This window comes from Nonomuraea sp. NPDC023979, from assembly GCF_040639085.1.
Classification (GTDB): Bacteria; Actinomycetota; Actinomycetes; order Streptosporangiales; family Streptosporangiaceae; genus Nonomuraea; species Nonomuraea ceibae.
In genome coordinates this window covers 112,816-167,749 of sequence record NZ_JBEZZG010000004.1, presented here as the reverse complement: position 1 = coordinate 167,749, position 54,934 = coordinate 112,816, and the positions used below count along the sequence as shown (strand labels likewise).

Genomic DNA, 54,934 nt, shown 5'->3' with positions numbered 1-54,934 from the left:
GGGAAATCCGGCCGCCGTGATCTCGTGTGCCACGCTTGACCGCATGGGACATGACGCGAGGATCGCGGTCACCGGGGTGACCGGTTATGTGGGCGGCAGGGTGGCGCGCAGGCTGGCCGAGGAGGGGGTGGCGCTCCGGCTGGTGGCGCGCGATCCGGCCCGGGTGCCGAGGCTGCCGGGAGCGGTGGTGGAGCAGGCGTCCTACGGCGACGCGGAGGCCGTGCACCACGCGGTGGCCGGGGCCGAGGTGGTGCTGATGGTGTCGGCGACGGAGGCGGCCGACCGGCTGGCCGAGCATCGGGCGTTCGTGGACGCGGCGGCGGAGGCGGGGGTGCGGCATCTGGTCTACACGTCCTTCTGCGGGGCCGGGCCGGAGGCGGCGTTCACGCTGGCGCGCGACCACTGGGCGACGGAGGAGCACATCCGGGCGTCCGGGATGGCGTTCACGTTCCTGCGGGACAACCTGTACGCGGACTTCCTGCCCGCGATGGCCGGTGACGACGGGGTGATCCGGGGACCTGCGGGCGACGGGCGGGTGGCGGCGGTGGCGCGTGACGACGTGGCCGACGCCGCGGCGGCGGTGCTGTGCGGGCCGGGGCGGCACGAGGGGGCGACGTACGACCTGACGGGGCCGCAGGCGCTGACCCTGGCCGAGGTCGCGGCCGTGCTGACAGAGGCGGGCGACCGCGAGATCACCTACCACGCCGAGACGGTCGAGGAGGCCTACCGCTCGCGGGCCTCGTACGGGGCGCCGCCGTGGCAGGTGGACGCCTGGGTGTCCACGTACACGGCGATCGCGCGCGGCGAGCTCGACCGGGTCAGCGGCGACGTCGCCCTGCTGACCGGCCACCCGGCCACCGCCCTGGCCGACCTGATCCGCCGCCTGTAGCCCCGCGCAAGCCTGTACAGCTCCGCTGAAGCCTGTACAGCTCCGCGCAAGCCCGTGCAGCTCCGCACAATGCTGGGACGGCGGAGGTCCATAGCGGAATCACAGAGGATGCAAAGCGCCCGTCCGTACGCTGCGGCCCACGGGGAGCGGAGGGCAGGCATGTTCAAGGTGCTCGGTACGTTGGAGCTGGACTTTCCTGGGGAGTGCGTCGAGATCGGCGCGGCGAAGCAGCGGGCCGTCCTGGCCGTGCTGCTGTTGCGGGCGGGGCGCCCGGTCGGCGCGGACCGGCTGATCGCGGAGGTGTGGGGTGACGCGCCGCCGCCCACCGCGCGCACGAGTCTGCGCACGTACGTCTACCGGCTGCGGCGGACGCTGGCGCCGCTGTCGGGGCCGGGGCTGCGGCTGGCCACCCGGGGCCGGAGCTATGTGCTGAGCCTGCCGGAGGACGCGCTCGACGTGAGCGTGTTCCAGCGGTCGGTGGCGGCGGCCGGGGCGGCGATGGAACGCGGGGACGCTCCCGGCGCGGCCGGGACGCTGCGTTCGGCGCTGGAGATGTGGCGCGGGCCGGTGCTGCCGGAGCTGGACCTGGAGCTCGTCCGGCAGGAGCGGCACCGGCTGGAGGAGGCCCGCGGGTACGCCCGCGAGCTGTGGCTGGAGGCCGAGCTCGGCTGCGGCAGGCACCGGCAGGCCGTGCCGGCGCTGGAGAGGTTCGTGGCGGCTCATCCGTTCCGGGAGAACGTGTGGGCGATGCTGGTCCGGGCCCTGTGGATGTCCGGCCGCCGGGCCGACGCGCTGGCCGCGTACCGGAGGGTGCGCGCGCTGCTGGCGGAGGAGCTGGGCGTCGATCCGTCGGGCGAGCTGGAACGGCTCCACCAGGACATCCTCAGCGGGCGCGAGCCCTAGCGGCGGCGGCCCCGGAGCCGCGCGGGCCCCGGGGCGCCGGCCTGAGGCCGCTACTGCGGGATGCAGGTCTTGCGGTGGTAGATGCTGCCGTCGGAGCGGCGGCACTGGTAGACGTAGCAGCACATGCCGTCACGGCAGTAGGAGCTGACGAGCTTGCAGGTGTCGGCGGCCTTCGCCGAGATGGTCGGGACGAGCAGGCCGGCGACGGCGCTGATGAGCTTCATGATCGGGTTCTCCTCAGTCTTTCGAACGCGGCCGGGGCTAGCCGCAGACCTTCTCGTAGCGGGTGCCGCACCTGTAGACGTAGCAGCACATGCCGTCGGGGTAGCAGTTCTTGGAGATCAGGACGCAGTCGGCCGCGGCGCGTGCCTTGAGGGTGGGGATGAGGCGGTCGATGAGCTTCATTTCTCTTCCTTCTTTTCGATCAGGTTCGGGGGCCTTGCGGGAGTGACCTCCTCTCCGGCCGGAGCGGGCGGATCATGACGCCGAGGAGGCTCGATCCCGGGAGCGGTCCCAGGTCCCGGGAGTCGAGGCTGACCTCGGAGTTGTCGCCCAGCACCACCACGTGTCCCGCGGGCACCGCCCCGCCGCACGGCACTCCCGGCGGGGCCGGGTCTCCGGGCAGGGCGGCGACGCGCTTGACGAGGTGGCCGGGTTCGGCGGGGTGGCGCAGGACGGCGATCTGGCCGCGGCGCAGGCGGGCCAGGCGGGTCCGGCGCAGAAGCAGGCGGTCGCCCGGCAGCAGCGCGGGCGCCATGCTGATCCCGTCGACGACCACGATCCGGTACGCGTGCCGTACCCAGGCGAGGGCGACGGCGGCGGCCACGAGCACGATGATCATCGCGGCACCGCCTGGTAGCCCTCGGCCTGGAGGCGGAACAGGCAGGCGTAGGCGCCGTCGGCGGCCATGAGCGCGTCGTGGCCGCCCCGCTCGGTGACCACGCCGTCCTCCAGGACGACGATCAGGTCGGCGTCGCGGACCGTGTTGAGCCGGTGGGAGATGAGCAGGCTGGTGCGGCCCTCGCGGTGCAGGCGCATGCGGGCGTGCACGTCGGCCTCGGCCTCCGGGTCGAGGCCGGAGCTCGGCTCGTCGAGGATCATCAGGTCCCGTCCGTCGCGGAAGAAGGCCCTGGCCAGTGCGGTCCGCTGCCACTGGCCGCCGGACAGGACGACGCCGGTCGCGGAGTCCTCCCGGTCCTCCTCGCTGAGGAACATCCGGGTCAGCAGCGTGTCGTAGCCGCGCGGCAGGCCGGACAGCAGCTCGTCCACCCCGGCCCGGCGGGCGGCGGCGCGGACGCGGTCCAGGTCGCCGAGGGCGGCGGGGTCGCCGATGCCGATGTTGTCGCGGGCGGAGAAGTCGTAGGCCATGTGGTCCTGGAAGACGCCGCTGATGCGTTGCCGCAGCTCCTCCGGCCGTACGTCGCGCAGGTCGGCGCCGTCCCAGAGGATCGCGCCCCGGCTCGGGTCGTAGAACCGGCACAGCAGCTTGACCAGCGTGCTCTTGCCGGCGCCGTTGCGGCCCACGAGTGCCACGGACGCGCCGTACGGGATGAACAGGGAGACGCCGCGCAGGATCCACGGGTGCTCGTCGCTGTAGCGGAACCACACGTCGCGCAGCTCGATGCCGCGCCGCAGGGGCGGCAGGGGGAGCGGCGCGGCCGGAACGGCGAGGTCGGGGCCGGCGTGGACCACGCTCACGTAGTGGCCGAGCAGGCGCAGGCCGTGGTGGGTGCCGGCGATGCCGGACACGAGCGTGCCGAGCGCGTTCTGGACGCCGGCGACGGCGGCGACGAACATGGTCACGTCGCCCGCGCTGAGCCGGCCGGCGAGCGCGGCGTGCCCGGCCCAGAGCAGGCCGCCGCCCGCCGCCAGCGCCGACAGCAGGGCGAGCGCGCCCTCGGCCGAGAGCTCGCGCCGGTCCATCCGCCGCTTGGCCGTGTCGGCGGCGCGCAGCTCGGCCATCATCCGGTCGCGCAGGAGCGGCCCGCTGCCGAACAGCCGGATCTCCTTGGCTGCCTCGATCGTGCTGAGCAGGCTGCCGTAGAAGAACTGCCGCCGTTCGGCGGGGCCGATCTCCCACAGCATGGCCGCGCGCCGCCGCGACAGGCGGAGCTGGGCGACGAGGGCGGGGACGGCGACGGCGGTCACGATCGCGGTCATGGCGGGGCTGATGACGAGCAGCGAGCCGACGAACCCGGCCAGCACGAGCGCGGAGCGGACCAGGCCGAACGCCCCGGTGACGAGGCCGCCCGCCTGGGCGGCGCCGTCCTGGGCCAGGCGGAGCCCGTCGAGGACACGCGGGTCCTCGAAGCGGCGCAGCCCGGCGAAGCCCGCCGTCGCGGTGAACAGGCGCTCGGTCGTGCCGGCCGCCACCTCGCGGCCGATCTGGTTGCCCAGGTAGCGGGACAGGTGGGGCAGCACGGCGAGGGCGGTCCCGGCGGCGGCCAGGCCGGCGAGGGCGGCCGTCAGCGGGCCGGAGGCCCCGGTGAGGATGTCGATCACCAGCTTGGTGAGCCAGGCCACGGCGACCGGCGTCGCGGCCTCGGCGAGCATGACCAGGACGTACGCGGCGGCCGGGCGGCGGGCGCGGCTCCAGGCGATGCGGGCCGCCTCGCGCGCCGACGCGGTCAGCCGGATCTCGTCGCCCGTCATGCGACCGGGATGGCGTCGAGGTCGCCGGCGAGCACGGTGCCGTCGCCGCCGACGAGGAAGACCGCGGGGAACGCGGCGACCTGGAAGGCGCGCTGGACGGGGCCGCCGGGGCCTTCGACGACGACGCGGGCGGCGCCGGCGAGCCGGGCGGCGTAGCCTTCCGCGTCCTCGGCGCGTACCGCGTGGACGACGGCGAGGCAGTCGTGGGGCAGCGCGCCCGCCCGCGCCACGAACCGGGGCAGCAGGTCCTCGCACGGTTCGCAGCCGGGGGTGAAGAAGCCGACGAGCGTCGGCCCGGTCAGCAGCTCGCGGGCGACGGGCCGGCCCTCGGTGTCCTGGGCGGTGAAGCCGCCGACGGGGTGCCCGACGGGGACGCCGCGGGCGGGGGCGTCGAACTGGCGCAGGCGGCGGATGAGCCCGGCGGTCAGCGCCAGGTTGAGCAGTGACAGCACGCCCAGCAGGACGACGGCGGCGACCAGGTACTGCATCAGACGCTCCTCACGTTTCCGGGAAGGACGATCAGCAACGCGGCGCCCGCCACGCCGGCGAAGGCGGCCACGGCGAGCCCGCCGGCCGTCGCGTCCGGATGCACGGCGGGCACGGCGGGCACGGCGGATACGGCGGCCCAGCCGAGCGCGGCGACGGCGAGCAGCAGGCCGTTGCGCACCAGGTGCGCGGGGCCCAGCGGCCCGGAGGCGGCGCCGAAGCAGCGGCACTCCACGCGCGAGCGGCGGCTCTTGACGATCACCGCGCAGAACCCGAGCAGCAGGGCCGCGGCCAGGGCGAACCCGGCGCGCGGCAGGAACATCAGCGCGGCCACCGACGCCTCGGCCACGGCCACCGCCCCCGCCGCCAGGGACGCGACGCCTCTCGGCACCAGCCGGAGCGCCGCCACGGACGCGGCGAAGGCCGCCGGATCGCGCAGCTTCGTCAGGGCCGCCACGGCGAACACGGCGCCGATCAGCACCTGGCAGGACAGGAGTGCGTAAGCCACGCCACCAAGGTGCGCGCGGCCGGTAGCGCCGCTGTAGCGGGGCTGTAGCACGGCACGTTAGTGAACGTTGCGTTTCTTATGAGTGACGCCTATGCTCGATAGAGAACGGTTCGTTCTCTAAGGGGGGATCGGCGTGGCACTCGTGCTGGCGGGCCTGATGCTCGCGATGCTGCTCGGCGCGCTCGACCAGACGATCATGGCCCCCGCCCTGCCCGCCGTCGCCGGGAGCCTCGGCGGGCTGGACGAGATGCCCGCCGTCGTGACCGCCTACCTGGCCGCCGCCACCGTCGTCATGCCCGTGTACGGCAAGCTGGGGGACCGGTTCGGCCGCAAACCGGCGATGCAGGTGGCGATCGTGGTGTTCGTGACCGGGGCGGTGCTGTGCTCGCTGGCCGCGACGATGCCGCAGTTCATCGTCTTCCGGGCGATCCAGGGCGCCGGGGGCGGCGGGCTGATGATCGGCGCCCAGGCGATCATCGGCGAGATCGTCAGCCCCCGCGAACGAGGCCGCTACCTGGGCCTGATCGGCGCCATGTACGTCGTGGCCGCGGTCGGCGGGCCGCTGGTCGGCGGGCTCTTCATCGACACGGTCGGCTGGCGGTGGATCTTCGCGCTCCACCCGCCGCTGGGCGTGCTGGCCTTCGCCCTGCTGACGGCCGCGCTGCGGCTGCCCAGGCCGGTCTCCCGCGCGCCCATCGACTACGCCGGGGCCCTCACGCTGGCCGTGGCCGTCATCGGGGTCGTGCTGCTGGGGCAGAGCGGCAACCCGTGGTTCCTGGCCGTGTCGGCGGCCGGGGCGGCGGCCTGGCTGGTGAGTGCGCGCCGGGCCGCCGATCCGATCCTGCCGCTGCGGCTGTTCCGGGACCGGGCGTTCGCCGTGCCGGTCGCGATCAGCCTGCTCGTCGGCTTCGCCCTGTTCGGCACGCTCACGTACCTGCCCGCCTACCTGCAGATCGCGCTGGGCACCAGCGCGACGCAGGCGGGGCTGCTGGTGACGGCGCTGATGGGCGGCGTGCTGGTCACCACCGTCGGGTCCGGCCGGCTGATCACCAGGACCGGCCGCTACAAGGGCTACCCGGTCGCCGGGACGGCGGTGGCCGCAGCCGGGCTGGCCGCGCTGCCGCTCACCGGCCACCGGGCCGCGGCGCTGGCGGGCGTGATGCTCGTCATCGGGCTCGGCGTCGGCCTGGTCATGCAGGTCATGGTCCTGGCCGCGCAGAACTCCGTGGACTACGCCGACCTCGGGACGGCCACGTCGGCGGTGACGTTCCTGCGCCAGGTCGGCGCGTCGGCCGGGGTCGCGCTCGTCGGCGCGCTGATCACCGCCCAGGTGCCCGGGGCGTCCGACCCGTCGCACCTGCCCGCCGCGGCCAGGGCGGCCTTCGCCGACGCCGTCCCGCCCGTGTTCGCCGCCATGGCGCCGCTGCTCGGGCTGGCCTTCCTGCTCGCGCTGGCGCTGCCCGCGCGACCCCTACGCACCACCGCGCACGCCGAGGAGAGATCATGAGACTCGTCGCACCCCTGCGGTCCTTCGGCCGCGCCGACCTGGCGTCGGCAGGCGGCAAGGGGGCCAACCTGGGCGAGCTGACGGCGGGCGGGTTCCCCGTCCCCGACGGCTTCGTCGTCACCACCGACGCCTACGCGCTGGTCGCCTCGGGCCTGACCGCCCGGGACGACGTCGAGCGGGCCGAGGTCCCGGCCGAGCTGCGCCGGGAGATCGCGGCGGCGTACGAGGAACTGGGCGGCGGGCCGGTGGCCGTGCGGTCCAGCGCCACCGCCGAGGACCTGCCGGGCGCCGCGTTCGCCGGCCAGCAGGACACCTACCTCAACGTGGTCGGCGAGCAGGCGCTCCTCGACGCCGTACGCCGCTGCTGGGGCTCGCTGTGGACGGACCGGGCGCTCGCCTACCGCGACAGGCTCGGCATCGACCACGGCGAGGTGCGCATCGCGGTCGTCGTGCAGCGGATGGTCGAGGCGGAGGCCGCGGGCGTGATGTTCTCCGCCGACCCGGTCACCGGCGAGCGCGGCCACCTCGTGGTCGACGCGAGCGCCGGGCTGGGCGAGGCCGTCGTGTCCGGGCTCGTCACCCCCGACCACTACGTGCTCACCCCGGACGGCCGGGTGGTGGACTTCCGGCCGGGCCGCCGCGAGGTGGTCGTCCGGGGCACGGCGGGCGGCGGCGTCGTCCACGAGCGCGGCGACGGCACGCCCGGCGAGCGGCTGCCCGCCGCCGCCCTGCGCGAGCTGGCCGCGCTCGGCACCCGGGTCGCCGCCCACTTCGGCCGCCCGCAGGACATGGAGTGGACCTACGCGGGCGGCCGGATCAGCCTGGTCCAGGCCCGCCCGATGACCGCGCTGCCGCCGCCGCCCGTGGGCCGGCTCAACCCGCTGCAGCGCAAGCTCCTGGCGGTCCTGCTGGAGTACGTGCCCGTGCGCCCCTACCCGATCGACATGACGACCTGGGCCCCGTACGGCCCGGCCGGGCTGATGGCGCGGGTGACCGCGTACTTCGGGCTGCGCGGCGCCTTCGAGGGGTTCCTGGAGGAGCGCGACGGCGTCGTCTACCGGCTCAGGCCGCCCCGGCCGCGTCCCACCGCGCGCCTGCTCAGCACCCCGTTCCGGTTCCTGGCCAAGGCCAGGCGGTACGATCCCGCGCGCTGGACCGAGGACCCGCGCCTGCCCGCGTTCATGCGCGCGACCCGGGAGCTGAACGAGCTCGACCTGGCCGCGCTGCCCTGGTCCGAGCTCGTCCGGGTGCCGCGCCGGGCGCTCGACGCCGTCCAGCCCATCGCCGGCGTGCGCATCGACTACCTGCCGGGGGCCGGCCGGGCGCTGGTGCGGCTGCTGCTGGCGCTCAAGCTGCGCCGCAGGGGCAGGCTGTTCGGCGACCTGATCACCGGGGCGCGCACCCGCACCTCCGACGCCAACGACGCGCTGGCCGCGCTGGCGGCGGAGGGGCCGGACGGGCCGCGGTTCGAGGAGATGTTCCGGGCGTTCCTCGCCGAGTACGGCCACCGCGAGACCGCGACCCCGCTCCTCGTCACGCCGCCGACCTGGGCCGACGCCCCGCAGACCGTGCTGGACCTGGTCAAGGTGCTGGCCGCCGGGCCGCCCGCGCCGGAGCCGCCCGGCGGCGACGCGCTCGGGCGGCTGCTGGCCTCGCTGCGGTCGCCGCGAGCGAAGGCGAAGCTGGCCCGGCTGGTGCGCGACGCCCGCGCGGGGGTCGCCTTCCGCGAGGACAGTCACTTCTACTTCACGATGCCGCTGCCGGTCCTGCGCAGGTCGCTGCTGGAGCTGGGCCGCAGGCTGTTCGAAGACCCGCGGGACGTCTTCCACCTGCGGCTGGAGGAGCTGGAGGCGATCGGCGACCCGGCCACGGCGGACCTGCGGGCGCTGCGGTCGGCGGTGACCGCCCGCGCCGCCAGGCGGGAGGAGCTGGCCGGGGTGCGGCTCATCGACCCCAGGGCGATCTACCCGGTGCGCGCGACCGGCGACGCGCTGGCCGTCGGCGCGCCCGCCGGCGCGGGCGTCGCCACCGGCCCGGTCAAGGTCATCCGCGACCCGTCGGAGTTCGGCAAGCTCGACGGCGGCGACGTGCTGGTCTGCCCCTACACGAACCCGTCGTGGACGCCGCTGTTCCAGCGGGCCGCCGCCGTCGTGGTCGACGCGGGCGGCAGCGCCTCGCACGCCGCGATCGTGGCCAGGGAGTACGGCATCCCCGCGGTCATGGGCACCGGCGACGGCACCACGGTCCTGGCCGACGGCCGTCTGGTGACGGTCGACGGAGACGCCGGGCTCGTCACGGCGGCAGCCCCCCAGGACGCCTGACAGGATGGCTCACATGGTCACCGACCACCGCAAGCTGCCCCGGCGCCGCGGCGAGGAGCTGAGCGCCGCCATCTACCGGGCGACGCTCGACGAGCTCGCCGAGTCCGGCTACGCCCGGCTGACCATGGAACGGGTCGCCGAGCGGGCCAGGGCCAGCAAGGCGTCGCTCTACCGCCGCTGGCCGACCAGGGTCGCCCTGGTCATGGAGGCCGTCTACCACTCGCTGCCCGACGCGGCCGACGTGCCCGACAGCGGCAGCCTGCGCGAGGACCTGCTGGCGACGCTGCGCCGGATGGCGGCGGCGCTGTCGGGGCCGGCCGGTGAGGCCATGCGCGGGCTGCTGAGCGAGGCGCTGCGCGACGAGTCGAGCGCCGCGGCGTTCCGGGCGGCCTCGCAGGGCACCGGCCGCAAGATCCTCGCCGAGATCGTCCGGCGGGCGGCCGAGCGCGGCGAGGTCGATCCGGCCGACGTCACGCCGCGCCGCCTGGACGCCGGTCAGGCCCTGCTGCGGCACCACTTCCTCTTCCAGGGGCCGCCCATCCCCGACCAGCTCCTGATCGACATCGTGGACGAGGTCGTCGTCCCGCTGCTCACCGCAGGCCGATCGCCCCGCCCATGACCCGCATCGCGTGGTCGAAGGCCGTGTGCCGGTCCTCGATCGTGTTCGTGAACTGGCCGAACAGCTCGAAGCTGACCCATCCGTAGAGGCCCGTCCACGCCGCCAGGCAGCGGAACACCACGTCGTCGGGCACGCCCGGCATGAGCTCGCGCACCCGTTCGGCGTCCTCGCGCAGCGGCGCCGGGGGAGCGGGCGCCAGGGCGGGCGGGTCGACGGCGCCGGCCGCCTGGGCCTGCGAGACGATCCGGCCGAGCACCGCCACGTCGCGCACGCGGGCGGCGACCGTGTCCTGCGGAGCCTGGTAGCCGGGCACCGGCGAGCCGTAGAGCAGCGCGTACTCGTGGGGGTGCGCCAGCGCCCAGGTGCGCACCGCGTGGCAGGCGGCCAGCCAGCGGCCCGCGTAGTCGTCGTCCGGGCAGGCGGCGTCGGCCTGCTCGACCGCCTCGCCGAGGGCGTTGTAGCCGTCGATGATCAAGGTGGTCAGCAGGTCGTCGCGGCTGGGGAAGTAGCGGTAGACGGCCGACGACACCATGCCCATCTCGCGCGCCACCGCGCGCAGCGACAACCCGCCCGCGCCCTCGGTGGCGAGCTGTCGGCGGGCGATGTCGGCGATCTCCCTGGTGAGCTCGGCTCTGACACGTTCTCTGGCAGTACGGCTCGCTGTCATGTCCGCCACGTTAGCAGAGCACCGAGAAAAAACGAGAGCACTGCTCTTGACGACTGTCGCTCTCTTGAGAGAGCATTGCTCTCGTAAGCGAACGCCAGTCACCGGAGGTAATGATGATCGCCAAGGGCGCCAACATGGTCCTGATGTTCCTGCTGGAGCTCGGCGTGATCGCCTCCGCCGGCTACTGGGGCTTCACGCTCCACGCGCACTGGGTCGTCAAGGTGGTCGCCGGGCTCGGCGCGCCGGCGCTGTTCATCACCGCCTGGGCGCTGTTCGGCGCGGGGGGCGGCGCCAACGCCACCTTCCCGCTCACCGGCGCCGGCCGGGTCGTCCTGGAGATCCTCTGGTTCGGCGGCGGCGCCCTGGCCCTGTACGCGGCGGGCCAGGCCCGCGCGGCCGCCGTCTTCGCCGCCCTCTTCGTCGTCAACGCGGTCCTCCGCATCGTCTGGAAGCAGGTCTGATCATGGGAAAGCACGTCGTGGTGGGCTCCGGCCAGGTCGGCACGCACCTGGCCGGCAAGCTCCTCGCCCAGGGACACGAGGTCACCGTGGTGACCCGCTCGGGCCGCGGCCCGGCCGGAGCCGTCAAGGTCGCGGCCGACGTCGCCGACAGCGCCCGCCTCATCGAGGCCACCCGGGGCGCGGACGTCCTCTACAACTGCGTGAACCCGCAGTATCACCGCTGGCTCACCGACTGGCCGCCGATGGCCGCCTCGTTCCTGGCCGCCGCCGAGGCGACCGGCGCCGCGTACGTCATGCTGGGCAACCTCTACCCGTACGGTCCCGTCACCGGTCCGATGACCGAGGACCTGCCGCTCGCCTCCACCAGCCCCAAGGCGCGGGTGCGGGCCACGATGTGGGCCGACGCGCTGGCCGCGCACCGGGCGGGCCGGATCCGGGCGACCGAGGTGCGCGCCTCCGACTACTTCGGCCCCGGCGCGACCGACCAGTCCTACTTGGGCGAGCGCTTCCTGCCGGCGCTGCGGGCGGGCCGGACCGTCCAGCTGGTCTTCCCGGCCGACATCCCGCACAGCTGGACGTACCTGCCCGACGTGGCCGACGCGCTGATCGTCGCGGGCGGCGACGAGCGCGCCTGGGGCCGGCCGTGGCACGTGCCGACCGCCGAGCCGCAGAGCTTCCGCCAGATCGGCCGGCGCATGGCCGCGCTGCTCGGCCTGCCCGAGCCCAGGATGACCACGCTGCCGTGGCCGCTGGTGCGCCTGACCGGGCTGTTCTCGCCCATGATCGGCGAGCTCCGGCACACCCGCTACCAGTTCACCGCCCCGTACGAGCTCGACTCCTCGGCCTTCCAGCGGACGTTCGGCGTCGCGCCCACGCCCCTGGACGAGGCGCTGAAGGCTACGCTCGAGGCGTGAAGATTGCCATGATCGGCCTGGGCGACATCGCGGCGAAGGCCTACCTCCCGGTGCTGGCCGCGCAGCCCGGCCTCGACCTCCACCTGTGCACCCGCGACAGCGCGAAGCTGGACCGGCTCGGCGACGCCTACCGGATCGCCGACCGGTCCACCTCCGTCGACGAGGTGATCAAGGCGGGGGTCGACGCGGCGTTCGTGCACGCCGCCACCGCCGCCCACCCGGAGCTGGTCGAGCCGCTGCTCACCGCCGGGGTGCACGTCTACGTGGACAAGCCGATCGCCGACAACCTGGCCGACTGTGAGCGGCTGGCCGCGCTGGCGCGGGCCGAGGGACGGTCGCTGATGACCGGCTTCAACCGGCGTCACGCCCCCGGCTACACGGGGCTGGCCGAGCTGCCCCGGCACCTGGTGCTGATGCAGAAGAACCGGGAGAACCACCCCGACGTCGTCCGGCGGGCGATCTTCGACGACTTCATCCACGTCGTCGACACGCTCAGGTTCCTGGCCCCCGGCCCGGTCACCGGCACCACCGCCCGCACCCGCGTGCGCGACGGCCTGCTGGAGCACGTCGTGCTGGAGCTGACCGGCGACGGCTTCACCGCCATCGGCGTGATGAACCGGGTGAGCGGCGCCGGCGAGGAGAGCTGCGAGGTCATGGGGGCGGGCGTCAAGCGCCGGGTGGACAACCTCGGCGACGTGACCGACTACGCCGGCGGCGAGATCCGCACCCGGCGGCCCGACTGGGTGCCGGTCGCCCGGCAGCGCGGCATCGAGCAGGTCACGCTGGAGTTCCTGGCCGCCGTCCGCGACGGCCGCGTCCTCTCCGCCGACGACGCGCTCGTCACCCACGCCCTGTGCGAGGAGATCGTCACCGCTTCCTGAGCAGCATCGCCTCGTCGGCCTCGGCCAGCATCCGGGTGAACGACCTGTCGCCGAGCCGGGTGAGCACGGTGAACCCCTTGCGGTCGCGCAGCGGGCTGGAGGACGACACCACGCCCGCGATCGCGCCGCCGTGCAGCGCCGGGCCGCCGCTGCCGCCCGCCGCCGCGTGGCAGTTGCGCGTCACGAGCACGCCCGGCCCCCGAGCCGGACCGTCGGACGTGCCCTCCACCGCGTCGCCCAGGCAGTGGTACATCCGGGTCCCCGGATACCGCTTGCCCGCCGGATAGCCGAGCAGCTCCAGCCCCCGCAGCGAGCTGCCCCTGCTGGTCGGCAACGGGCGCAGGCCCGGCCCGGTGACCTCCTCCAGCGCCTGCTGCTCCACCGTCGCCACCCCGACGATCCCCACGTCGTACGGGAGCAGCTTGGCGGAGTAGGGCCGGTCCCGGTAGCGGGCCGGCACCCAGGTGCGCACCGCCGGCCACACGCCCAGCGGCGGGCTGCCCCGGTCGTAGCCCGGCAGGAACGCGAGCTGCTTGAGCGGCCTGCCCTGGTTGTACAGGCAGTGCGCCGCCGTCAGCACCAGGCTCCGGCTCCGGCTGCCGATCACCGATCCGCCGCACATCAGGTGGGTGCCCGTGACGGGATCCCGCCCCACCAGCACCCCCGTCAGCCGCCGCGCTCCGGTGTACGGGCGCGGCACGGGGGCGAAGCCGAGACGGTCACCCCCCGGGGTGAGCACCTTGCGCACCGGGATGCTGCGCTGGGAGACGTCAGCGGCGACGGTGGGGTCGAGCAGGGCCAGAGTAAGCACCAACCTGAGCACCCACCTACTTCTAGCAGCAAACGATCAGCCCGCTGACCTGCGACATCAAGGTTTACTAAGCCATGTACTGGGCGCCCAGCGCACGCAGCCTGGCGTGCGCCGACTCGTACACCGAAGGGGTGCCGAGGTAGGCCTTGGGCAGTTTGGCGACCATCGTGTAGTTGGCGTCGCACACGTTGCCGACCGGCGCCTGCCCGGCCTGGCTGACGAGCTGGTAGGCGTCCAGCTCGTCGAGCCCGGTCAGCGACGACGTCCAGGTGACCAGGTCGTGCTGGCTGATGCGGTAGGCGTCCTCCAGCGGCCGGGCCGAACCGGTCGTCATCAGGTGCAGGTCGTCCTCCAGCCTCGGCCACGGCGTCGCCACGCCCTTGATCAGCTCGACCGCGACCACGGTGTTCATGGCCGCCTCGACGGCGGTGCCGCACACCTCGCCGTGCCCCTGGAGCCCGTGGCCGTCACCGATGGAGAACAGCCCGCCCTCCACGTTGACGCCCAGGTAGACGGTGACGCCCGCGCGCAGCTCCGGCGTGTCCATGTTGCCGCCGTGCGCGTCGGGGACGATCGTCATGCGGGACTCGTTCGCGCCGGGCGCCACGCCCACCGTGCCGTGCATCGGGTCGAGCGGCAGCTCCACCCGGAAGTCGCTGTTACGAGCTTGGTAGACGGCCACGCCCTTGGCCACGTCCAGGTCGTACCACCAGACCCGCTCCTCCAGCGGAGGCTGGAGCATGGCCGTGGTGTGGGTGCCGGTCAGCGCGCCGAAGTGCGGGAACGTGCTCGAAACGGCCCAGTCCCTGGCCGGGGTGATGGACACGAAGTGCAGCGCCAGCGTGTCGCCGGGCTCGGCCCCCTCGACGTGGAAGGGGCCGGTGACCGGGTTGAGATAGGGGAACTCGCACACCTGTGACGGCAGGTCGTCCACCGACCGGACGCGGCCGGCGAAGCAGTCCTCGGTGAACAGCTCCAGGATCGTGCCGGGCCGCACCTTCCCGACGGGGGCCCGTCCGCCGAAGGTGTAGCTGTACTCCTCGGGGGAGGGGCGGTAAGAGATGACGTTCAAGAGACCTCCGAGGGCAGGACGGGACGGCGGCCCGTCGAGTAGAGAACCAGCGCCACGATCAGCCCGATCCCGAGCCAGACGAACCCGAGCACCTGGGCGGCCACCGAGGCGTTGATGACGACCAGCACCAGCACGGCGAACCCGATCACGGGGACCAGCAGGTGCGCGGCCCAGTTGCGGCTGCGCTGCCGCACGACATAGTGCACCACGACCGCGACGTGCAGAAGCAGGAACGCCGTCATGGCGCCGAAGTTGATGAGCGAGCTGAGCAGCGAGATCGCGTCGGCGTAGAAGCTCAGCCCGACGCCCAGCACCAGCGTGATCAGCGCGACGGAGAAGGTGGCGTTGACGGGCACCTTGTGCTTGGGGTCGACGCGGGCCAGGAACGAGGGGAGCTGCCGGTCGCGGGCCATCGCGAACAGCAGCCGCGAGGTGGCCGCCTGGGCGACGAGTGAGTTGGCGAAGCCCCACGCGATCGCGGTGGCCACCGCGCACAGCACGCCGAGCCAGGCGCCGCCGGCGTACGTGGCGGTGTCGTAGAAGGCGTTGTCGACGTTGGCGCCGGGCACGAGGGCGGCGCGGTCGGGCACGAGCAGGGCCGCCACCCAGGTCTGCACCACGAACAGCACGGCCGCCAGCGCCAGCGCGGCGACCATGGAGCGGCCCAGGCGCCGGGCGTCCTCGCGGTTCTCCTCGGCGAGCGTGGAGATGCCGTCGAAGCCGAGGAACGACAGCACGGCGACCGAGGCGGCGCCGAAGACCAGCGTCCAGGAGAACGCCGAGGAGTCGAAGACCGGCGTGAGCGCCCCGGCCGTGCCCTTGCCCTGCGCCAGCGCGATGCCGCCGATCACCAGGAAGATCGCCAGGACGACGAGCTCGGCGGCCAGCATGATGCGGGTGATCCGGGCGGTCATCTGGATGCCGAGCCGGTTGATCACGGTGTTGAGCACGATGAAGACGATCAGCCAGGCCCACACCGGCACGGCGGGCACGAAGGAGTGCATCGCGGCGCCGGCGACCATGTAGAGCAGGGTCGGCACGAGCAGGTAGTCCAGCAGGATCACCCAGCCGGCCATGAACCCGACGGGGGCGGCGATGCCGCGGCCCGCGTAGGTGTAGACCGAGCCGGCCATCGGGAACGCCTTGGCCATCTGGGCGTAGGACAGCGCGGTGAACGCCATCGCAACCAGGCCGATGATGTAGGCGAGCGCGACCATGCCGCCGGACGAGGCGAAGACGGTGCCGAAGATGCCGAACGGCGCAATCGGCACCATGAAGATCAGACCGTAGATCATCAGGTCGGCGAACCCGAGGGAGCGCTGGAGCTCCTGCCGGTAGCCGAACTGTTCGATGGTGCTCATGAACGGCTCCTTCAATGTGCTGGGGGTGATGAGCACATTAGAGGGTGAAGCTTTCTATTGAAAAGGTTTCTCTAGAAAGAAATCAAGGCCGTCCGCCCTGCCCAGATGCACCTGACGGCGCACCTGCCGGTTCAGCAGCGTCAGCGGCCCCCGCGCGCTGGTGATCGTGGTGCCGTCGGCCACGGCGTCGACCTCCGGCACCGCCAGCGAACCCGCCCGGGACGCCAGCGCCGCCAGCATCGCCACCGCCTCGTAACAGCCCTGCCCGTGGGCGTTGAGCATCGGCGCCTGCGGCCCGAACCTGGCCGCGTAACGCTCGGCGAAGTCCAGGCTCGCGTCGGTGCCCAGGCCGTTGAAGTAGCCCATCGACGCGTACAGCTCGCCGGTGCCGTCACCGCCGATGCCGAGCAGCCCGTGCTCCTCCAGTGCCCCGCACAGCCGGGCCGAGCCCAGCCCGCTGGCCGCGTAGGCCCGGTTGAAGTCCACCAGGTCGCTGCCGATCAGCGTCAGCAGGATCGCGTCCGGCCGGGTGTCGGCCACCCGGTCGAGCCAGCGCGTCGCCTCCCCGTGACGGACGAACCGCTCGCCCACCACCCGCGCGCCCGCAGCCCGCAGCCGGGCCCGCGCGCTCGCGTGCACCAGCCGGGGCCACACGTAGTCGTTGCCCAGCAGGAACCAGCGCCGCGCCCCCCGCGCCCCCGCCAGCCACTCGATCCCGGGCGCGAGCTGCCTGCCGGGGGTCTCGCCCAGGAAGAAGACGCCCGGCGCGTGCCCGATCCCCTCGTACGGCGGCGCGTACACGAACGGGGCCCGGCCGCCGATCGCCCGCACCACCGCCACCCGCACGTCACTGGCGTGGGATCCGGCCACCGCCTCCACGGCGCCCGACCGGACCAGCTCGCCCACCTCGGCGGCGACCACCGGAGCGGCCCGGCCGCCGTCGACCAGCACCAGCTCGACCGGCCTGCCCAGCATCCCGCCCGCGGCGTTGACCTCGCCGGCCGCCATCAGGGCGCAGTTGATCGCGCAGGGCCCCACCAGCCCCAGCACCCCCGACACGGGCACCACGAGCGCGACACGCAACGCGCCGGAGGGGAGGAGCCGGGCCTCGAGAGGATCGACGATCGCCGCCACCCGACGAGTATCCTCCTGGAAAGCACCCGGGTGAAAGGACCTTGTTCAATGACCGCCACCGGGCTCGGGTCCTCTCTCGCGTACCTCCTCAGCAGCGCCGAGCGGAGCGTCAACCGAGGGCTGGCCGCCGCCCTCGCCGGCGAGGACGTCACCGTCGAGCAGTGGCGCATCCTGCGCGCGCTCGCCGACGGGCGCGGCCACTCGATGGGCGAGCTGGCGGCGGCCGTGCTCATGCCGCACCCGACGCTGACCAAGGCCGTCGACCGGCTGATCGAGCGGGCCCTGGTCTACCGCGGCCCCTCGGCGGGCGACCGGCGCAGAGTGGCCGTGTTCGTCGCCGGCCGGGGCGCCGACCTGCTGGCGCGGGTGGACGGGGCGGTGGCCGAGCACCACCGCCTCATCGCCGACGCCCTCGGCCACGACCGCATGGAGCGGCTGATGAGCGACCTGGAGTCGCTCGTGGCCGAGCTCGACCGCTAACGGGTCACGGGTAGAGGCCGCGCATCTGGTGCGCCTCGGCGACCCGGCCCACGCCGATGACGTGCGCCGCCTGCCGGAGCGTCAGCCCGCGCTCGGCGGCCATCGACTTGACCTCGCCGTAGGCGCTCTCCATCAGGTCCTTGAGCTTGCGGGCGACCTCGCCCTCGCTCCAGGAGAAGGCCTGCATGTTCTGCACCCACTCCAGGTAGGACACGATGACGCCGCCCGCGTTGGCCAGGATGTCCGGCACCACGACGGTGCCGTTGGCGGCCAGGATCTCGTCGGCCTCCGGCGTGGTGGGGCCGTTGGCGCCCTCCACGATCAGCCGGGCGCGCACCCGCGCCGCGTTGGCCTCGGTGATGACGCCCTCGAGCGCCGCCGGGACCAGGATGTCCACGTCGAGCTCGAACAGCTCGTCGTGGCCCAGCGCGTCGGCGTCGCGGTAGCCCAGCACCTGGCCGGTCTCGGCCACGTGCGCGCGCAGCGCGGCGACGTCGAGGCCGCCGGGCGCGTGGACGGCGCCGGTCACGTCGGAGACGGCCACGACCTTGCAGCCGGCGTCGGACAGATACTGCGCGGCGAGCGCGCCGACCTTGCCGAAGCCCTGCACGGCCACCGTCACGCCCTCGGGCGCGTGGCCCAGCGCCGACAGCGCCGCGATCTGGACGCCGCGCGAGGTCGCTCCCGCCCGGCCCAGCGAGCCGCCGAGCTGCATCGGCTTGCCGGTCACCACACCGGGCACCGCGTAGCCGGCGTTGACGCTGTAGGTGTCCATGATCCAGGCCATGGTCTGCTCGTCGGTGCCGACGTCGGGGGCCGGGATGTCCTTCTCCGGGCCGATCATCGGCAGGATCTCGTTGACGTAGCGGCGGGTCAGCCGCTCCAGCTCGCGGGTGGTCAGCGTGCCCGGATCGACGGCGACGCCGCCCTTGGCGCCTCCGTACGGGATGCCGACCAGCGCGCACTTCCACGTCATCCACATGGCCAGTGCGGTGACCTCGTGGATGTCGGTGCCCGGATGAAAGCGGATGCCGCCTTTGGCCGGGCCGCGCGAGACGTTGTGCTGCACCCGGAAGCCCTGGACGACGTCCATGCGGCCGTCCTCGCGCCGGACCGGGACCGAGACGGTCAGCGACCGGCGGGGCGTGGCGAGCATCGTACGGAGCCCGTCGTCGAGCCCGAGGTGCTCGGCCGCCTGGCCGAGCTGGTGAAGAGCGGAATCCAGGGCCTGGCGGCCAGGGGTGGTCTGTGCCGGCGTCTTTGACGGCACCATGACGCTCATGAAGAGGTCCTCCTGTTATGGACGCCCGATGTCTGGGTAAAGCGCCGTTGCCTAACCCTTTTGGGCGTACTTGTCGTGATCAGCCTAGAGGGGGTGTCTGGAGTTGCCTAGTGCTCGATATGCGACACTCTGGCAGGCTTGTGGCCCAGAGTGTGCCGAACTGTCGAACCGGGGGGTGTGATGCCCGCACTGGTGGTCGGGCCGATGTTGCGCTACGTCGATTCTGCCAGCGCCTCGATCTTCGTGGAGGCCGAAGCGCCGTGTACGGTCACCGTGGAGGCAGGCGGTCGGCCGTACAAGTCGCCCACCTTCACCGTCCACGGTCACCATTACGCGATTGTCGACATCACTGATATTTCCCAGGATGTCATCACGTATTCCGTGCGACTTGACGGTGACCAGGTGTGGCCGCCGGAAGGACGGCCGGAGAGCCGGATCCGGCGGCTGCCCGAGAGCGGGCCGCGCTCGCTGGCGTTCGGGTCGTGCCGGACGAGCGTGCCGCACGACACCGCGCACGTCCTCACCCACGGTCACGACGTGCTGCGCGCCTACGGCTGCCACCTGGCGCGGGCGGACGAGGAGGAGTGGCCCGACCTGCTCCTGCTCCTCGGCGACCAGGTCTACGCCGACAGCCCGTCGCCCGAGATGCTCGAGTTCATTCGTGCCCGCCGCGACACCGAGCCGCGCGACGAGATCGCCGACTTCGAGGAGTACGCCGAGCTCTACCGCCAGGCGTGGACCGACCCGGAGATCCGCTGGCTGCTGTCCACCGTGCCGACCGCGATGATCTTCGACGACCACGACCTGCGCGACGACTGGAACACCTCCAAGACCTGGCGCGAGGAGATGGCCGCGACGAGCTGGTGGAAGCGCCGGGTGGTGGCCGGGCTGGGGGCGTACTGGGTGTACCAGCACCTGGGCAACCTGTCGCCCGCCGAACGGGCTGCTGACCCGCTTTATCGTGATTTGTCGGGTGCTGATGGCGACGGGGCGGCCGCGCTCGACGCCTTCGCCGCCCTGGCCGACGCCGAGCCGTCCAGCAACCGGTGGAGCTACGCCCGCGACCTCGGCCCGTCCCGGCTCATCATGATCGACACCCGGTGCGCCAGGCAGCTCACGCCCGGCGACCGGCGCATGCTCGACCCGGCCGAACAGGCGTGGCTGGAGGAGCAGGTGTCCGCGCCCGCCGAGCGGCTGATCATCGGCTCGTCCATCCCGTTCCTGCTGCCCGAGGGCGTCCACGGCGTGCAGAACTGGAACGAGGCCCTGTGTGACGGCGCCTGGGGACGCACGGTCGCCCGCCTGTCGGAGCGCTTCCGTCAGGCGGTCGACCTGGAGCACTGGGCGGCGTTCCGGCGCTCGTTCGACGACCTGGCCAGGCTGTTCGCCGGGCTGGGCAAGCCGGTGCTCATCCTCTCGGGCGATGTGCACTACTCCTATGTCGCCAAGGCCCGCAAGGCGCCGGTCTACCAGGTGGTCTGCTCGCCGATCCGCAACCCGCTCAGCCGGCTGCTGCGCTGGGCCAACGTCTTCACCCAGTTCGGCATCGCCACGCTGGTCGGCGGGCTGCTGGCGCGCTCGGCCCGCATCCCGCGCCCGCCGTTCAGGTGGCGGGTGGTGGCCGGGCCGTGGTTCCAGAACGCGCTGGCCACGCTCAAGCTGCCCGAGGCCCGCGCCACCTGGCTCCAGTCGACCGGCGAGGAGGTCAAGGAACTCGGCACTGTACAATTGGAATGAAAACCATTATCGTCTCGGCGTCATGAATCAGTATGACGTCGCCGTGCCCTTCTACGACCTGTGGCACGAGGACGGCCACGTGCCCGCCGCCCGCGCCGCCCTCCCGCCCGTGCTGGCGCGGGTGCGCGGGCCCGTGCTGGAGATCGGCGCGGGCACCGGCCTGATCACCGAGGTCATCGCCGCCGCCACCGGCGGCGAGATCTTCGCCGTCGAGCCCGCCGCCGGCATGCGCGCCGTGCTCGTCTCCCGCCTCGCCCAGCGGCCCGGCCTGCTGGAGCGCGTCACCGTGCTGCCGTACGGGGCCCTCGACGCGGACGTCGACGAGCCGGTCGGCGCCGTCGTCATGATCGCGGTGCTCCAGGCGTTCGACGCCGCCACGCGCCCGCGGCTCTGGGAGACGCTGGCCCGCCAGCTCCGGCCGGGTGGGCTGCTCGTGTTCGACCGCCGCGAGCCCGCGCCCGCCGTCCCCGGCGAGCCGGAGCTCCTGGGCTCCTACCGCGTCGGCAGGCACCGCTACGAGGTGCACGGCCACCTCCTGGCCGCCGAGGGCGAGCTGACCCGCTGGCGCTTCCGCTACGTGGTCACCCAGCGCGGCGTCGTCATCGGCGAGGACGAGGTCATCAGCGAGAGCCACCGCCCCACCCGCGCCCGCCTCGACGCCGAGCTCACCGCCGCCGGGTTCACCCGCGCCGACGCCCCCGGCGGCCTGGACGTCTGGCGGTTCGCGAAATAGTCGGAACCGTGGTCCCCGGTGCGGCCAAGAACCAGATGACCGCATGAGAGAGGACCGACGACGTGGTGGGTGTGCAGGAAGTGTCAGAGGCGCTGGACGACTCCGCGCTGATCGGGCGTTCACGCGACGACCCGGAAAGCTTCGCGGCTCTGTTCGACCGGCACGCCGACGAGATCCACCGCTACGCGGCCCGGCGCCTCGGCCCCGAACTGGCCGAGGACGTCACCGGCGAGGTGTTCCTGGTGGCCTTCCGCCGCCGGGCCCGCTACGACCCGGCCTGGCCCGACGCCAGACCCTGGCTGTACGGGATCGCCACCCGGATCGTCGCCCAGCACCGCAGGGCCGAACGGCGGCGCAACCACGCCCTGGCCAAGGTGAGCCCGGAACGGCCGGGCACCTTCGACGAGCGCAGCGCCGACCGCGTCACCGCCGAGCAGCTCCAGCCCCGGCTCGCCAAGGCGCTGACCGCGCTCAGCGCCGCCGAGCGCGACCTGCTGCTGCTCGTCGCCTGGGCCGACCTCACCTACGAGGAGGCGGCCCTCGCCCTCGGCGTCCCCGTCGGCACCGTGCGGTCCAGGCTGCACAGGCTCCGCGCCAAGGTGCGCAGGGCACTCGGCGGCAACGATCCCTTCGCAGCAGAGGAGCCCCGGCATGGATGAGGAGTTCAAGGAGTTCGCGGACGGCCGCCCGGCGGTGCCGCCCTACCCGCCCGAGGCCCGTTTCCGGGCCCGCGAGGCGCTGATGCGCGAGGCGCGCCGGGGGAGGGGGCTGCGGCTGCCCAGGTTCGGCTGGCAGGCCGTGGCCGCCTTCGGGGTGACGGTCACCCTGGTCGGGGGCGTCGCCGTGGCCCTGTCCGGGCAGAACGGGCAGTCGCCGGTCGCCGGCAGCTCCGTCACGCGGGCCGCCGCGCAGTTCTTCCCCGAGCTGCGGCCCCGGCCCGGCCAGTTCATCCTGATCGAGTCCGACACCATGTACGCCTCGTTCCAGGCCGGGGAGGACGGCGAGGAGAGCCGCCACCTCTACCGGACGCACCGGAAGATCTACCGGTCGGTGGACGGGAGCGCGGACGGGCTGCTGTACATCGAGGGACGGCCGCCCGAGCCGTGGCCCGGCCGGGAGCTGCCCGCCGTGGCCCACGACTGGAAGGGCTCCGGCTGGAACCGGCTCGCGTCCTGCCCCGGCCGGATGGGGGACCAGCGTGACGACTACGCCTACCTGAGCGGGCTCGACGCGGCCGCCCTGCGCGCACTGATCCGCCGCGACGCGCCGCCCGGCAAGGCCGACGCCGCCCAGCAGGCGTTCGACGCGGCGGCCGAGCTCGTCCGCGAGAGCTACCTGCCCAGGGCGCAGCGCGAGGCGCTGTTCCAGGAGATCAAGGCGATCCCCGGCGTGACGGAGGCCGACGGGGTGGCCGACTCCGCCGGGCGACGCGGTGTGGCCCTCGGGCTGCCCGCCTCGGACGGGACCCTGCGGCAGCTCATCTTCGACCGCGGCACGTACAGCCTCCTCGGCGAGCGTGCCACGGTCGTGGACGCCCGCGCGGCGGAAGCGCCGGAGGGAAGCCTGCTCGCGCACACCGCCCAGCTCAACGTCACCGTCGTCGACCGGCTGCCCGAGGTGGACTCCCCGGACGGGGACGACAGCTGCGAGGGCCCCGACGAATCCGCGTCCCCGGCCCCGACGGAGGACGTCCCGGCGGAGGACGTCCCGACGGAGACCGCCGCCCCGGCGGAGGACGCGCCGACGGAGGACGTCCCGACGGAGACCGCCGCCCCGGCGGAGGACTTCCCGGCGGCCGAGCCGACCCCCATCCCGTCGGAGTCCCGCCCGGAGGTCCCGGCGGAGGACTTCCCCGTGGACGAGTCGGCGTCCCCCACCCCGGCCGGCCCCATGCCCACCCCTACCGGCTGACCCCCACGACCCTCCTGGGGAGAGCCGCCTCGCCCCCGTCACGGCCCGTCTCCTTGGGAGAGGGCCGTAACGGGGGATGGCGCATTCACGGGCGGGAGGGCCCCTCACCTCCGCTGGTGGGAGGGCGAGTGGGTCAGCGGAAGGAGGCGAGGGCGTCGGCGAGGAGGTCGACGGCCCGGTGGAGGTCCTCCTCGGAGATGACGATCGGCGGCGCGAGCCGGATGGTGGACCCGTGCGTGTCCTTGGCCAGCACGCCCCGCTCCAGCAGGGCCTTGGACACCTCGCGCCCGGTGGCCAGGGACGGGTCGACGTCGACGCCGGCCCAGAGGCCGCGCCCGCGTACGGTCACGACGCCGTCGCCGACGAGCTCGCGCAGCCGGGCGTGCATGATGTCGCCCAGCCGGGCGGCCCGCTCCTGGAACTCGCCGGTGTTGAGCAGGTCGATGACGGCGTTGCCGACGGCGCAGGCGAGCGGGTTGCCGCCGAAGGTGGACCCGTGCTGCCCCGGCTTGATGACGCCGAGCACGTCCTCGTTCGCGGCGATGGCCGAGACGGGGACGACGCCGCCGCCGAGCGCCTTGCCCAGGACGTAGATGTCGGGCACGACGCCTTCGTGGTCGCAGGCGAAGGTCTTGCCGGTGCGCCCGAGCCCGGACTGGATCTCGTCGGCGATCATCAGCACGTTGTTCTCGGTGCAGATCTCGCGCACCTGGGCCAGGTAGCCGTCCGGCGGGACGAGCACGCCGGCCTCGCCCTGGATGGGCTCGACGAGCACGGCGACGGTGTTGGGCCCGATGGCGGACCTGATCGCCTCGGCGGAGCCGTACTTCACCACGGTGAACCCGGGCGTGTAGGGACCGAAGTCGCCGCGCGCGTCGGGGTCGGTGGAGAAGCTGACGATCGTGGTGGTGCGGCCGTGGAAGTTGTCCTCCATCACGATGATGTCGGCCTGCTCGGGCTCGACGCCCTTGACCTGGTAGCCCCACTTGCGGGCGACCTTGATGGCGGTCTCGACGGCTTCGGCGCCGGTGTTCATCGGCAGGATCATGTCCTTGCCGGTGAGGTCGCCCAGCCCGGCGCAGAACCGGGCGAACTGGTCGTGGTAGAAGGCTCGGCTGGTCAGCGTCAGGTTCTTGAGCTGCTCCTGGGCCGCCTCGATGATCTTCTCGTTGCCGTGGCCGAAGTTGAGCGAGGAGTAGCCGGACAGGAAGTCCAGGTACCGCCTGCCTTCGACGTCGGTCACCCATGCCCCGTGCGCCTCGTGGATCACCACGGGCAGCGGGTGATAGTTGTGCGCGCTCCGGCGCTCACTGGCCTCGATGAGGTCCGCGCTGCTGGTCATTCAGTTCTCCCCCCTGATTTCCAGTGTGCAGCACTTGGGGCCGCCACCGGCTTTGCGCAGCTCCGACAGGTCGACCGGGATCACCTCGTAGCCGCGCCGCTTCAGCTCCAGCTGGAGGTCTCCGGCCTCGGCGTTGATGACGACGTTGGTGCCGTCGCTGACCGCGTTGAGGCCGAGGACCTCGGCGTCGGCGGCGGAGGCGAGCACCGCGTCCGGGAACATCCGGCGCAGCACCTGGCGGCTGCCTTCGGAGAAGGCGCCCGGGTAGTAGGCGACGTTGCGCCCGTCGAGCGGGAACAGCGCGGTGTCGAGGTGGTAGAAGCGCGGGTCGACCAGCCGCAGCGTCACCACGGGCCGGCCGAGGAACTCCTGGGCCTCCTGGTGGGCCGCCGGGTCGGTGCGGAAGCCCGTACCGGCCAGGATGACCTCGTCCAGCGTGAGGAAGTCGCCCTCGCCCTCGTTGACCTGCGTGGGCTCCAGCACGGGGTAGCCGCGCTCGGCGAACCAGCGCAGGTAGGCGGGACCCTCGGGGCCGCGCTCGGGGAAGGCGAAGCGCGCCCCGTAGACCCGGCCGCCGGCGACGAGCGCCCCGTTGGCGGCGAAGACCATGTCGGGCAGCCCCTCGATCGGGTCGATGAGGCTGACCTGGTGCCCGAGGCTCTCGTACACCGCTTTGAGGCCTTCCCACTGCCGGATCGCGATGTCGCGGTCGGCGCCCGCCTCGGGGTTCATCCACGGGTTGATCGCGTAGGCGACCGTGAAGTGCTCCGGGCGGCACATGAGGAAGTGTTTGGGCATGCAGGGCTCCGTGTGTTCATGCTGGAATACGCCCTCACCTGGGAGGACGGAGCCACAGCCTAAGAATCGGGAGGCCTGTGGGGAAAGAGGGCGACATTGCGCGTGGGCGGTGTTCTGTTGCGTCTTGTGCCAGGTGAGCGGTGATTCGTTGCGCTGTCACGGCATGGCGGTTCCGGGAGGGCTGTCGACGAGCCTGGAGAGCACGATGGCGCTCTTGGTCCGCACCACGAACGCCTGCGCGGCGATGCGCTCGATCACCCGCTCGACGTGCCTGACGTCGGTCGCCCGGATGTGCAGCAGGGCGTCGGCCTCGCCGGTGATCGTGGCCGCGCCGACCACCTCCGGGAACCGGGAGACGGCCAGCGCGATGTCGGACGGCTTCGTCTTGCCCTGGCAGAACAGCTCCACGTACGCCTCGGTCGTCCAGCCGAGCGCCTGCGGTGCCACCCGGGCGCTGAAACCGGTGATCGCGCCGCTCTCGCGCAGCCGGTCCACCCGCCGTTTGACGGCCGGCGCGCTCAGGCCCACCTGCTGGCCGATCTCGGCGTAGGTCTGGCGGGCGTCGTCCACGAGCGCCGCGATGATGTCACGATCCAGCCGGTCCAGTTCCACGCGCTCTGTATATCGCCTGGCCGTGTGGCGCGCGACGATCACCTCCCGGCAGACTGGGCGCCTCTAACACGCTGGAAGGTCACCGGTCATGAGCAGCACGCGCTTTCCCGAGGGTTTCGTCTGGGGCGTCTCCACGTCCGCCTACCAGATCGAGGGCGCCAACGCCGTCGACGGGCGCGGCCCGTCGATCTGGGACTCCTTCTCCGACTCGCGGGACGCCTGCGACCACTATCACCGCTATCCCGAGGACGTGCGGCTGATGAAGGAGCTGGGGCTGGGCGCCTACCGCTTCTCGGTGAGCTGGCCCCGGGTGATGCCCGAGGGGGCGGGCCGGGTGAACGCCGCCGGGCTGGGCTTCTACGACAGGCTGGTGGACGAGCTGCTGGCGGCCGGGATCACCCCGTACGTGACGCTCTACCACTGGGACCTTCCCCAGGCGCTGGAGGACCGGGGCGGCTGGCCGGAGCGCGACACGGCGCTGCGCTTCGCCGACTACGCGCGGGTGGTGCACGAGCGGCTGGGCGACCGGGTCGGCACCTGGTTCACGCTGAACGAGCCGTGGGTGGCGGCGTTCCTCGGCTACGGCGCGGGCATCCACGCGCCCGGCAGGAGGTCGGCCGCCGACGCCTTCAGGGCCGCCCACCACCTGCTGCTCGGCCACGGGCTGGCGGCGGACGCGCTGCGCTCGGCGGGCGCCCGGGAGATCGGCGCGGTGCTCAACTTCGGGCCGGTGATGACCCCCGGCCAGGTGATCGGCTCGGCCCGCGAGCTGAGCGAGGAGGACGCCGCCGCGGTCGCCAGGATCGACGAGCTCATGCACGGGCAGTTCCTGGAGCCGCTGACGCGCGGCCGCTACCCGGACGGGGTGGTGGAGCTCGCCGGGACGGACCACGTGCGTGACGGCGACCTGGAGCTGATCTCCGGCCCGCTCGACCTGCTCGGCGTCAACTACTACGCGCCGACCGTCGTGCAGGCCCAGCCCAGCGAGCCCGCCGACCCCGCCTACCCGGGCAGCGACGGCATCCTGTTCTGCACCGTGCCCACCGCCGTGACCGCGATGGGCTGGCCCATCGTGCCCGGCGCGCTCACGCTGCTGCTCGACCGGCTGACCCGCGAGCACCCGGGCCTGGAGCTGATGATCACCGAGAACGGGGCCGACTTCGCCGACACCGTCACCGGCGACGGCATCCGCGACATGGACCGCATCCACTTCATCGAGGAGCACCTGCGCGCCCTGCGCACCTCCGTCGAGCGCGGCGCCCGGGTGCGCGGCTACCTCGTCTGGTCGCTGCTCGACAACCACGAGTGGGCCGACGGCTATCAGCGCAAGTTCGGGCTCGTGCACGTCGACTTCGCCACCCAGAAGCGGCGGATGAAGGACAGCGCGCTGTGGTACCGCGACGTGGTGCGCCGCAACGGCCTCGGCGGCGACCGGCCGCGCCGCCCCACGCTGGAGACCGTCGCCGCCCGCGCCGGCGTCTCCCGGGCGACGGTCTCGCGCGTCGTCAACGGCGAGGCGTCGGTCAGCCCGGAGGTCCGCGCCGGCGTGCTGCGCGCCGTCCGCGAGCTCGGCTACGTCCCCAACGCCGCCGCCCGCAGCCTCGTCACGCGCCGCACCGACGCGATCGCGCTGGTCCTGGCCGTGCCCCGGCAGGGCGGCGACGCCCTCACCGCCGCCGTCGTCCAGTACGTCACCAGCGTCCTCGAAGGCGCGGGAAAGCAGGTCACGCTCATGCTCGCCGACACCGCCGAGAGCCACCGGCGCATCCTGGAGCGGGTGGAGACCGGGCTGCTCGACGGCGTGGTGCTGCTGCCGCCCGACGGCCCCGACCCGCTGGCCGAGCGGTTGGCCCGCACCGGCACGCCCGTCGTGCTGCTCGGCAAGCCCGCCGTCGCCTCGCTCGTCCCGTACGTGGACGTGGACAACGCGGGTGGCGCCGCGGCGGCCACCGAGCACCTGCTGCGCCAGGGCCGCCGCCGCATCGGCGTCATCTGCGGCCCCACCGACCTGGTGGCCGTCCAGGACCGCCTGACCGGCCACCGCGAGGCCCTGGAACGCGCCGGGCTGCGCCCGCACCTCGCGCTCGCCGGTCACACCCGCGAGTCGGGCGCCGAGGCGCTCACCCGGCTGCTCGCCGAGGACGACCGCCTCGACGCCGTCTTCGCGACCGGTGACCAGCTCGCGATCGGCGCGCTGCGCGCCGCCGCCGAGGCCGGCCGCCGGGTGCCCGCCGACCTGGCGGTCGTCGGCTTCGACGACATCGACGCCGCCTCCGCCACCACCCCGCCCCTCAGCACCGTACGGACTCCCGTGACGGACCAGGCGATGGCCCTGGCCCGGCTGCTGCTGTCACGGCTGGAGGGCAGGCACGCCGGCTCGGTGGTGCTCCCGGCCCGCCTGGTGGTGCGCGGCTCCAGCGCCTGACCGGCCGGGCCGCCCCGATGGGGGAGGCCCGGGGGCGGTCAGCTGGTGGAGAAGGTGAACCAGTTGACGTTGACGAAGTCGGCCGGCTGGCCGCTGGCGAACGTCAGGTAGACGGTGTGGGTGCCGGTGACGGGTGAGATGTTGGCCGGGACCGTGCGCCAGCTCTGCCAGCCGCCGGTGTTGCCGATCGCGAAGTCGCCGATCGGCGGGGCCGTCGGGCTGCCGAGCCGCACCTGGACCAGGCCGCTCACGCCGGCCCCGGCCCCGGACGCGACGCGCGCCTTGAACTGGCGGGCCGCCGTGGCGCCGAAGTTCACCCCGTCGAAGCGGAGCCAGTCGCCGTTGGCGATGGCGCCCACGTTCTGGCCGCCACCCGCGTCGGTGGTGGCCTCGACCATCGTCCCGGACTGCGCCTGGTAGCGCTCGGCCTGGATGGTGGAGCGGGCGTCGACGCCGCCGGGCGAGGTCGGGGTGATCGTCGGCGACGGCTCGGTGGTGCCGCCGCTCTGCCACACCGCCACGTAGTCGACGACCATCGGCCGTCCCGGCACGGTGGCCGCGGTCGGCGTGCCGAACCCGGCCACGCCGTTGGGGAAGCCGCCGCCCATCGCCACGTTGAGCAGCAGGAAGTAGCCGGCGTGCCCGGTCATGTTGTTCCACGTGGTGGCGTCGAACTGGGACTGGCTCACGCTGTGGAACTGCTGGCCGTCCACGTACCAGCGGAGCTGGTTGGGGGTGACGCTGCGGTCCCACTCGAAGCGGTAGGTGTGGAAGGCCGACTGGCACGACGAGCCGGGGCAGACGCGGCTGGCGCCGAGGCCGTTGTTCTCGTTGCACGGCCCGCCGGGGCTGACGCCGCAGTGGAGCACGGCCCACACGGAGTTGACGCCGTTGACGTTCTCCATGATGTCGAACTCGCCGATGCCGGGCCAGTTCCAGTAGTTGCCCCGGTAGGGGGAGCCGAGCGCCCAGAAAGCCGGCCAGTAGCCGAGGGCGGCGTCGCCGGTGACGTTGGGCATCTGGATGCGGCCCTCGATGCGCAGGACGCGCCCGGCGGCGGGCTTGAAGTCGGCCTTCCTGGTCTCGATGCGGGCCGACGTCCACTCGCCGGAGGAGCTGCGCAGCGGGGTGATGCGCAGGTTGCCGGAGCCGTCGAGGGCCAGGTTGGAGGGGCTGGAGGTGTAGTTCTGGATCTCGCCGGTGCCCCAGTTGGCGGGGCCGCCGGGGTAGGCGTGGCCGGTGTCGATCTGCCAGTTGGCGGAGGAGGGCGGGGAGCCGGAGGGGCCGTTGAAGTCGTCGGACCAGACCAGCGACCAGCCGGACGGGGTGGGCGGCACGGCGGCGGAGGCGCTCACCGCCACGTGCACGAGCAGGCCGCTGACCAGCGTCAGCGCCGCGGCGACGGCCGCGAGCCGGCGGCGGCCGGGGGATCGGAGGGTACGTAACGTCATTCGCTGCTCCCGGGGGGTGCGGAGGCAAACCGGAGAGAGCGCTCTCTCGATTAGCTGAACACACCCGTTGACCCGCTGTCAACAGTCCGTCCGGGCCTCGGATCGCCGGGACCGTTCCGATGGGAGAGCGCTCTCAGTCGCGGGCGCCCGGACATGCCGAAGGGCCGGTCGCGACGGCGACCGGCCCTTCGTGCGCGAGCGTGCGGCTCAGCCCTTCTCGGCCTCGCCCGTGGCCTGCTCCATGGCCTCCTCGGGAGAGGCCTCCAGGTCCTGCTCCGCCTCGGCGCCGGCCTGGGCGGACGCCTTGTCCAGGCGCACCCAGCTCGTCACGCTCTCCACGGCGAACAGCACGAACAGGTAGGCGGTCAGCACGGCCAGCACCGGCGTCAGCCAGTCGAAGGCGGCGCCCACGCCGATGATGAGCAGCCGCAGCTCCCAGCCGAGCCCGGCGTGGAACACCCAGGCGGGCGGCCAGATCGACTGCCGGGTCCGGTAGACGGTGTCATAGGTGTGGTAGCCGACCACGTACACGAGCACGAACAGCAGCCACTTCGGCGCGTCGGCGGTCAGCCCGACGACGATCAGCGTGAGGAACTCGGCGCCGCGCAGCAGCGGCGGCGTCAGCCAGTCGAAGCGGCCCAGGTGGTGGCGCGGCGCGGTCGGCAGCACCAGCAGCACCATGATCAGCGGCGGGACCAGCAGCATCGGCCCCGGCTCCAGCAGCCCGCCGGCGGTGACGGCGATGACGGCCAGCAGGGCGGCGAGCGTGGCGGGGACCGGCGGCAGACCCTTGCCGAGCTTGCCCGCGAGCGCGTGGACGAGCGGCCCGTCGTCACGGTAGGCGAGCAGCCGGGCGGTCTGGACGCGGCGGCGTTCCTCGTCCGGGTCGGGTGCGGGGGTGGCGGCGGCCTGCGGGTGGGTGATCATGCGAGCGACCTCATGAGGCGTCCGGTCAGGGTGTAGGCGGCGGCGACGGTGCCCCAGATCACCAGCGTGAGGAAGGTAATGCGGGCGTCGAAGAGGGCGGCGGTGATCGCGATGGCCGCGAACCGCTCGCCGATGGGGAACACGATCATCTTACGGGCCCAGTGGACGGCGCGGTACTTGCCGGCCTTGGTCCACATCTTGAGCAGCCCGCGGATGCCCTGGCTGCGCTCGACCTTGCGGCGCTCCAGCGCCTGGCGCAGGGCCCGGTCGTCGGGCGCGTCGAGCGGCAGCGTCGGGAGCTGCGCGGGCGCCTTGGCGCGCCGGTTGGCGATGCCGAAGGAGAAGTCGAGCAGGTGGCGCACGGACTGCAGGCCGATCGCCGCCAGCGCGAAGATCCAGATCGTGTCGTCGCCGTGACCAGCCACGACCCAGCCGATCGCCAGGCCGGCGAAGACCACGTACTCCTTGAACCGGTCGAACGTGGCGTCGAGCCACGCACCGAGCACGCCGAACTTGCGGGCGTAGCGGGCGACCTGGCCGTCGACGCAGTCGAAGACGAACGCGAAGTAGATCAGGATGCCGCCCGCGACCATGCCGACCCGGTCGCCGGTGGCGAAGCAGGCGGCGGCGGCCACGCCGAGCGCGATGGAGATGAGCGTGACCTGGTTGGGCGTCAGCCCGCGCCGGGCCGCCCAGCGGGCGATGAAGCGGGAGTAGGTGGAGACGAAGTAGGTGGTGAAGAAGCCGTCGGCGCCCTTGACGGCGTTGTCGAGCCTGGCCCGGTCCTCGTCCATGCCGATGATCTCGGAGCCGGCCTCGTTGGCCTCCTCCTGGGTGGTGACGCGGCGGTAGAACAGGTCGCGGCGGCCGCGGATGCCGACCGAGACGCCGTTGCGCACCAGGCCGAACGCGATGATCTGCACCAGGTCGTCGTCGGGGCCGAAGGCGTCGGCCATGTCGGCGAGCTGACGGCAGGTCTCGGCGAGCACCGGCGCGTTGCGCGCGCTGATGTGGACCGGGCCGAGCAGCACGGCGTTGGGCCGGGTCACCTTGTGGGTGGCGGTGCCGATCGACACCACCCGCGACTTGCCGATGCGGGAGCGAACCGGGAGCCCTTCGACCCGGTTCATGCCGATCTCTGGCTCTGCCTCCTCGATCGGAACGGCCTCGGCCGTCTCCTCCTGTCCCGCGCCGGGGTCCTCGTCGGAGTCCTCCCCGGCCGCCGGGCGCGGCTCCTTGGCGACGAGCACCAGCGCGCCGCGCTTGGACTTGGTGATCTGGTAGATCAGCTCGTCGTGGACGACCGAGTTTTCCGGGATGATGAACAGGCTTTCCGTCGCCGACTCGGCGACCTCGGCCAGTGCGCGCAGGGCGGCGGCCACGTCGCCTGACGCGATCGTGGCGGGCCGCGGGTCCATGGTGCGAAGCTGGCTGTGCAGCCGCTCGGAGACGGTGGGATTGCCGGGTAGCGCGGCGAGCCTCAGGCCGGTCGGAGCGGTGTCGGGGCCGGGCGAAGAGCCCAGCAGGACCACGCGGGTCATGACTCCCTTTCGAGGCGGTTTCGGGGGGTTGAACATCGGGCAATGCGGGACAGGCGTCAAAGTGTAGTAAGGGTTCCTGAGCAACGCGTCACCGCCGCACGGCCGGAGCACGAAGTGCCGACGCTTTCCCGGCCATAAGATGAGCGAGTGAGTCTCTACCGTGACGAGGGCGTGGTCCTGCGCACGCAAAAGCTCGGCGAAGCCGATCGCATCGTCACAATCCTGGCCAAGCGCACCGGCAAGATCCGGGCCGTGGCCAAGGGGGTGCGCCGCACCACCTCGCGCTTCGGCGCAAGGCTCGAGCCGTTCACCCACGTCGATCTGCAACTCCACACCGGACGCACCCTCGACGTGGTCACCCAGGCCGAGACCATCAGACCTTACGGCGAGACACTGGCGGCCGACTACCCCCGCTACACCGCCGGCACCGCGATGCTGGAGACCGCCGACCGGCTCACCCACGGCGAGAAGGAGCCGGCGCTGCGCCAGTTCCTGCTGCTGGTGGGCGGGCTGCGCACGCTGGCCGACGGCGACCACGAGGCCAGGCTGGTGCTCGACGCCTACTTCCTGCGCTCGCTGGCCGTCGCCGGCTACGCGCCCGCGCTGGAGGCGTGCGCCAAGTGCCGGGCCCCGGCCGTCAGGGCGTTCGCCATCGTGGCGGGCGGCGTGGTGTGCGGGGCGTGCCGCCCGGCCGGCTCGGCCGTGCCCGCCGGGGAGACGATCGGGCTCATGACGGCGCTGCTGCGGGGCGACTGGGTCTCCGCCGACGCCTCAGAGCCGCGCCACCGCACCGAGTGCAGCGGCCTGGTGGCGGCCTACCTGCAATGGCACCTGGAGCACGGCATCCGCTCGCTGCGCCACGTAGAAAGGGAACCCGCGTGAATCCCCGCCCGCCGTCGCCGCACCCGTCCGGTGCGACGCCGCCGCCGATCCCGCGCGACCTGGTGCCCCGGCACGTCGCCATCGTCATGGACGGCAACGGCCGCTGGGCCAAGGCCCGCGGCCTGCCGCGCACCGAGGGGCACAAGGCGGGGGAGGCGTCCCTGTTCGACGTCATCGAGGGCGCCCTGGAGCTCGGCGTGCCCTACCTGAGCGCGTACGCCTTCTCCACGGAGAACTGGAAGCGCTCGCCCGACGAGGTGCGCTTCCTCATGGGCTTCAACCGCGACGTGATCCGGCGCCGCCGCGACGAGCTCAACGCGATGGGCGTGCGGGTGCGCTGGGCGGGCCGGCCGGGCCGGCTGTGGAAAAGCGTGATCTCCGAGCTGCAGACCGCCGAGGCGATGACCGAGCACAACCGGGCGCTGACGTTGCAGTTCTGCGTCAACTACGGCGGCCAGGCCGAGATCGTCGAGGCGGCGGTCAAGCTGGCCGAGGACATCGCCGCCGGCCGCGTCAGGGCGTCGAAGGTCAACGAGAAGGTCTTCGCCCGCTACCTCGACGAGCCGGAGATCCCGCCGGTCGACCTGTTCGTCCGCTCGTCGGGGGAGCAGCGCTTCTCCAACTTCCTGCTGTGGCAGTCGGCCTACGCCGAGATGGTGTTCCTGGACCGGCTCTGGCCCGACTTCGACCGGCGCGACCTGTGGGAGGCGTGCGAGATCTACGCCAAGCGCGACCGCCGCTACGGCGGGGCGGTGCCCAACCAGGTCTGAGCGCGCCCTGACGTGGGCAACGTCAGGACATGTGGCGACTGATCTGGAACTCTGCCCTGGTCATCGCGCTCTACTACCTCGTCCCGCTGGAGGCCGGCGGGCCCCTGTGGCTGAGGTGGGCTCGCGCGGCGGTGTTCGCGGCCGGGGTGGCGCTGGTCGTGGTGGGCGTCGCCCGCGCGGCCAGGCGGCAGGCGACGGCCGAGCCCGGCTCCCTGCCCGCGACCGGCCTGGCGGTGGCGACCGTGGCGGGCGTCGCCCTGTTCGCGCTGGCCGACTACGGGGTGGCCGTCTGGGGCGAGAACGAGTTCGCCGGGCTGCGCACGCGCACCGACGCCCTCTACTTCGCCGTCTCGACGCTGGCCACGGTCGGCTTCGGCGACGTGCACGCGCAGGGGCAGGTGGCCAGGGCGCTGGTGCTGGCGCAGATGGTGTTCAACCTGGTCGTCCTCGCCACGGCCGCGACCCTGCTGACCCGCCGCCTGCGCGAGCGCCGCCACCTGTGACGCCCCTCCCGGGAGGGTGACGTCCCTCCCAAGAGGATGGCGCCTCTCTCAGGAGGGTGACGGCGGCAGCGCGGCCAGGCGGCGGGTGGCCTCGGCGAGGTCGGCCGGGCCCGGGGCGGCGGCGAAGGAGAGCCGCAGGAAGGGGCCCGAGGGCTCGGCGGGGAAGTAGCGGGCGCCCGCGTCCACCGCGACGCCGTGGGCGCGGGCGGCGTCGGCCAGCGTGGTGTCCTGGACGCCGTCCGGCAGGCGTACCCACAGGTGCAGGCCGCCGGTCGGGTGCCGGGTGAGCGTCCAGTGCGGGAGGTCGCGGGCGAGACAGGCGGCGAGCAGCGCGCAGCGCTCGCGCAGGGCGGCCGAGAGCGTCCGCAGGTGCCGCTCCCAAGCCGGGGTGCTGAGAAGCTCGACGGCGGCCTCCTGGAGCGGCCGGGCGGTGAAGAAGTCGTCGACGAAGCGCATCCCCCACAGCCGCCGCATCACCGGGCCGCGCGCGATCACCGCGCCGATGCGCAGGCTGGGGGAGGCGGGCTTGGTCAGCGAGGTGAGGTGGATGACGGTGCCGTCGCGGTCGCCGGAGACCAGCGGGGGCGGCAGCGGGCCGCCGTGGCCGAGATGGCGGGCGAAGTCGTCCTCGACGAGGAACGCGCCGGCCGCCCTGGCCACCTCCACCACCTGCTCGCGCCTGCCGGGGGCCAGGACCGTGCCGGTCGGGTTGTGGAACGTGGGCTGGCAGTAGAGCAGCCGCGCGCCGGTCATGGCGAAGGCGTCGGCGAGCAGGTCGGGGCGGATGCCGTCGGCGTCCGTCGGCACCGGCAGCGGGCGCAGCCCGGCGGCGCGGGCGGCGGCCAGCGCGCCCGGGTAGGTGGGCGACTCCATGAGGACCGGGCCGCCGGGGGCGACGATGGCCCTGAACAGCATCGACAGCGCGCCCTGCCCGCCGCCGGTGACGAGCACGTCGTCGGCGGTCACCGAGCCGCCCGCCTGGCGGGCGAACAGCGCGCGCAGCGGCGCGAGCCCGGCCGTCGGGGCGCGGCGCCAGGCGCCGGGACGGCGGGCGGCGCGGGCGAGCGCGGCGGCCAGCGCCCGCGTGGGCTGCAGCGACTCGTGCGGGTAGCCGCCCGACAGGGCGACGGCGCCGTCCGGCAGCGGGACCGGCGGCTCGGCGGAGGCGTCGCGCCCGGCGAGCGCCACCGACTGCCAGGAGGTGTCGGCCCCGCCGCCCTGGTCCGCGGGGCGGGCGGCCACGAACGTGCCACTGCCCGGCCGGGTCACCACCGCGCCCTCGGCGGCGAGCCGGGCGATCGCGCGGGACACGGTGGCCGGGCCGACGTGGTGGCGGACGGTCAGCTCGCGGCTGCTGGGCAGGCGGTCACCGGGGGCGAGCCCGGCGATCAGCTTCCGGAGAGCTGCCACCATCTCAGAAGTGCTACTCTCGGACATGAGAGGACATGGTAACGCTTCTGAGTTGAGCCCGGAAACGCTTCTGGCCCTGCGGGCCGACACGCCGGGCTGCGAGCAGGTCGTCCACTTCAACAACGCGGGCTGCGGGCTGCTGGCCACGCCGGTGCTGGACGCCATGCTCGACCACCTCCGCCTGGAGGCGGCCATCGGCGGCTACGAGGCGTCGGCCGCCCGCGCCGAGCAGGTGCGCGGCTTCTACACCGAGATCGCCGCGCTGATCAACGCCGGCCCCGGCAACATCGCCTTCGCCACCAGCGCCACCCACGCCTACGCCACCGCGCTGTCGGCGATCCCCTTCGAACCCGGCGACGTCATCCTGACCACCCGCAACGACTTCATCTCCAACCAGATCGCCTTCCTGTCGCTGCGCAAGCGGCACGGCGTCCGCGTCGTGCACGCCCCCGACACGCCCGAGGGCGGCGTGGACGTGCCCGCGATGGCCGCCCTCATGCGCGAGCACCGCCCCCGGCTCGTCAGCGCCACCCACATTCCCACCAACTCCGGCCTCGTCCAGCCGGTCGCCGAGATCGGCGCGCACTGCCGCGAACTGGACCTGCTCTACCTGGTCGACGCCTGCCAGTCGGTCGGCCAGCACCCCGTGGACGTGGCGGAGATCGGCTGCGACCTGCTCACCGCCACCTGCCGCAAGTTCCTGCGCGGCCCGCGCGGCTCCGGCTTCCTGTACGTGTCCGACCGCGTGCTGCGCGCCGGCTACGAGCCGCTGTTCATCGACATGTACGGGGCCCGCTGGGTCGCTCCCGACCGCTACGAGCCGGTGGAGAGCGCGGCCAGGTTCGAGGACTGGGAGTTCCCGTACGCCACGGTCCTCGGCTCGGCGGCGGCCGTCGCGTACGCCCGCCGGGTCGGCATGGACGCCATCGCCCGCCGCACCCCGGCCCTGGCGGCGCTGCTGCGCGAGGGCCTGGCCGCCATCCCCGGCGTACGCGTCCTGGACCGGGGCCCGGCGCTGGGGGCGCTGGTCACGTTCGCGATCGAGGGGTGGCAGGCGCGGCCGTTCAAGGCGGCGCTGGACGCGCGCGGCGTCAACTCGGCGCTCAGCTTCCGCGAGCTGGCCCGGTACGACTTCGGCGACAAGGACGTGGAGTGGGCCCTGCGCCTGTCGCCGCACTACTACAACACCGAGGACGAGGTCGGCCACGTAACGGAGGCCGTGGCCGGCCTCGTCCGCCCCTGACGGGAGCCGTACGGGCGTCCGTCCCAGCGCGGCCGGAAACCCGGTTGCGGTCCCGGGCGCGGGCACGGAACGCTAATCCGCGTGGAGATGCACGCAGGTCAGCTGACAGTCACGCCCGAGACGGTCCGCGCGCTCGTGGCCGAACAGTTCCCGCAGTGGCGGGACCTGCCGGTCACGGGCGTCGCCGCCCACGGCACGGTCAACGCCATCTTCCGCATCGGCGACGGGCTGGCCGCCCGCTTCCCCCTGGAGCCCCGCGACGTCGACTCGACGCGGGCCTGGCTCCAGAAGGAGGCGCGGGCGGCGGGCGAGCTGGCCGGGCGTACGCGGTTCCGCACCCCCGAGCCGGTCGCGCTCGGCGAGCCCGGGGCGGGCTACCCGCTCCCGTGGTCGGTGCAGACGTGGCTGCCCGGCGTCGTGGCCACGGACGCGGACCCGGGCGAATCGGTCGCCTTCGCCCACGACCTGGCGGCCCTCGTCCACGACCTGCGCGCCCTCGACACCCGTGGCCGCACCTTCAGCGGCTCCGGCCGGGGCGGCGACCTGAAGGACCACGACGCGTGGATGGAGACCTGCTTCACCCACAGCGAACACCTCCTCGACGTCCCCCGGCTGCGCCGCCTCTGGGCCGAGCTGCGGATCCTGCCCCGCGAGGGCGCCGACGTGATGAACCACTGCGACCTGATCCCCGGCAACGTGCTCGTGTCCGGCGGCCTGCTCGCCGGCATCCTCGACGTCGGCGGCTTCGCCCCGGCCGACCCGGCGCTGGACCTGGTGAGCGCCTGGCACCTGCTGGAGGCCGGGCCGCGCCAGGCGCTCCGCGACGACCTCGGCTGCACCGACCTCGAATGGGAACGCGGCAAGGCGTGGGCCTTCCAGCAGGCGATGGGCCTGGTCTGGTACTACGTCGACAGCAACCCGCCGATGAGCCGCCTCGGCGCCCGCACCCTCCAGCGCATCCTGGCGGCCTCCTAGCGGCCGTGCCCGGCTCCCCGCGCCGGTTGCCTCCCTGGGGCGGCGCGCTGGGGGAGGACGGCAGGCCCGACAGGGGGTCAGCCTCGGCGGCGGGCTCGGTAGGCGGCGACGTGCATCCGGTTCCCGCAGGTGCGGCTGTCGCAGTAGACGCGCGACCGGTTGCGCGACTCGTCGACGAAGACGTGCTCGCAGTCGGGCGCGGAGCAGGTGCGCAGCCGTTCCCATTCGCCCTCGACGAGCAGGTGGGCGAGGGCGACGCCGCAGTCGGCGGCCAGGTGCTCGGCGAGGGTGGCGTCGGGCGCGAAGTAGTGGACGTGCAGCGGGTGCCCGTCGTGCTCGGTGAGCCGTGGGGTGATGCGGGTCTCGGACAGCAGCGAGTTGAGGGTGCGCACGGCGGTGGGCTGGTCGGGGGCGACGAAGACGCGGTGGAACGCCTCCCGTACGATGCGTACCTGTCCGAGGTCGCGCGGGGTGAGGGTGCTGATGCCGCTCACCTGGCGCGAGTCGACGAAGGATTGCAGCTCGGCCAGGGTCGCCAGACCGTCGTCCCCTCCTGTGGAGGGCGAGGTGTTGATCAGCTCGACGACGGTGGCCAGCGCATGCACCATGTCATGGCCAAACGGCATATTGACTCCTGTCCGGGCCGGTTCTAGCGTGGTCGCAGCGTATCTCTCCCACGGGGGGTCGGGGGTTTCGGTGAGTGCACATCGTCGTTTCGTGCTGATCGCGATCGCCGGAGCACTGATCATCTCGACCTCCGCCCCGCTCGTCCGGCTGTCGGGCGTCTCGCCCGCGACCTCGGCGCTGTTCCGGTGCGCGTACGCGGTGCCGCCCATGCTGGTGCTGGCCTGGCTGGAGCGGCGCAGGCTCGGGCCGCTGACCGGCAAGCCGCTCTACCTGGCGTGGGTGGCGGGGCTCATGTTCGCGTTCGACCTGCTGTTCTGGCATCACACGATCGACTACGTGGGCGCGGGGCTGGCGACCGTGCTGGGCAACCTTCAGGTGTTCATCGTGGCGTTCGCCGCGTGGGCGCTGTTCCGGGAGCGGCCGTCGACGCCGCTGATGATCGCCACGCCGGTGGTGTTCGGCGGCGTGGTGCTGATCTCGGGGGTGTTCGACAGCGGGGCGTACGGCGCCGACCCGGCGCTCGGGGTGGTGACCGGCGTGGCCACGTCGATCGCGTACGCGGCGTTCCTGCTGCTGATGAAGGCCGGTTCGGGCCGCGCGGCCGGGCCGCTGGCGCACGCGACCGTGGTGGCGACGGTGGCGATCGCGGCGCTGAGCCCGCTGTTCGGCGGGGCGAGCTTCGTGCCGGAGTGGCCGGCGCACGGCTGGCTGCTGCTGCTCGCGCTGGGGCCGCAGGTGCTCGGCTGGTCGCTGATCACCTATTCGCTGCCCCGGCAGCCGGCCGTGCTGACCGCGCTGCTCCTGCTGGTGCAGCCGGTGACGACGGTGGCGCTGTCGGCGGTCGCGCTCGGCGAGCGGCCGTCGCCGCTCCAGCTCGCCGGCTGCGCGGTGGTGGTGCTGGGCGTCCTGTACGGGTCGCGGCGGGGTCAGGCCGGGCGCGGCGTGCGCGAGCAGGACGAGCAGGTGCCGAACACCTCGACCGTGTGAGTGATCTCGGTGAACCCGTGCTCGGTGCCGACGGTCTCGGCCCAGCGTTCGACGGCGGGCCCGGCCACCTCGACGGTCCGGCCGCAGCGGCGGCAGACCAGGTGGTGGTGGTGCTCGCCGGTCTCGCACGCCCGGTAGACCGACTCGCCGTCGTCGGTGCGCAGCACGTCGACGTGGCCGCCATCGGCCAGCGCCTGGAGGGCGCGGTAGACGGTGGTCAGGCCGATCTTGGCGCCGTGCTGGCGCATCTCGGCGTAGACGTCCTGCGCGCTGCGGAAGCCCTCGCTCTGGCGAAGGGTGTCGTGCACGGCGTCGCGTCTCGTGGTCATACGACCTCCTCGGCACGCGTGCTTGGCTCGGTCACTGTCGACTCCTGGGATCGGCCTCGGCGTACGAATTTACCCACACCCAGGGCCAGGACGAAGCCGGCCAGGGCAAGAAGCACGATTGAGGCCCCGGGCGGCACCCGGGTGGAGGCGGTGGAGGCGAGCAGCCCGCCCACGGCGGCGATGACGCCGAACAGCATGGCGAGCAGCATCGTGGTGCGGAAGCCGCGGGTGAGCTGCTGGCTGGTGGCCACCGGGATGACCATGAGCGCGCTGACGAGCAGCAGGCCGACCACGCGCATGGCGATGACGACGGTGAGCGCGGCGGTGACGGCGATGAGCAGGCTGAGGAAGCGCACCGGCAGGCCGCTGGCGCGGGCCATCTCCTCGTCCTGGCAGAGCACGAACAGCTCCCTGCCGAAGATCGCGACGACGGCGAGGACGGCGACGGCCAGCGCGCCGATGATCCAGATGTCCTGCTCGGTGACGCTGGCGATGGCGCCGAACAGGTAGGAGTTGAGCTTGGAGTTGCTGCCGCCGGGCGCGATGCCCATGAGCAGCACGCCGCCCGCGATGCCACCGTAGAACATCAGGGCCAGGGCCACGTCGCCGCTGGTGCGCCCGCGCGCCCTGACCAGCTCGATGGCGACGGCGCCGGCCACCGCGACGAGGACGGCGGTGAGCACCGGCGCGGTGCCGGTCAGGAACCCGAGCGCGACGCCGGTCAGCGCCACGTGCCCGATGCCGTCGCCGAGCAGCGCGAGCCTGCGCTGCACGATGAACGTGCCCACGGCGGGCGCGCAGAGGCCGACCAGCAGCGCCGCGAGCAGCGCGAGCTGGAAGAACTGCCTGTCGAGCAACTCGATCATGCTTCTCCCTGCCAGCCCCGCAGCGGCCCCGCCGTGGCTTCGGCGGCGTGCGGGTGGACGTGCTCGTGTCCCGGCCTGGCGCAGTCGCCTTCGGGCCGGGGCGGCGGGCCGTCGTGCGCGACGAGGCCTTCGCGCACGACGACGCCGCGGGTGATGAGCGGCTCCAGCGGGCCGAGCTCGTGCGCGACGAGCACGATGGTCTTGCCGCCTGCCACCAGCCTGGCCAGCGTGTCGGCCAGGAGCTGCTGGGTGGCGGCGTCGACGCCCGCGGTGGGCTCGTCCATCACGTACGTGTCGGGCTCGCCGGCCAGGGCGCGGGCGATGAGCACCCGCTGCTGCTGCCCGCCGGAGAGCGCCTGGACCGGGTCGTGCGCCCGGTCGGACAGGCGGACGGCCTCCAAGGCGCTCGCCACGGCCGCCCGGTCGGCGGCGCTGGTGCGGCGCAGCCTGCTCTGCCGGGCGATGCGGCCCGAGGTGACGACCTCGCCGACGGTCGCGGGCACGCCGCCGCCGACGGAGAGCCGCTGCGGCACGTAGCCGATGCGCCACCAGTCGCGGAACCTGGCGGGCGGCGTGCCGTACATCAGGGTCTGTCCGCCGGACAGCGGCGTGAGGCCGAGCAGCGCGCGGACCAGGGTGGACTTGCCTGAGCCGTTGGCGCCCATGACGGCGACGACCTCGCCGGGGCTGACGGTGAGGTCGATGCCGCGCAGGATGGGCCGCCGGTCGAGCGTCACCCGCCCGTCGCGCATCTCGAAGGCGGTCTCGGTCAAGGTGTGCATCCCAACGCCGACTGCAGGGTCTTGAGGTTGCCCCGCATGGCCGACAGGTAGTCGCCCGAGGGCTTGCTCTCCAGCGGGTCGAGCACGGCCGTCTTCGCGCCCACCTCGGCGGCGAGCACCTCGGCGACCTTGGGGCTGACCAGGGCCTCGGTGAAGATGGTCGTCACCTTCTCCGCCTTGGCGAGCTTGGCCACCTCGTCGATGCGGGCGGGCGAGGGCTCGGTCTCGGGGTCGAGGGTGATGCCGACCTGCTTGAGCTTATACCGGTCGGCCAGGTAGCCGAACGCCTCGTGCGCGGTCACCATGGTGCGCGTCGCGCAGGTGGTCAGGCCGGTGGCGAGCTCCTTGTCGAGCATGGTGAGCGAGGCGGCGGCGGTGGCGGCGCGGTCCTTGAAGCCCTGCGCGTGGGCCGGGTCGGCGGCGGCCAGGCGCTCGCCGAGCTTGCCGGCGACGGTGGCCAGGCGGGACGGGTCGAGCCACAGGTGCGGGTCGTAGGCGACCCCGTGGTCGTGGCCCTCCTCAGCGTGAGTCTCCTCGGCATGGCCTTCCTCGGCGTGACTCTCCTCGCCGTGGCCCTCCTCCCCGGCGTGGCCCTCCTCGGCGTGCCCGCCGGCCGGGAGCGTGGCCACGGCGGTGGCGGCGTCGAAGGAGCGCTCGGGGTCGACCGCGTCGTCCACGGCGGGCTGGACGCCCTTGATGTAGACGGTGAGCGTGGCGTCCTCGAGCTGGGCCATCTGCTGGGCGCCGAGCTCCAGGTCGTGCGGCTCGACGCCGGGCGCGGTCAGGACGGCCACCTGGGCGTCGGGGCCCGCGATCTGCTCGCTGAGCCACTGCAACGGATAGAACGCGGCGAGGACCTGGGGCTTGCCGTCGGCGGCCTCAGGTGTCGCGCCGGATCCGGCTCCGCAGGCGGTGGTCGTGAGCAGCGTGGCGCCCGCGAGGAGCCCGGCGGCTCGCAGGCGGGAATGTCCTGACATCATGTGAGTCAGTATGCTGCAAAATGAAAATGGTTGTCAAAGTCGACCTTGGTAGGGATGCCGAACGGCGTGCTGGGGGCCAGGCGGCGCCGGACGGCATCCCCTCATCACCCCGGTGTTCGCGCGCCGGCAGAGCCGTTGCCGGCGCCCGGGGTGATGTCCAGCCGCCGCTCGCCCGCGTAGACGTTCATCGAGTCCCCGCGCAGGAACCCGATCAGCGTCAGCCCCTCCTCCTCGGCCAGCTCGGCCGCGAGCGAGGAGGGCGCGGACACCGCGGCGAGCACCGGGATGCCCCCCATGACCGCCTTCTGCACCAGCTCGAAGGAGGCCCGGCCGGAGACCATGAGCACGGTCGAGCGCAGCGGCAGCAGGCCCTGCCGCAGCGCCCAGCCGAGCAGCTTGTCCACGGCGTTGTGCCGCCCCACGTCCTCGCGCACGCACAAGGCCTCGCCCGCGGCCGTGAACAGGCCGGCCGCGTGCAGCCCGCCCGTCCGGTCGAAGACCCGCTGGGCCGCGCGCAGCCGGCCGGGCAGGGCCGCCACCGTCGCCTGGCCGAGCTCGACGGGGTCGTCGTGCGCGGACCAGCGGGCGACCGTGCGCACCGCCTCCAGCGACGCCTTGCCGCAGACGCCGCAGGAGGAGGTGGTGTAGAAGTTGCGCGGCGCGGGCGCCTCGACGCCCGGCGCGAGCCGCACGTCCAGGACGTTGTACGTGTTCCGCCCGTCGGCCAGGGCCCCCGCGCAGTAGCGGATGGTCGCGATGTCGCCGGCCGAGGCGACCGCGCCCTCGCTGACCAGGAACCCGGCGGCCAGGTCGAAGTCGTCGCCCGGCGTCCGCATGGTGACGGTCAGCGGCGTGCCGTCGAGGCGGATCTCCAGGGGCTCCTCGGCGGCCAGCGAGTCGACCCTGCGCGTCGGGGCGGAGTCCCTGATGCGCAGGATGCGGCGCTTGACGGCGACCCTAGACATACCCGTACCCGAAGCGGCCCTTGACGCAGAGGTTGCCCTTGGTGACGGGGTTGTCGTGCGGCGAGCTGACCTTCACGATCTTGTTGTCCTGTACGTGCAGCGTCAGGTTGCAGCCGACGCCGCAGTAGCTGCAGATCGTCGTGGTCTGCGTCTGCCGCGACTCGTCCCAGGTCCCGGCGGCGCGCATGTCGAACTCCGACTTGAACGACAGCGCCCCGGTCGGGCACACCTCGACGCAGTTGCCGCAGTAAACACAGGCCGAGTCGGTGAGCGGGGCGTCGAACTCGGTGGAGATGTGCGAGTCGAAGCCGCGGCCGGCCACGGCGATGGCGAAGGAGTTCTGCCACTGGTCGCCGCAGGCGTCGACGCACTTGTAGCACATGATGCACTTGCTGTAGTCGCGCACGTAGAGCTCGTTGTCGACCTTGGCGGGCTGCTCGACCGTGGCCGCGTCGTCGCCGAACCTGCCGGGCTCGGCGCCGTACTCCTCGATCCAGCCGGCCGCCCGCGGGGTGGTCGACAGGTCCACCGACGAGCCGAGCAGCTCCAGCACCACCTTGCGGCTGTGGCGGGCGCGCTCGGTGTCGGTGCCGACGGTCATGCCGGCCTCGACCTTCCTGGAGCAGGCCGGGGCCAGGGTGCGCGACCCCTCGACCTCGACGACGCACACCCGGCAGGCGTTCTTGGGGGTGAGCGTGTCGCCGTAGCAGAGCGTCGGGACGTCCTTGCCCGCCGCCTGGCAGGCGTCCAGGATCGTCGAGCCCTCGGGCACCCGGACGGTCTCGCCGTCGATCTGCACGTCGACGAGCCGCCGGGGCGGCTGGAGCGGGATCACTTGTATACCCCCAAGCGGTCGATGGCCGATTCCACCGCGTTCCATGCGGTCTGTCCGAGGCCGCAGATCGAGGCGTCCCGCATGGTCCGCCCGACCTCGCGCAGCAGGAGCAGGTCGCTCTCGTCCACGCGCTCCGACAGCCGGTGCAGGGCCTCCTCCTGCCGTACGGTGCCCACGCGGCAGGGCACGCACTGGCCGCACGACTCGTCCCTGAAGAACTCGGCGATGCGCAGCAGGATGTGCTTGAGATCGACGGTGTCGTCCAGCACGAGGACGACGCCGGAGCCGAGCGTGGCGCCCGCCGCCCGGGTGCCCTCGAACGTGAGCGGCACGTCCAGGTCCGTCACGAACGCCCCGGCCGCGCCGCCGAGCAGCACCGCCTTGAGCGTCCCGGCGGGCCTGGCCAGGTCGAGCAGCTCGCGCAGCGTCGCGCCGAACGGCAGCTCGTAGCTGCCGGGCCGGTCCACGCTGCCCGACACGCAGAACAGCTTGGTGCCGGTCGAGCCCTCGGTGCCGACCGCCGCGTACGCCTGGGCGCCGTGCTCCAGGATCGGCAGCACGTTGACCAGCGTCTCCACGTTGTTGACCACGGTCGGCTTGCCGAACAGGCCCTTCTCCACCGGGAACGGCGGCTTGCTGCGCGGCTCGCCGCGGAAGCCCTCGATCGAGTTGAAGATCGCGGTCTCCTCGCCGCAGATGTACGCGCCCGCGCCCCGGCGCAGCTCGATGTCGAAGGAGAAGCCCTGGCCCAGGATGTCCGCGCCGAGCAGGCCGCGCGAGCGCGCCGTGGCCATCGCGTGCTCCAGCCGCCGCACCGCCCGCGGGTACTCGCCCCGGACGTAGAGGTAGCCCTTGGCGCAGCCGGTGGCGTAGGCGGCGATCGTCATGGCCTCGACGAGCGCGTACGGGTCGCCCTCCATGATCACGCGGTCCTTGAAGGTGCCCGGCTCGCTCTCGTCGGCGTTGCACACCAGGTAGTGCGGGTGGTCCGGCTGGCGGGCGGTGGCGTCCCACTTCCGGCCCGTCGGGAAGGCCGCGCCACCCCTGCCGACCAGGCCGGACTCCAGCACCTCCCGGATCACGCCCGCCGGGCCGAGCTGGAAGGCCCGCCGCAGCGCCGCGTAGCCCCCGGTGGCCCGGTAGGCGTCCAGGCCGGCCGGGTCGACCACGCCGATCCGTTTCAGCAGCACCAGGCCGTCGCGCCCGGCCTGGGGCACGGCCGCCTCGGCGGGCGGCTCCCAGCCGGCCGGCCCGTGGCCGTTGGAGCCGTGCGGCACGGTGACCTCGTCCCCCTGGACCGGCCCGTACACCTGGGTGGACGGGGTCTCGCCGGCCTCGATCGCCAGGGCGGCCGGGGCGCGCTCGCACAGGCCCAGGCACGGGCTGGGCTGCCAGGAGGAGCCCGCCGGGCCGAGCCGCGCCTCGACGCGCTTGCGCACGTCCTCGGCGCCGCGCGCCTGGCAGGCCAGGTCGGTGCAGAGGTGCAGCACCCGCGCCGGACGCGGCTTCAGCGACAGCAGAGAGTAGAACGACGCCACCCCGTACGCCTCGGCGGGCGGGACGGTGAGGCGGCGGCAGATGTAGTCCAGCGCGCCCTCGCTGATCCACCCGACCCGGTCGTTGACCGCGTGCAGGGCGGGCAGCAGCAGGTCGCGGGCCGGTTCGGGGCGAGCCGCGTAACGCAGCTCCGCCTCCGTCCTGGCGCCGCCCTCCCAGCCGGTGGCCGGCGGGCCGAGCAGCGCGTCGACGGCGGCGCGCTCCTCGGCGGACGGCTGCGCGTCACGGAACCTCAGATCCATCTGTTCACCCGGCCTTGACGAGCTTCTCGACGCGTACGGCTGCCGCCTTGAACTCGGCCGTGCCCGCGATGGGGCAGGTGGCCTCGATGGTCAGGGCGTTGGTGTCCACCTCGTCCGGGAAGTGGAACGTCATGAACACCAGCCCGGGCCGCAGGCCGGGGTCGATGAACACCGGCGCGACCACCGAGCCGCGCCGCGAGCTGATCCGCACCTCTTCACCGGCGACCAGCTCCAGCCGCTCGGCGTCCTCCGGCGACATCTCGACCGTCTCGCCCCGCCGCAGCGGCGAGGCGAACCCCGACGACTGCACGCCGGTGTTGTACGAGTCCAGCCGCCGCCCGGTCGTCAGCCGGAGCGGGTACTCCTCGTCCAGCAGGTCGACCGGCGGCGAGTGGCGCAGCACCGCGAACGGCGCGGGCGTGCCCCGCTTGACCGGGTCGCTCTCCCACAGCCGCCCGTGCAGGTAGGGCGGCTCGATGGCGTCCTCCGACGGGCACGGCCACTGGATGCCGTGCAGCTCCTCCAGCCGCCGGTAGGTCATGCCGCTGTGGTCGGGGGACAGGGCGCGCAGCTCGTTCCAGACCTCCTCGGCGCCGTCGTAGTGCCAGTCGTGGCCCAGGCGGCGGGCCAGCTCGCACATGATCCAGATGTCGTCGCGCGCCTCGCCCGGCGGGTCGAGGGCCTTGCGCACCCGCTGCACCCGCCGCTCGCTGTTGGTGAACGTGCCGTCGGCCTCGCACCACGCGGCGCTGGCGGGCAGCACCACGTCGGCCATCTGGGCGGTCTTGGTGAGGAAGATGTCCTGCACGACGAGGTGGTCGAGCATGGACAGGCGCTTGATGCAGGCCAGCGAGTCGGCCTCGGACTGCACCGGGTTCTCGCCGATGAGGTAGCAGGTGGTGACCTCGCCCTCGGCCATCGCCTCCAGCATCTGGGTCAGGTTGTGGCCGTAGCGCGGCTGGATGCCGACGCCCCAGGCCGTCTCGAACTTCCGCCTGATCGCCGGGTCGAGGAGGTCCTGGAAGCCGGGCAGCCGGTTGGGGATGGCGCCCATGTCGCCGCCGCCCTGCACGTTGTTCTGGCCGCGCAGCGGCGACAGGCCCGAGCCGTAGCGGCCGACGTGGCCGGTCAGCAGGGCCAGGTTGATCAGCGCCCGGACGTTGTCGGTGGCGTTGTGGTGCTCGGTGATGCCGAGGGTCCAGCACAGCTGGGCGCGGTCGGCGCGGGCGTAGGCGTGCGCCAGCTCGCGGATGGCGTGCGCGGGCACGCCGGTGACCTGCTCGGCGGCGCTCAGCGTCCACGGCTCGACGCACGCGCGGAACTCCTCGTAGCCGGTCGTGGCGCGGTCGATGAACTCCTGGTTCTGCAGCCCGGCGTGGATGATCTCGCGGGCGATGGCGTGGGCGAGCGGGATGTCGGTGCCCACGTTCAGCCCCAGCCACAGGTCGGCCCACTGGGCGGTGCCGGTGCGGCGCGGGTCCACGGCGAACATCCGGGCCCCGTTGTGGATGCCTTTCAGCACGTGCTGGAAGAAGATCGGGTGGGCGTTCCGCGCCGCGGAGCCCCACATCACGATCACGTCGGTGTCCTCGACCTCCTGGTAGGAGGAGGTGCCGCCACCACTGCCGAACACGGCCGAGAGCCCCGCCACGCTGGGCGCGTGGCAGGTGCGGTTGCAGGAGTCCACGTTGTTGGTGCCGATCACCACGCGGGTGAACTTCTGCCCGACGTAGTTCATCTCGTTGGTGGAACGGGCGCACGACAGCATGGCGAAGCTGTCGGGGCCGTGTTTGTCGACGTTGCGCCGGAACCCCTCGGCGGCGCGGGTCAGCGCCTCTTCCCAGGTGGCCTCGCGCAGCACGCCGTCCTCGCGCACCAGTGGACGGGTCAGGCGGTCATAGCTCATGATCCCTCCATTCTGTATACAATCTACGGTATGCCTCGCTAGACCGCTCGGACAAGGTTCTCCGCCAGGAGGTCGCTCACCGCGTGGATCGCGCGCAGCGTCGGCACCTGCGCGCCGGTCAGGTCGGCCAGCTCGACCACCGCCGCGAGCAGCACGTCCAGCTCCAGCGGCTTGCCCTTCTCCAGGTCCTGGAGCGTGGACGTCTTGTGCTCGCCCGCCTTCTCGGCCCCGCGCAGCCTGCGCTCGATGGAGATCCCGGGATCGCAGCCGACGTTCGCCGCCACCTCCACGGTCTCGCGCATCATGGCCCGCACCAGCTCCCTGGTGCCGTCGTGGCGGCAGATCCCGGCCATGGTCGCCCGGGCCAGCGCGCTGATCGGGTTGAAGGCGATGTTGCCCATCAGCTTGATCCACACGTCGCGCCGCAGGTCCCGCTCGACCGGGCACTTGAGCCCGCCGGCCACCGCCGCGTCGCTGAACGCGGCGCACCGGCGCGTCAGCGTGCCGTCGGGCTCGCCGATGGAGAACCGGGTGCCCTCCAGGTGCCGGATGACGCCCGGCTCCTCGATCTCGGTCGCGGCGTAGACGACGCAGCCGATGGCCCGTTCCAGGGGCAGCGCCGCGCTGACCGCCCCTCCCGGGTCGACGCTCTGGATGCGGTAGCCCTCGTACGGGCCCTTGAGCCCGTGGAAGTACCACCAGGGGATGCCGTTCTGCGCGGCGATGATGCTCGTGGCCTCGTGCAGCAGTGGCTTGATCATGGGGCCCGCGGCGGCGTAGCTGTTCGCCTTGAGGCCCAGGAAGACGTGGTCCACCGGGCCGACCTGGTGGGGGTCGTCGGTGGCGTGGGGACGGGCGACGAAGTCGCCCCTCGGGCTGAGCACCCGCACACCGGATCTGCGTATGGCGTCCAGGTGCTCACCTCTGGCGATGAGGTGCACCTCGACTCCCGCCCTGTGGAGGGCGGCGCCCACGTACGCGCCGATGGCGCCGGCGCCAAGAACAGCGACCTTCATGCTGCGCTCCGTTCTCGCGTCGGATCGTATGTCCGGCCCCCCGGCCCACCGCGGGCCGGTGGATGCGACCCGCAGTGCATTCGGTATACAGTATGGAAAATTTGGGGTCAAGGGAGCCGCTTCATGACCGTTCTCCGTGACGAACCCGTGCTGGAGGCCCTGTCCTGGGCCGCCGCCAGAGACCTGGCCGCCGGATGCGCCCGTCCGCTCGATCCCGTCCCGGTGCCGCTCGCCGACGCCGCCGGCCGCCGCCTCGCCGATCCGCTGCGGGCCCTGGTGCCCGTCCCCGGCGTGGACGTGGCCGCCATGGACGGCTACGCGGTCTGCGGGCCGCCGCCCTGGCGCGTCGTGGCCCACGTCCTCGCGGGCGGCGCGCCGTACGCCGGGGCGCTGTCGCCGGGGGAGGCGGTCGAGATCGCCACCGGCGCCCCGGTCCCGGCCGGCACGTCGGCGGTCCTGCCGTACGAGCAGTCCGTCCGCCCCTCAGGCGGGGCGCGCGGATCGGGAGGCGCGCTGTGGGTCGGCGGCGACGCCGAGGACGGCCGCCACGTGCGTCGGCGCGGCGAGGACGTCGCCGAGGGCGCCGTCGTGCTGGGGGCCGGCGCGCTGGTGAGCCCCGTGGTGCTCGGGCTCGCCGCGGCGCTCGGCCATGACACGCTCCGGGTCCGCCCCAGGCCCCGGGTGCGGGTCCTGGTGACCGGTGACGAGGTCGTCGGCCACGGTCTGCCTGCTCCGGGCCGGGTCCGCGACGCCATCGGCCCCTTCCTGCCGGGCCTGGTCGCGTGGGCGGGCGGCCGGCTCACGGAGAGCGTCCGCCTCCCCGACGGCCCCGGCCCGCTGCGCGACGCCCTGGCCCCCGCCGTCCCCGCCGAGGTCGTGGTCGGGTGCGGGGCGTCCTCGAAGGGGCCCGCCGACCACCTGCGCGGGGTGCTCGCCGACCTCGGCGCGGAGGTGCTGGTGGACGGGGTTGCGGTACGCCCCGGCCACCCGCAGTTGCTGGCGCGGACACCGCACGGGACGTGGGTCGTCGGCCTGCCGGGGAACCCGTTCGCGGCGCTGGCGGCGGCGGTGACGCTGCTGGCGCCGATGCTGCGCGCGATGTCCGGCCTGGAGGAGCGTACGGAGGTGAGCGCGCTGGCGGGGACGGTGCGGACGCATCCGAGGGACACGCGGCTGGTGCCGGTGCGCCGGTCGGGCCGCGGGGCGGTGCCGGTCGGGCACGACCGGCCGGGATCTCTGTGGGGCGCGGCGATGGCGGATGCCCTGGCCGTGGTGCCCGCGGGGTGGTCCGGGGAGCCGGTCGAGCTGATCGAGTTGCCCGAGGGGGGCTAGACAGGCCGGTGACGGCAGGGTAACCATTGCGTTCATACGGTATGCAGTATGCGGGAGACAGTCGCTGGGAAAGGGACGCATCGATGTCGGAAACGATCTCTGGCGGTCATCTGGTGGCCAAGGCGCTCAAGGCCGAGGGCGTGGACGTGATCTACACGCTCTGCGGCGGGCACATCATCGACATCTACGACGGCTGCGTCGATGAGGGCATCGAGGTCATCGACGTGCGCCACGAGCAGGTGGCCGCGCACGCGGCCGACGGCTACGCGCGCATCACCGGCAAGCCCGGCTGCGCGGTGGTCACCGCCGGCCCCGGCACGACGGACGCGGTCACCGGCGTGGCCAACGCGTTCCGCGCCGAGAGCCCGATGTTGCTGATCGGCGGGCAGGGGGCGCTGAGCCAGCACAAGATGGGCTCGCTGCAGGACCTCCCGCACGTCGACATGATGACGCCGATCACCAAGTTCGCCGCGACGGTGCCGAGCACGGAACGGGTGGCCGACATCGTGTCGATGGCCTTCCGCGAGTGCTACCACGGCGCGCCGGGCCCGTCGTTCCTGGAGATCCCGCGCGACGTGCTGGACGCGAAGGTGCCGCTGGAGAAGGCGCGCATCCCGAAGAACTACCGGGCCTCCACCCGCCAGGCCGGCGACCCGGAGGCCGTCGAGAAGCTGGCCGACCTGCTGGCCCACGCGGACAAGCCGTGCATCCTGCTCGGCAGCCAGGTATGGACCTGCCGGGCCACGGACGCGGCGATCGACTTCGTCCGCCAGCTCAACGTGCCCGCCTACATGAACGGCTCGGCCCGGGGCACGCTGCCGCCCGGCGACCCGCACCACTTCCAGCTCAGCCGCCGCTACGCCTTCACCGAGGCCGACCTGATCATCATCGTCGGGACGCCGTTCGACTTCCGGATGGGCTACGGCAAGCGGCTGTCGCCGACGGCGACGGTGGTGCAGATCGACCTCGACTACCGCACCGTCGGCAAGAACCGGGACATCGACCTGGGCATCGTCGGCGACGCCGGGCTCATCCTGGCCGCCACGGCGCAGGCGGCCAGCGGCCGGGTCTCCGACTCGGCGGCCAGGCGCAAGGAGTGGATCGAGGAGCTGCGCGCGGTCGAGGCCGCGGCCTACGACAAGCGGCTGCCGCGCCAGCTCTCCGCCGCCCAGCCGATCGACCCGTACCGGCTGGTCCACGAGATCAACGAGTTCCTCACCGAGGACACCATCTACATCGGCGACGGCGGCGACATCGTCACCTTCTCCGGCCAGGTCGTCCAGCCCAAGTCGCCCGGCCACTGGATGGACCCGGGCCCGCTCGGCACGCTGGGCGTCGGCATGGCGTTCGCGATGGCCGCCAAGCAGGCCAGGCGCGACAAGGAGGTGCTGTGCCTGTTCGGCGACGGCGCCTTCAGCCTCACCGGCTGGGACTTCGAGACGATGGTCCGCTTCGACCTGCCGTTCATCGGCGTCATCGGCAACAACTCCTCGATGAACCAGATCCGCTACGGCCAGGCCGCCAAGTACGGCGAGGACCGCGCCCGCGTCGGCAACACGCTGGGCGACATCCGCTACGGCGAGTTCGCCGAGCTGCTCGGCGGCTACGGCGAGGAGGTCCGCGACCCGGCCGAGATCCGCCCCGCGCTGGAGCGGGCCCGCGAGTCCGGCAAGCCGTCGCTGATCAACGTCTGGGTCGATCCCGACGTGTACGCGCCCGGCACCATGAACCAGACCATGTACAAGTAGGGCAGGTCCCGACATGAAGGCACTCGAAGGTGTCCGCGTCCTCGACATGACCCACGTCCAGTCCGGCCCGTCCGCCACCCAGTTGCTCGCCTGGCTGGGGGCCGACGTGGTCAAGCTGGAGTCGCCGGCCGGCGACATCACCCGGCAGCAGCTCCGCGACCTGCCGGACGTCGACAGCCTCTACTTCACGATGCTCAACTGCAACAAGCGCAGCATCACGCTCAACATGAAGAGCGAGCGCGGCAAGGAGCTGTTCACCGAGCTGGTGAAGGGCGCCGACGTGCTGGTGGAGAACTTCGGCCCCGGCGCGGTCGACCGCATGGGCTTCACCTGGGACCGGCTCCAGGAGCTCAACCCGCGCCTCGTCTACGCCTCGATCAAGGGCTTCGGCGCCGGCCGCTACGCCAAGTTCAAGGCGTACGAGGTGATCGCCCAGGCGATGGGCGGCTCGATGTCGACGACCGGCTTCGAGGAGGGCCCGCCGCTGGCCACGGGCGCGCAGATCGGCGACTCGGGCACCGGCATCCACGCGGTGGCCGGCATCCTGGCGGCCCTCTACCAGCGCGAGCGCACCGGGCGCGGCCAGCGGGTGCAGGTCGCCATGCAGCACGCGGTGCTCAACCTGTGCCGGGTCAAGCTGCGCGACCAGCAGCGGCTGGCGCACGGCCCGCTGCGCGAGTACCCGAACAGGACGTTCGGCGACGAGGTGCCGCGCTCCGGCAACGCCAGCGGCGGCGGCCAGCCCGGCTGGGCGGTGCGCTGCGCGCCGGGCGGCCCGAACGACTACATCTACGTGATCGTGCAGCCGGTCGGCTGGAAGCCGCTGTCGGCCATCATCGGCCGCCCCGAGCTGGCCGACGACCCCGAGTGGGCGACGCCGGAGGCGCGGCTGCCGAAGCTGGACAAGATGTTCCAGCTCATCGAGGAGTGGACGATCCGGCACGACAAGTGGTCGGTGCTGGACCGGCTGAACGCCGAGAACATCCCGTGCGGCCCGATCCTGTCGACCAGGGAGCTGGTGGAGGACGAGAGCCTGCGCGAGGAGGGCATCGTCGTCGCGGTCGACCATCCCGAACGCGGCGAGTTCGTGACCGTCGGCAGCCCGCTCCAGCTGTCGGACTCGCCGGTCGACGTCAGGACGCCGCCGCTGCTGGGCGAGCACAACCAGGAGATCTACGGCCCCCTCGGCGTGAGCCCCGAGGAGCTGGCCGAGCTGAAGACGAACGGAGTCATCTAGTGAGTGCAGTCAGGGACATCCTGGACAAGGCGCTCGCCGAAGGCCGCACGGCCCTGACCGCCCCGGAGGGGCGCGGGATCTGCGAGGCGTACGGCATCGCCACCCCGGGCGAAGGGCTGGCCACCTCGGCGGCCGAGGCCGTGTCGATCGCGGAGGACATCGGCCTCCCGGTCGTGCTGAAGATCGTCTCGCCGGACATCCTGCACAAGACCGACGCGGGCGGCGTGCTGGTCGGCCTCAGGACCGCCGAGGAGGTACGCGACGGCTTCGAGACCGTCATGGCCAACGCCCTGGCCCACAACCCGGGCGCCCGCGTCGACGGCGTCCAGGTGCAGCAGCTCGTCGGCGGCGGTCACGAGGTCATCGTCGGCGCGGTCACCGACCCGACGTTCGGCAAGGTGATCGCGTTCGGGCTGGGAGGTGTCCTGGTTGAGGTGCTCAAGGATGTTACTTTCCGGCTTGCCCCGGTTTCGGCGGAAGAAGCCCTGGGGATGCTCGACGACATCAAAGCGGCGGACGTGCTGAAAGGTGCCCGTGGTGCCGAGCCCGCGAACCGGGAGGCCCTGGCGGCACTGATCGAACGCGTCGGCAGGCTGGTGAGCGACTTCCCCGAGATCACCGAGATCGACCTCAACCCCGTCTTCGCCGACGCCCGCGGCGCCGTGGCCGCCGACGTGCGCATCCTCATCGGCGAGGCCCCCGCCGAGGTCAGCCGGCTGCCCCGCGAGCGCATCCTGGAGCAGATGACGCGGATCTTCAAGCCGCGCTCCGTCGCCGTCATCGGCGCCTCCGCCGAGACCGGCAAGATCGGCAACTCCGTCATGCGCAACCTCATCAACGGCGGCTACCGGGGCCAGATCTTCCCGATCAACCCCAAGGCCGACGACATCATGGGGCTGCCCGCGTACAAGAGCATCTCCGACGTGCCGCACGACGTGGACGTGGCCGTGTTCGCCATCCCCGCCAAGTTCGTGCCCGCCGCGCTGGAGGAGGCCGGGCGCAAGGGCGTCGGCGGCGCCATCATGATCCCGTCGGGGTTCGCCGAGACGGGCAACGTCGAGGGCCAGCGCGAGATCGTCGAGATCGCCCGCAGGCACGGCGTGCGCATGCTCGGCCCCAACATCTACGGCTACTACTACACGCCCGAGAACCTCTGCGCGACCTTCTGCACCCCCTACGACGTGCGCGGCGGCGTCGCCCTCACCTCGCAGAGCGGCGGCATCGGCATGGCCATCCTCGGCTTCAGCCGCACCACCAAGATGGGCGTGTCGGCGATCGTCGGCGTCGGCAACAAGGCCGACGTGGACGAGGACGACC

General features: G+C 73.1%; 53 protein-coding genes (1 of these 53 cut by a window edge). 24 read left to right on the top strand and 29 right to left on the bottom strand.

Features of this window, described 5'->3' with window-relative positions; genetic code table 11:
- Positions 1–43: 43 nt before the first annotated feature.
- Both AB0G11_RS10070 and AB0G11_RS10065 read left to right on the top strand, forming a co-directional pair.
- Positions 44–889, top strand: a complete 846-nt coding sequence (locus tag AB0G11_RS10070; protein ID WP_219507535.1) for an SDR family oxidoreductase — start codon at positions 44–46, stop codon at positions 887–889.
- A gap of 159 nt (positions 890–1,048) precedes the next feature.
- Positions 1,049–1,792: a BTAD domain-containing putative transcriptional regulator gene (locus AB0G11_RS10065; RefSeq protein WP_357585129.1), complete on the top strand. Its 744-nt coding sequence runs from the start codon at positions 1,049–1,051 to the stop codon at positions 1,790–1,792.
- Positions 1,793–1,842: 50 nt separating this feature from the next.
- Here the strand turns inward: AB0G11_RS10065 and AB0G11_RS10060 are convergent, their stop codons facing one another.
- Genes AB0G11_RS10060 through AB0G11_RS10035 form a run of 6 tightly spaced genes read right to left on the bottom strand, consistent with a single transcriptional unit; the run spans position 1,843 to position 5,438 of the window.
- On the bottom strand, positions 1,843–2,016 hold the full coding sequence (locus tag AB0G11_RS10060) for a hypothetical protein (RefSeq protein WP_219507538.1): 174 nt from the start codon (positions 2,014–2,016) through the stop codon (positions 1,843–1,845).
- A 37-nt stretch (positions 2,017–2,053) separates the two neighbouring features.
- Positions 2,054–2,197, bottom strand: coding sequence for a hypothetical protein (locus AB0G11_RS10055; protein ID WP_219507539.1), 144 nt, complete (start codon positions 2,195–2,197; stop codon positions 2,054–2,056).
- A gap of 19 nt (positions 2,198–2,216) precedes the next feature.
- Positions 2,217–2,633 (bottom strand): signal peptidase I, encoded by a 417-nt coding sequence (gene lepB / locus AB0G11_RS10050; RefSeq protein WP_219507541.1) that lies wholly within the window; start codon positions 2,631–2,633, stop codon positions 2,217–2,219.
- Entirely contained in the window at positions 2,630–4,444 is a 1,815-nt protein-coding gene (locus AB0G11_RS10045; protein ID WP_357585127.1) for an ABC transporter ATP-binding protein, read from the bottom strand. The genes lepB and AB0G11_RS10045 overlap by 4 nt, the downstream gene beginning before the upstream one ends.
- Entirely contained in the window at positions 4,441–4,932 is a 492-nt protein-coding gene (locus tag AB0G11_RS10040) for a TlpA disulfide reductase family protein (protein ID WP_357585125.1), read from the bottom strand. The genes AB0G11_RS10045 and AB0G11_RS10040 overlap by 4 nt, the downstream gene beginning before the upstream one ends.
- Positions 4,932–5,438, bottom strand: coding sequence for a MauE/DoxX family redox-associated membrane protein (locus tag AB0G11_RS10035; RefSeq protein ID WP_357585123.1), 507 nt, complete (start codon positions 5,436–5,438; stop codon positions 4,932–4,934). The genes AB0G11_RS10040 and AB0G11_RS10035 overlap by 1 nt, the downstream gene beginning before the upstream one ends.
- A gap of 133 nt (positions 5,439–5,571) precedes the next feature.
- Between AB0G11_RS10035 and AB0G11_RS10030 the strand changes: the two genes are divergently transcribed.
- Genes AB0G11_RS10030 through AB0G11_RS10020 form a run of 3 tightly spaced genes read left to right on the top strand, consistent with a single transcriptional unit; the run spans position 5,572 to position 9,885 of the window.
- The gene (locus tag AB0G11_RS10030; RefSeq protein ID WP_357585121.1) at positions 5,572–6,945 is read left to right on the top strand and encodes an MFS transporter; all 1,374 of its coding nucleotides are present in this window, start codon (positions 5,572–5,574) and stop codon (positions 6,943–6,945) included.
- Positions 6,942–9,266 carry a PEP/pyruvate-binding domain-containing protein gene (locus AB0G11_RS10025; protein WP_357585119.1) on the top strand — a complete coding sequence of 775 codons (2,325 nt, stop codon included), beginning with the start codon at positions 6,942–6,944 and terminating at the stop codon, positions 9,264–9,266. The genes AB0G11_RS10030 and AB0G11_RS10025 overlap by 4 nt, the downstream gene beginning before the upstream one ends.
- A gap of 13 nt (positions 9,267–9,279) precedes the next feature.
- A complete protein-coding gene (locus AB0G11_RS10020; RefSeq protein ID WP_357585117.1) occupies positions 9,280–9,885 on the top strand; it encodes a TetR/AcrR family transcriptional regulator in 606 nt (201 codons plus the stop codon).
- On the opposite strand, the gene AB0G11_RS10015 is transcribed toward AB0G11_RS10020, so the two are convergent.
- Positions 9,857–10,552: a TetR/AcrR family transcriptional regulator gene (locus AB0G11_RS10015; protein ID WP_219507547.1), complete on the bottom strand. Its 696-nt coding sequence runs from the start codon at positions 10,550–10,552 to the stop codon at positions 9,857–9,859. The two genes, AB0G11_RS10020 and AB0G11_RS10015, sit on opposite strands and share 29 nt — an antisense overlap.
- Positions 10,553–10,662: 110 nt before the next feature.
- Here AB0G11_RS10015 and AB0G11_RS10010 point away from each other — a divergent pair, with 110 nt between their 5' ends.
- The 3 genes from AB0G11_RS10010 to AB0G11_RS10000 are packed head-to-tail and all read left to right on the top strand — an operon-like array spanning position 10,663 to position 12,808.
- Positions 10,663–11,013 carry a YrdB family protein gene (locus AB0G11_RS10010; protein ID WP_219507548.1) on the top strand — a complete coding sequence of 117 codons (351 nt, stop codon included), beginning with the start codon at positions 10,663–10,665 and terminating at the stop codon, positions 11,011–11,013.
- A gap of 2 nt (positions 11,014–11,015) precedes the next feature.
- Positions 11,016–11,927 carry an NAD-dependent epimerase/dehydratase family protein gene (locus AB0G11_RS10005; protein WP_219507549.1) on the top strand — a complete coding sequence of 304 codons (912 nt, stop codon included), beginning with the start codon at positions 11,016–11,018 and terminating at the stop codon, positions 11,925–11,927.
- The gene (locus tag AB0G11_RS10000; RefSeq protein ID WP_357585115.1) at positions 11,924–12,808 is read left to right on the top strand and encodes a Gfo/Idh/MocA family oxidoreductase; all 885 of its coding nucleotides are present in this window, start codon (positions 11,924–11,926) and stop codon (positions 12,806–12,808) included. Before AB0G11_RS10005 ends, AB0G11_RS10000 begins: the two co-directional genes overlap by 4 nt.
- Here the strand turns inward: AB0G11_RS10000 and AB0G11_RS09995 are convergent.
- Genes AB0G11_RS09995 through AB0G11_RS09980 form a run of 4 tightly spaced genes read right to left on the bottom strand, consistent with a single transcriptional unit; the run spans position 12,795 to position 17,186 of the window.
- Positions 12,795–13,631, bottom strand: coding sequence for a trypsin-like serine protease (locus AB0G11_RS09995; RefSeq protein ID WP_357585113.1), 837 nt, complete (start codon positions 13,629–13,631; stop codon positions 12,795–12,797). The two genes, AB0G11_RS10000 and AB0G11_RS09995, sit on opposite strands and share 14 nt — an antisense overlap.
- Before the next feature lie 55 nt (positions 13,632–13,686).
- Positions 13,687–14,691: an acetamidase/formamidase family protein gene (locus AB0G11_RS09990; protein ID WP_219507554.1), complete on the bottom strand. Its 1,005-nt coding sequence runs from the start codon at positions 14,689–14,691 to the stop codon at positions 13,687–13,689.
- Positions 14,688–16,052 carry an APC family permease gene (locus tag AB0G11_RS09985; protein WP_219507556.1) on the bottom strand — a complete coding sequence of 455 codons (1,365 nt, stop codon included), beginning with the start codon at positions 16,050–16,052 and terminating at the stop codon, positions 14,688–14,690. The genes AB0G11_RS09990 and AB0G11_RS09985 overlap by 4 nt, the downstream gene beginning before the upstream one ends.
- 54 nt (positions 16,053–16,106) lie before the next feature.
- Entirely contained in the window at positions 16,107–17,186 is a 1,080-nt protein-coding gene (locus tag AB0G11_RS09980; protein WP_219507557.1) for a substrate-binding domain-containing protein, read from the bottom strand.
- Positions 17,187–17,234: 48 nt separating this feature from the next.
- Here AB0G11_RS09980 and AB0G11_RS09975 point away from each other — a divergent pair, with 48 nt between their 5' ends.
- A complete protein-coding gene (locus tag AB0G11_RS09975) occupies positions 17,235–17,666 on the top strand; it encodes a MarR family transcriptional regulator (RefSeq protein WP_357585111.1) in 432 nt (143 codons plus the stop codon).
- A 4-nt stretch (positions 17,667–17,670) separates the two neighbouring features.
- On the opposite strand, the gene AB0G11_RS09970 is transcribed toward AB0G11_RS09975, so the two are convergent.
- Positions 17,671–18,948, bottom strand: coding sequence for a Glu/Leu/Phe/Val dehydrogenase (locus AB0G11_RS09970; RefSeq protein ID WP_357585109.1), 1,278 nt, complete (start codon positions 18,946–18,948; stop codon positions 17,671–17,673).
- A 381-nt stretch (positions 18,949–19,329) separates the two neighbouring features.
- On the opposite strand from AB0G11_RS09970, the gene AB0G11_RS09965 reads away from it, so the two are divergent.
- From AB0G11_RS09965 to AB0G11_RS09950, 4 genes are all read left to right on the top strand, one after another.
- Positions 19,330–20,685 (top strand): alkaline phosphatase D family protein, encoded by a 1,356-nt coding sequence (locus AB0G11_RS09965; protein WP_308125858.1) that lies wholly within the window; start codon positions 19,330–19,332, stop codon positions 20,683–20,685.
- 22 nt (positions 20,686–20,707) lie between these two features.
- Entirely contained in the window at positions 20,708–21,418 is a 711-nt protein-coding gene (locus AB0G11_RS09960; RefSeq protein ID WP_219507564.1) for a class I SAM-dependent methyltransferase, read from the top strand.
- A gap of 71 nt (positions 21,419–21,489) precedes the next feature.
- On the top strand, positions 21,490–22,077 hold the full coding sequence (locus AB0G11_RS09955) for an RNA polymerase sigma factor (protein ID WP_357585107.1): 588 nt from the start codon (positions 21,490–21,492) through the stop codon (positions 22,075–22,077).
- Positions 22,070–23,329: a CU044_5270 family protein gene (locus AB0G11_RS09950; RefSeq protein ID WP_357585105.1), complete on the top strand. Its 1,260-nt coding sequence runs from the start codon at positions 22,070–22,072 to the stop codon at positions 23,327–23,329. The genes AB0G11_RS09955 and AB0G11_RS09950 overlap by 8 nt, the downstream gene beginning before the upstream one ends.
- Positions 23,330–23,462: 133 nt before the next feature.
- On the opposite strand, the gene rocD is transcribed toward AB0G11_RS09950, so the two are convergent.
- The 3 genes from rocD to AB0G11_RS09935 all read right to left on the bottom strand — a co-directional run bounded on the left by rocD (position 23,463) and on the right by AB0G11_RS09935 (position 26,081).
- Positions 23,463–24,671: an ornithine--oxo-acid transaminase gene (gene rocD, locus AB0G11_RS09945; protein WP_357585103.1), complete on the bottom strand. Its 1,209-nt coding sequence runs from the start codon at positions 24,669–24,671 to the stop codon at positions 23,463–23,465.
- Entirely contained in the window at positions 24,672–25,469 is a 798-nt protein-coding gene (ddaH, locus tag AB0G11_RS09940; protein WP_219507571.1) for a dimethylargininase, read from the bottom strand.
- Positions 25,470–25,625: 156 nt separating this feature from the next.
- Positions 25,626–26,081, bottom strand: coding sequence for an Lrp/AsnC family transcriptional regulator (locus AB0G11_RS09935; protein WP_219507572.1), 456 nt, complete (start codon positions 26,079–26,081; stop codon positions 25,626–25,628).
- A gap of 88 nt (positions 26,082–26,169) precedes the next feature.
- Between AB0G11_RS09935 and AB0G11_RS09930 the strand changes: the two genes are divergently transcribed.
- Positions 26,170–28,506 carry a GH1 family beta-glucosidase gene (locus AB0G11_RS09930; RefSeq protein ID WP_357585101.1) on the top strand — a complete coding sequence of 779 codons (2,337 nt, stop codon included), beginning with the start codon at positions 26,170–26,172 and terminating at the stop codon, positions 28,504–28,506.
- 38 nt (positions 28,507–28,544) lie between these two features.
- Here AB0G11_RS09930 and AB0G11_RS09925 read toward each other — a convergent pair whose 3' ends face one another.
- The 3 genes from AB0G11_RS09925 to AB0G11_RS09915 all read right to left on the bottom strand — a co-directional run bounded on the left by AB0G11_RS09925 (position 28,545) and on the right by AB0G11_RS09915 (position 32,425).
- A complete protein-coding gene (locus AB0G11_RS09925; RefSeq protein WP_357585099.1) occupies positions 28,545–29,957 on the bottom strand; it encodes a glycoside hydrolase family 16 protein in 1,413 nt (470 codons plus the stop codon).
- Positions 29,958–30,164: 207 nt separating this feature from the next.
- Positions 30,165–30,884, bottom strand: coding sequence for a DUF5941 domain-containing protein (locus AB0G11_RS09920; RefSeq protein WP_357585097.1), 720 nt, complete (start codon positions 30,882–30,884; stop codon positions 30,165–30,167).
- Positions 30,881–32,425 carry a CDP-alcohol phosphatidyltransferase family protein gene (locus tag AB0G11_RS09915; RefSeq protein ID WP_219507579.1) on the bottom strand — a complete coding sequence of 515 codons (1,545 nt, stop codon included), beginning with the start codon at positions 32,423–32,425 and terminating at the stop codon, positions 30,881–30,883. The genes AB0G11_RS09920 and AB0G11_RS09915 overlap by 4 nt, the downstream gene beginning before the upstream one ends.
- Positions 32,426–32,572: 147 nt before the next feature.
- Between AB0G11_RS09915 and recO the strand changes: the two genes are divergently transcribed.
- The 3 genes from recO to AB0G11_RS09900 are packed head-to-tail and all read left to right on the top strand — an operon-like array spanning position 32,573 to position 34,580.
- Positions 32,573–33,307, top strand: coding sequence for a DNA repair protein RecO (gene recO, locus AB0G11_RS09910; protein ID WP_219507581.1), 735 nt, complete (start codon positions 32,573–32,575; stop codon positions 33,305–33,307).
- Positions 33,304–34,077, top strand: coding sequence for an isoprenyl transferase (locus AB0G11_RS09905; RefSeq protein WP_219507583.1), 774 nt, complete (start codon positions 33,304–33,306; stop codon positions 34,075–34,077). The genes recO and AB0G11_RS09905 overlap by 4 nt, the downstream gene beginning before the upstream one ends.
- A 29-nt stretch (positions 34,078–34,106) precedes the next feature.
- Entirely contained in the window at positions 34,107–34,580 is a 474-nt protein-coding gene (locus AB0G11_RS09900; RefSeq protein ID WP_219507584.1) for a potassium channel family protein, read from the top strand.
- 48 nt (positions 34,581–34,628) lie between these two features.
- Here the strand turns inward: AB0G11_RS09900 and AB0G11_RS09895 are convergent, their stop codons facing one another.
- On the bottom strand, positions 34,629–35,993 hold the full coding sequence (locus tag AB0G11_RS09895) for a PLP-dependent aminotransferase family protein (RefSeq protein WP_357585096.1): 1,365 nt from the start codon (positions 35,991–35,993) through the stop codon (positions 34,629–34,631).
- A 49-nt stretch (positions 35,994–36,042) separates the two neighbouring features.
- On the opposite strand from AB0G11_RS09895, the gene AB0G11_RS09890 reads away from it, so the two are divergent.
- Both AB0G11_RS09890 and AB0G11_RS09885 read left to right on the top strand, forming a co-directional pair.
- The gene (locus AB0G11_RS09890; protein WP_357585094.1) at positions 36,043–37,233 is read left to right on the top strand and encodes an aminotransferase class V-fold PLP-dependent enzyme; all 1,191 of its coding nucleotides are present in this window, start codon (positions 36,043–36,045) and stop codon (positions 37,231–37,233) included.
- 87 nt (positions 37,234–37,320) lie between these two features.
- Positions 37,321–38,208, top strand: coding sequence for an aminoglycoside phosphotransferase family protein (locus tag AB0G11_RS09885; protein WP_357585424.1), 888 nt, complete (start codon positions 37,321–37,323; stop codon positions 38,206–38,208).
- Between the two features lie 77 nt (positions 38,209–38,285).
- Here the strand turns inward: AB0G11_RS09885 and AB0G11_RS09880 are convergent, their stop codons facing one another.
- Positions 38,286–38,834 carry a CGNR zinc finger domain-containing protein gene (locus tag AB0G11_RS09880; RefSeq protein ID WP_219509500.1) on the bottom strand — a complete coding sequence of 183 codons (549 nt, stop codon included), beginning with the start codon at positions 38,832–38,834 and terminating at the stop codon, positions 38,286–38,288.
- Positions 38,835–38,925: 91 nt separating this feature from the next.
- On the opposite strand from AB0G11_RS09880, the gene AB0G11_RS09875 reads away from it, so the two are divergent.
- Entirely contained in the window at positions 38,926–39,822 is an 897-nt protein-coding gene (locus AB0G11_RS09875; protein WP_308125968.1) for a DMT family transporter, read from the top strand.
- On the opposite strand, the gene AB0G11_RS09870 is transcribed toward AB0G11_RS09875, so the two are convergent.
- The 9 genes from AB0G11_RS09870 to AB0G11_RS09830 all read right to left on the bottom strand — a co-directional run bounded on the left by AB0G11_RS09870 (position 39,762) and on the right by AB0G11_RS09830 (position 49,300).
- On the bottom strand, positions 39,762–40,151 hold the full coding sequence (locus tag AB0G11_RS09870) for a transcriptional repressor (protein WP_219509502.1): 390 nt from the start codon (positions 40,149–40,151) through the stop codon (positions 39,762–39,764). The two genes, AB0G11_RS09875 and AB0G11_RS09870, sit on opposite strands and share 61 nt — an antisense overlap.
- Positions 40,148–41,017, bottom strand: coding sequence for a metal ABC transporter permease (locus AB0G11_RS09865; RefSeq protein WP_219509503.1), 870 nt, complete (start codon positions 41,015–41,017; stop codon positions 40,148–40,150). The genes AB0G11_RS09870 and AB0G11_RS09865 overlap by 4 nt, the downstream gene beginning before the upstream one ends.
- The gene (locus AB0G11_RS09860; protein ID WP_219509504.1) at positions 41,014–41,799 is read right to left on the bottom strand and encodes a metal ABC transporter ATP-binding protein; all 786 of its coding nucleotides are present in this window, start codon (positions 41,797–41,799) and stop codon (positions 41,014–41,016) included. Before AB0G11_RS09860 ends, AB0G11_RS09865 begins: the two co-directional genes overlap by 4 nt.
- On the bottom strand, positions 41,787–42,779 hold the full coding sequence (locus AB0G11_RS09855; RefSeq protein WP_357585092.1) for a metal ABC transporter substrate-binding protein: 993 nt from the start codon (positions 42,777–42,779) through the stop codon (positions 41,787–41,789). Before AB0G11_RS09855 ends, AB0G11_RS09860 begins: the two co-directional genes overlap by 13 nt.
- Before the next feature lie 104 nt (positions 42,780–42,883).
- Positions 42,884–43,744: a formate dehydrogenase accessory sulfurtransferase FdhD gene (gene fdhD, locus AB0G11_RS09850; RefSeq protein WP_357585090.1), complete on the bottom strand. Its 861-nt coding sequence runs from the start codon at positions 43,742–43,744 to the stop codon at positions 42,884–42,886.
- Positions 43,737–44,576 carry a 2Fe-2S iron-sulfur cluster-binding protein gene (locus AB0G11_RS09845; protein ID WP_308125970.1) on the bottom strand — a complete coding sequence of 280 codons (840 nt, stop codon included), beginning with the start codon at positions 44,574–44,576 and terminating at the stop codon, positions 43,737–43,739. Before AB0G11_RS09845 ends, fdhD begins: the two co-directional genes overlap by 8 nt.
- Complete coding sequence (locus tag AB0G11_RS09840; RefSeq protein WP_357585088.1) at positions 44,576–46,378, bottom strand: NAD(P)H-dependent oxidoreductase subunit E; 1,803 nt, start codon at positions 46,376–46,378, stop codon at positions 44,576–44,578. Before AB0G11_RS09840 ends, AB0G11_RS09845 begins: the two co-directional genes overlap by 1 nt.
- Before the next feature lie 4 nt (positions 46,379–46,382).
- Positions 46,383–48,284 (bottom strand): molybdopterin-dependent oxidoreductase, encoded by a 1,902-nt coding sequence (locus AB0G11_RS09835; protein ID WP_219509509.1) that lies wholly within the window; start codon positions 48,282–48,284, stop codon positions 46,383–46,385.
- A 38-nt stretch (positions 48,285–48,322) separates the two neighbouring features.
- Complete coding sequence (locus AB0G11_RS09830; protein WP_219509510.1) at positions 48,323–49,300, bottom strand: 2-dehydropantoate 2-reductase; 978 nt, start codon at positions 49,298–49,300, stop codon at positions 48,323–48,325.
- Between the two features lie 123 nt (positions 49,301–49,423).
- On the opposite strand from AB0G11_RS09830, the gene AB0G11_RS09825 reads away from it, so the two are divergent.
- From AB0G11_RS09825 to AB0G11_RS09810, 4 genes are all read left to right on the top strand, one after another.
- Positions 49,424–50,632, top strand: coding sequence for a molybdopterin molybdotransferase MoeA (locus tag AB0G11_RS09825; RefSeq protein WP_357585086.1), 1,209 nt, complete (start codon positions 49,424–49,426; stop codon positions 50,630–50,632).
- Positions 50,633–50,715: 83 nt separating this feature from the next.
- Positions 50,716–52,380, top strand: a complete 1,665-nt coding sequence (locus AB0G11_RS09820; protein ID WP_219509512.1) for a thiamine pyrophosphate-binding protein — start codon at positions 50,716–50,718, stop codon at positions 52,378–52,380.
- Between the two features lie 13 nt (positions 52,381–52,393).
- On the top strand, positions 52,394–53,617 hold the full coding sequence (gene frc, locus AB0G11_RS09815) for a formyl-CoA transferase (RefSeq protein WP_219509513.1): 1,224 nt from the start codon (positions 52,394–52,396) through the stop codon (positions 53,615–53,617).
- Positions 53,617–54,934 carry the 5' portion of an acetate--CoA ligase family protein gene (locus AB0G11_RS09810; protein ID WP_219509514.1) on the top strand. It continues 800 nt past the right edge of the window, so 1,318 of the gene's 2,118 nt are visible here — the first part of the coding sequence; its start codon is at positions 53,617–53,619; its stop codon lies off the right edge, out of view. Before frc ends, AB0G11_RS09810 begins: the two co-directional genes overlap by 1 nt.

Excerpts from the sequence above, each read along its gene's own strand:
- AB0G11_RS10070 (WP_219507535.1), top strand. The coding sequence starts at position 44 with ATGGGACATGACGCGAGGATCGCGGTCACCGGGGTGACCGGTTATGTG.
- AB0G11_RS10065 (WP_357585129.1), top strand. The coding sequence starts at position 1,049 with ATGTTCAAGGTGCTCGGTACGTTGGAGCTGGACTTTCCTGGGGAGTGC.
- AB0G11_RS10060 (WP_219507538.1), bottom strand. The coding sequence starts at position 2,016 with ATGAAGCTCATCAGCGCCGTCGCCGGCCTGCTCGTCCCGACCATCTCG.
- AB0G11_RS10055 (WP_219507539.1), bottom strand. The coding sequence starts at position 2,197 with ATGAAGCTCATCGACCGCCTCATCCCCACCCTCAAGGCACGCGCCGCG.
- lepB (WP_219507541.1), bottom strand. The coding sequence starts at position 2,633 with ATGATCATCGTGCTCGTGGCCGCCGCCGTCGCCCTCGCCTGGGTACGG.
- AB0G11_RS10045 (WP_357585127.1), bottom strand. The coding sequence starts at position 4,444 with ATGACGGGCGACGAGATCCGGCTGACCGCGTCGGCGCGCGAGGCGGCC.
- AB0G11_RS10040 (WP_357585125.1), bottom strand. The coding sequence starts at position 4,932 with ATGCAGTACCTGGTCGCCGCCGTCGTCCTGCTGGGCGTGCTGTCACTG.
- AB0G11_RS10025 (WP_357585119.1), top strand. The coding sequence starts at position 6,942 with ATGAGACTCGTCGCACCCCTGCGGTCCTTCGGCCGCGCCGACCTGGCG.
- AB0G11_RS10020 (WP_357585117.1), top strand. The coding sequence starts at position 9,280 with ATGGTCACCGACCACCGCAAGCTGCCCCGGCGCCGCGGCGAGGAGCTG.
- AB0G11_RS10015 (WP_219507547.1), bottom strand. The coding sequence starts at position 10,552 with ATGACAGCGAGCCGTACTGCCAGAGAACGTGTCAGAGCCGAGCTCACC.
- AB0G11_RS10010 (WP_219507548.1), top strand. The coding sequence starts at position 10,663 with ATGATGATCGCCAAGGGCGCCAACATGGTCCTGATGTTCCTGCTGGAG.
- AB0G11_RS10005 (WP_219507549.1), top strand. The coding sequence starts at position 11,016 with ATGGGAAAGCACGTCGTGGTGGGCTCCGGCCAGGTCGGCACGCACCTG.
- AB0G11_RS09985 (WP_219507556.1), bottom strand. The coding sequence starts at position 16,052 with ATGAGCACCATCGAACAGTTCGGCTACCGGCAGGAGCTCCAGCGCTCC.
- AB0G11_RS09975 (WP_357585111.1), top strand. The coding sequence starts at position 17,235 with ATGACCGCCACCGGGCTCGGGTCCTCTCTCGCGTACCTCCTCAGCAGC.
- AB0G11_RS09970 (WP_357585109.1), bottom strand. The coding sequence starts at position 18,948 with ATGAGCGTCATGGTGCCGTCAAAGACGCCGGCACAGACCACCCCTGGC.
- AB0G11_RS09960 (WP_219507564.1), top strand. The coding sequence starts at position 20,708 with ATGAATCAGTATGACGTCGCCGTGCCCTTCTACGACCTGTGGCACGAG.
- AB0G11_RS09950 (WP_357585105.1), top strand. The coding sequence starts at position 22,070 with ATGGATGAGGAGTTCAAGGAGTTCGCGGACGGCCGCCCGGCGGTGCCG.
- rocD (WP_357585103.1), bottom strand. The coding sequence starts at position 24,671 with ATGACCAGCAGCGCGGACCTCATCGAGGCCAGTGAGCGCCGGAGCGCG.
- ddaH (WP_219507571.1), bottom strand. The coding sequence starts at position 25,469 with ATGCCCAAACACTTCCTCATGTGCCGCCCGGAGCACTTCACGGTCGCC.
- AB0G11_RS09930 (WP_357585101.1), top strand. The coding sequence starts at position 26,170 with ATGAGCAGCACGCGCTTTCCCGAGGGTTTCGTCTGGGGCGTCTCCACG.
- AB0G11_RS09925 (WP_357585099.1), bottom strand. The coding sequence starts at position 29,957 with ATGACGTTACGTACCCTCCGATCCCCCGGCCGCCGCCGGCTCGCGGCC.
- AB0G11_RS09920 (WP_357585097.1), bottom strand. The coding sequence starts at position 30,884 with ATGATCACCCACCCGCAGGCCGCCGCCACCCCCGCACCCGACCCGGAC.
- AB0G11_RS09915 (WP_219507579.1), bottom strand. The coding sequence starts at position 32,425 with ATGACCCGCGTGGTCCTGCTGGGCTCTTCGCCCGGCCCCGACACCGCT.
- AB0G11_RS09900 (WP_219507584.1), top strand. The coding sequence starts at position 34,107 with ATGTGGCGACTGATCTGGAACTCTGCCCTGGTCATCGCGCTCTACTAC.
- AB0G11_RS09895 (WP_357585096.1), bottom strand. The coding sequence starts at position 35,993 with ATGGTGGCAGCTCTCCGGAAGCTGATCGCCGGGCTCGCCCCCGGTGAC.
- AB0G11_RS09885 (WP_357585424.1), top strand. The coding sequence starts at position 37,321 with ATGCACGCAGGTCAGCTGACAGTCACGCCCGAGACGGTCCGCGCGCTC.
- AB0G11_RS09880 (WP_219509500.1), bottom strand. The coding sequence starts at position 38,834 with ATGCCGTTTGGCCATGACATGGTGCATGCGCTGGCCACCGTCGTCGAG.
- AB0G11_RS09870 (WP_219509502.1), bottom strand. The coding sequence starts at position 40,151 with ATGACCACGAGACGCGACGCCGTGCACGACACCCTTCGCCAGAGCGAG.
- AB0G11_RS09865 (WP_219509503.1), bottom strand. The coding sequence starts at position 41,017 with ATGATCGAGTTGCTCGACAGGCAGTTCTTCCAGCTCGCGCTGCTCGCG.
- AB0G11_RS09860 (WP_219509504.1), bottom strand. The coding sequence starts at position 41,799 with ATGCACACCTTGACCGAGACCGCCTTCGAGATGCGCGACGGGCGGGTG.
- AB0G11_RS09855 (WP_357585092.1), bottom strand. The coding sequence starts at position 42,779 with ATGATGTCAGGACATTCCCGCCTGCGAGCCGCCGGGCTCCTCGCGGGC.
- fdhD (WP_357585090.1), bottom strand. The coding sequence starts at position 43,744 with ATGTCTAGGGTCGCCGTCAAGCGCCGCATCCTGCGCATCAGGGACTCC.
- AB0G11_RS09840 (WP_357585088.1), bottom strand. The coding sequence starts at position 46,378 with ATGGATCTGAGGTTCCGTGACGCGCAGCCGTCCGCCGAGGAGCGCGCC.
- AB0G11_RS09835 (WP_219509509.1), bottom strand. The coding sequence starts at position 48,284 with ATGAGCTATGACCGCCTGACCCGTCCACTGGTGCGCGAGGACGGCGTG.
- AB0G11_RS09830 (WP_219509510.1), bottom strand. The coding sequence starts at position 49,300 with ATGAAGGTCGCTGTTCTTGGCGCCGGCGCCATCGGCGCGTACGTGGGC.
- AB0G11_RS09825 (WP_357585086.1), top strand. The coding sequence starts at position 49,424 with ATGACCGTTCTCCGTGACGAACCCGTGCTGGAGGCCCTGTCCTGGGCC.
- AB0G11_RS09820 (WP_219509512.1), top strand. The coding sequence starts at position 50,716 with ATGTCGGAAACGATCTCTGGCGGTCATCTGGTGGCCAAGGCGCTCAAG.
- frc (WP_219509513.1), top strand. The coding sequence starts at position 52,394 with ATGAAGGCACTCGAAGGTGTCCGCGTCCTCGACATGACCCACGTCCAG.